The sequence below is a fragment of the Candidatus Enterococcus ikei genome (assembly GCF_017316105.1).
GTDB classification, from domain to species: domain Bacteria; phylum Bacillota; class Bacilli; order Lactobacillales; family Enterococcaceae; genus Enterococcus_L; species Enterococcus_L ikei.
The window spans coordinates 1-57,671 of the sequence record NZ_JAFLWD010000011.1 but is presented as its reverse complement, the minus strand read 5'-3'; the positions used below and the strand labels follow the sequence as shown (position 1 = coordinate 57,671).

Genomic DNA, 57,671 nt, shown 5'->3' with positions numbered 1-57,671 from the left:
GGACGCAATCAGAATGTACGCGCTGAAGTTGATTTGAAGTATGCCAAGGAACATCAGGTTGTGATTACGAGAAGATTATCTGGTGGTGGTGCAGTCTATGATGATTTAGGCAATTTAAGCTTTAGTTTTGTTGTGAATGCGGAACATGATTCTTTCGGTAATTTCAAACGCTTTACACAGCCAATTATTGATGCTTTACATGAAATGGGCGCAACGGAAGCTGAAGTTAGTGGTCGCAATGATTTAATGATTGATGGGAAAAAATTCTCAGGGAATGCCATGTATATTAAAAATAAAAAAATGTATTCTCATGGTACCTTGATGCTGGATGTTGATTTAGATGAAGTCAGTCGAGTCCTAACTGTTTCTGAAAAGAAATTAGCTTCAAAAGGCACCAAATCTGTTAGAAGTCGAGTGACTAATCTTAAGCCTTATCTAGCGAAAGAATATCAAGAGATTACGACAGAAGCTTTTAGAGATCGTTTATTGCTGCATCTCTTTAATGCTGAGACGATGGATGCTATCAAAATGCAAGAATATCATTTGACACATACTGATGAGCAGGCAATCGATCAATTGGTCACAGATATTTATGCAAATGATGCATGGGTATTTGGAGAAGAACCGAAGTATACGATCAAAAGAGAAGAGAAGTTCAAAGGTGGCTTAATAGAAGCCAATATTTCAGTCGAAAAAGAATTGATTACAGCAATCACGATTTATGGGGATTATTTTAGTCAGAAAGATACGCAGGAAATAGCTAATTTATTGATTGGTTGTCAATATGAACAAGAAGCAATCAAGCAAGTATTGGAGCCAATCAAGATCGACGATTATTTTGCCAATGTTTCTAAAGACGAATTTGTTCAGTTGCTAGTTGACTAAGTTGGAGGATATAAAATGATTACATTTGAACAGGTTTCAAAATTTTATAGTCATAATGGAGTAGCCGTTACAGCGTTAGATCATATTGATTTAAAAATCCAAGATCATGAGATATTTGGTGTGATCGGTGAGAGTGGTTCGGGTAAGTCAACATTGTTACGTATGATCAATACGTTGGAGTTGCCAAGCCAAGGGAAAATCAAAATTGCTGGAACAGATTTAATGCAGTTAAACGACACCCAAAAACGAAAAAGTCGAAAAAAAATTGGGATGATTTTTCAACAGTTTAATTTACTCTACAATCAAACTGTGAATGAAAATATCGCCTTGCCTTTACGATTGAATAAAGCGTATGATCAACAAAAAGTCCGAGAAGTTCTGGAATTTGTTCGTTTATCAGATAAAGGAGATCATTATCCTAGGCAATTGAGTGGTGGTGAAAAACAACGTGTAGGGATTGCACGGGCATTGATTACCAAACCAGAAATGTTACTCTGTGATGAACCGACTTCGGCATTGGATGGACAAAATGCGTATGATATTTTGGAATTATTGCGGCGGATCAACCAAACATTTGGGACCACGATGGTCATTGTCAGCCATGAATTGAACTTGATCAAACAATTGTGCAATCGGACGGCCATTTTAGAAAAAGGCAAAGTGGTAGAAACGCTTGAAATTCAAAAGGGACAGCAACAGCCACAATTTAGTTCTTATTATGAAAGAGTTCGGGAGAGTTTAGGATGATGACTGAATATATCAATAAAATTAGCTACTATCTCCCTGAATTAAGCAAAGCTTTGTCAGAAAGCGCCATTATGATTTTGATCTCGATAATTGCAGCTATTGTTATTGGCTTACCGCTTGGGACTTTTGTCTATTTAACCAAAAAATTACCAACAAAAGCCAACCATTGGCTAGGAATTTTGTTAAATGGGTACATTAATGTTGTGCGCTCATTTCCATTCTTATTGTTTGTAGTAGCCTTGATCCCTTTTACTCGTTTGGTATTAGGGACCGCATTTGGAACTTATGCAGCATCCTTACCTCTAAGTTTTGTCGCTGTTGCATTATATGCCCGACTTGTTGAACAAGTATTATTGGAAATTCCAAACGATATTTTAGAACTTGCCCAGTCCTTAGGAAGTACGAAGGGGCAATTGATTTTTCGTTTTTTGTATGTTGAAGCACGATCCGGATTAGTATTGGCCTTGACCTCGGTTATTATCAGTATGGTTTCATATTCGACGGTTATGGGTGTGATCGGTGGCGGTGGTGTTGGCGATTTTGCATTGCGTTATGGTTATCAACGGTATGAATATACTGTAATGTATACGGCAATTGTCCTTATGATCATTTTTGTTAGTTTTATTCAAGTAAGCGGTAGTTGGTTAGCAAAAAAAATAAATAAAAAATAATAGTTAGGAGCAAGAAGATGAAAAAGAAATTATTGATTAGTATGTTATTCGTTGCAGGTTTAGTGGTTGTAGGGTGTGGTGGACAGAAAAAAACAGCAGGTTCACAGAAAAAAGAAGAGCAGATTATCAAGGTGGCGTCCCATATTCCATCAACCGTAGAAGTAGTTGAACTAGCAGGTAAAAACATTGCAGATGGCTACAAAGTAGAATTAGTTCAAGTCAATGATAATATTCAGTATAATGAGTTGCTGAATGCCAAAGAAATTGATGCGAATTTTGCCCAGCATGAACCATTTATGCAAAAATTCAATGAAGAAAAGAAGGGTAATTTAGTAGTTGTACAAAAAATATACAATGCAAAAGTTGGTTTTTATTCGAAAGAATACAAAGAGATCAATGCTCTTCCGGAGGGGGCTAAAATTGCATTACCAAGCGATGTCTCTAATGAAGGACGAGCATTAGCGATCTTAGATGATGCAGGGTTGATCAAATTAAAAAAAGGTGTCGGTTTTAATGGAACGATCAAAGATATTGTAGAAAATCCGAAAAACTTTGAATGGGTATCTGTCGATTTATTAAATTTAGCAGAAGCCTACAACGAAAAAGATATCGCAATGGTTTACAATTATCCAACTTATATTGCCAAAATCGGGTTAACACCAAAAGATGCGATTTTATTAGAGAAAAAAGTTGATGATCGTTTTGCAATTAGCTTAGTTGCTAGAGAAGATAATAAAGATTCAGATAAAATCAAAGCACTGAAAAAAGCCATGACAAGTGACAAAGTGCGAGAATTATTGGAAACAAAATACAGTGACACGTTAACACCAGCATTTTAAAGCTAAAAAAAATTACTAAGAATAGAGGGTAAACTCATCGATGGATGAAATTACCCTCTATTTTCTTTTTTAGGACTATAGTAGTGAGTGAAAGGAAGATCGATCATGACCTCATGGACTTCGAGTCCCTACAAAAGACGGTCTCCTTCACTGTCATTGTAGTGTGTTGCATCGAATCACTTCGTTCTATGTGATGTACAACGTAACGTAGTAGTTGCTTTTTCCTCCCAGTTTATTCAGGTTCTATTGTTTTAAGCTAAAACTGTTTATAAAAACACTTATTATACGCTTTATTGTTGATATAATTGATCAAAGCATGCCAATCATTTGTATTTACTGGATTTTCAAAATAAAAAAAATCATTGTTAGGATAGTCTTTTTCGTCACAATCCGAAATAAGAACATCTGAATCTTCGATATTTGAAACAAAACGAATCAATTCTGGATTAAAGAACGTCAAGAGACTATTTTTGATTTCCTCTGTAGTAAAGTGGTTTTTTGAATATTGAACGTAAATATTTAATGTCTCTGTTTTTTTAGAACTGTCTAAAATGAAATAAAATAAGTAAACGATATAGGTTAAAAAGCCTTTTGACTCTAATGATTGCAACGAACGATCTTCGGAAAAAAGTTTTTTAGCAAGTGCGGCAAGTTCTGCTTCCATCTGAGGAAAGTCAGCAAATTTATGACCTAGATTTGAAATATTTTGATCATTTTCAAGTAAATCAGCATTATCAATTTGTAAATACGTAATAGAAGTTAGTCCAAGTAAAAGAGAGTAATAAGAAAAAAGATACTCCTGACGATTTGGTGTCACGTTATACGCTTCGTAGACACTGTCCAGAAGAAATGTGCAGCTCTTAGCAAGCGGTAAATCTGATTGAATAAATACTTCAGCAGTTTCTAGTTTTTGATCATGGGTATCAATATCATATATAAAAATTCGACACAAAAAGGCAAAGTAGCTTTCTTCCTGAACAAGCGCTTCTCCAGAAATAGCTAAGTCAAGTGAAAATGTTATAGGGTGTACCTTATTAAGTAACGTAATAATAGCTAAAAAATCTGGTTCAATGTGTACGAGAACCCCTCTATAGCGAATGCGCCAAGCGCTTAAAGCTTGAAAATATCTTAGACGGATTTGTTGTGAATCTGGAATATTTTCTATTGGTAATTCAATATGTTCCATATGCTCTAGCGTTTTTCTAAAAGGCCAAACAAGTCCTTTAAATACATTCCAATAAAAATAGAAAAGAAAAAGGCGAATATGAATTTCTGCTCCTTCAAAATTAACTTGTGTATTATCACCAGGGAAATTTAGTTCGATTTTAAAACTATTTAATGCTTTGTTGATGGTGGTTAAGCTTTTATAAGTGTGCGCGATACTCAAATTGATGTCTTGAGATAAGGCTTCGACACTCGTGTAGTATTTCAATAATACGGTTCGGAAAATCAAATATTCATGTGATTGTTGAATATAGTGTAGTCTTAACGTATCAATGACAAAGCTGACGTTTAAAGTGTCTTTTACAACAATCGTGTAGAGCACATCGGTTTTTACGATACAAACATCACCAGGTTCAAATAATTCATTTAAATCATCACTGAGCATTTTAATTTTTCGATAAACAAGGTTCAAAGAAAGATCTATTTTTTTGGAAATAGAATAGCCAGAAATTCCCTCTTGACTAAAGCGAATCAGTTTAAAAATCTCAAATTTCTGCTGATCATTTTTCTTCATAAAAAAATTTTTCATAGATTATTCCTCCTCCCTCAATGAATGATAATACTTCTATTGATATAATCCAAGGTTTAATTTGAAAAATTGTGAAATATTTTTCAAATTATATCTTTTTTTTATTTAATTTTAATGTTTAAGTAATGATATTAGTGGAATTATACAATGGGATGTAATACACAAACAAGCGAGTAAAAAATCCTACGGAGGCATGATTTTTTACTCGCTTGTTTACTATCTATAGTTTACCTGTGGTTTGTTATCACATGATATTATTATTTTCAGTTGCTAGCTTGATCTCTCGAGCATAGCGATCTATATTGGTTTGATAGGTATCTATAGACGTAAGATCACTTTCAATATGACCTAGACGTGTATTTAATTCTTCGATTTTTACTAGTGTTTTTTGTAAAACTTCTAACATACGTTCATCTGTATTCATCATGATTCTCCTTTTTTATATTGTATTTATTCTGCTGAAAAGCTATCGTGAACAGTCGCTTTTGATCGATAAAATAGCGCATAAAGAATAATGCAAATGACTGGAATACTGCTAGCGACCATATACAAACCTGAAAATGACAAGATAGTACGCAACTCACCTAAAAGATAAGGACCGACACCAAGTCCTAAATCTAACCCGATAAAATAAGTAGACAAAGCAATTCCGATACGATGACTGGTAGGACTGGCCTTTAGACAAACGGCTTGTCCATTTGACATAAATGTACCGTATCCTAATCCAATCAAACCACCAGAAACAAGTAGCATCCAGCTTGTTGTAGTCATACTTAGGAACAACAAACCAACAGTTAGAAAAATAAAACTAGGATACATAACAGCATTTTCACCATGTGCATCAAAGATTCGGCCAGACAATGGACGAGTGGCAGTAATAACTAAAGCATAAACGACAAAGAAAAATGAACTTGCACCGACAAGATCGATTGCTTTAGCGTAAGAAGAAAGGAATGATAACACACTGGAATAAGAAAGACCCATCAAAAAGGCGATAAATGAGATAAATAAAACTTTCTTTTCAATAAAACTGTCAAAAGTCCAACGAGACAAACTCGCTTTATGTTCAGGACTTAATTGAATATTTTTTACAGGGAAGGCAAAACAAGCAATCGTAGTCAAGAAAATTAGTACGATCGAAAACAAAATAATAAAATAAAAACTCATTGTATTTAATAAAACCATTCCGATAAATGGACCAATCGCCGCAGCTAAACTTGTACTTAATCCATAATAATTAATGCCTTCACCATGTTTTGATTTTGGAATATAAGCAGTTACGATCGCATTTGTTGCTGTCGAAACTGTTCCATAGCCAAAACCATTCAACAAACGAACAAGGTAAAGAATGCCAATACTAGGAATATAAAGATACGCGATCGTTGTGATAAGGTAAAACAAGGTACCATACCGCAAAACAGCTTTTCTACCGAGTAGTTCCAACATTTTTCCCATGAATAAACGAGCAATTAAAGTGCCGATAATATAAATCCCAGAAGCAAGACCTGCTTGACCTAAAGAGGCGTGAAGCGTATCTTGTGCAATTACTGCAATGATCACCATCAATAAATAGTACACGAGATAGACCACAAAATTGATCAATGTAATACTGATAAAGCCTTTGTTAAATAATTTTTCTTCTGAATGTTCCGTCATTGTAGAGAGTTCCTTCTTTCTTGTTGTGATAAGCTTAAATTGCAAGTTACAATTCTTTTCTGAAAGCCAGTTGTATAGATACTATACGAAAAAAGTCACTAAAAAAAATGCGGATTTGTTTTTAAAAAAAGCTATTAACAAAAAAACACAACAAAAGTCATATACATTTGTTATTGTTTTTCGATGTGTTATCCTTTTAAATAAGACTAGCAATTATTTGTACAGAAAATTTTCAAAAAACGATGAGGAGCCAACTAATGGACAGCCATGTATTACAAGAATACTTAGATAAACATTCATTTCCTATAGTAGTGAAGAAAAAAAGAACCTATCTTACATATGAAGGGTTACAGGATCGTTATGCGTATATTTTGAAGAGCGGTATTATCAAAACCAGTGTTATTTCTCCTGATGGACGAGAGTTCAATTTGAGATATATCAATAGTTTGGAGATCGTTTCTTTATTGAGGGATGAATATTCTCAGTTTATCGATGCACCATTTAATATTCGAATTGAATCAGATCAGGCAGAATTATATCAAATCGATCGAGTTCAATTTTGGAAGGATATCAATCAAAGCAAAGAACTGCAGATGTATGTGAAAGATTATTATCGTGTTCGCTTGATGTATTCAATGAAGAAGATGCAGCAAATGTTGATGAATGGAAAATTTGGTGCAGTTTGCACGCAGATTTATGAGTTGTATGATACGTTTGGTGTGCAGGTAGAAGATGGCTTATTGGTTGATTTTGTTGTGACGAATGAAGAAATTGCTCATTTTTGTGGAATCACTTCGGCTAGTAGTGTCAATCGAATGATGCAGCAGTTGAAGGATTTGGGCGCAATTAAGATTCAGGATCGAAAGATAGTGATTACAGATATGGAGATTTTGAAGGATAATATTATTTTGTAGAGGTATGAAAAGGAGAAAGTATGAAAATCGATCGTCTACTAAGTCTAGTAAATTTGTTAGCGGCAAATGATCGCATGACGGCCAAATGTTTAGCTGAACGGCTGGAAGTGTCTAAACGAACGATTTACCGTGATATTGAAACGCTGAATCTAGCTGGGATTCCGATTATTTCTTATTCGGGAATTTCTGGTGGTTATGGCATCGTTGAAGGCTATAAAGTGAATAAACATATTTTTTCAACGGAAGATATTTCGACTATATTGACGGGACTTTCAGCAATTCAAAGCATCTCAACATCCGCGGATATCAGCCCCTTACTAGCAAAAATTGCACCAAACACAAAAATACAGCAACCCCAAAGTGATTTATTGATTGATCTCTCTTCTTGGTTTACACCAAACGAAGGGAAAAATAAGCTAAACGATTTACGACAAGCAATAGCAATGCAACGACTTATCGTCATTCAATATCATTCCAAAAAGGGATATTCGGAGAGGAAAATAGAACCATATAAACTTGTTTTTAAGGCTTCTCATTGGTACCTTTATGGTTTTTGTTTAAAAAGAAAGGCTTTTCGCTTGTTTAAACTAACAAGGATTCAAACGTATGATTTGCTAGATGAGGGATTTGAACCTAGGCCGCTAGAAGTCATAAAGTTGACCGTAGAATCCAGAATAGATGATTTGGATTCAATGGTGACACCAGAAACACAGCAAGTTATTTTGACGTATGAGCAAAAAGATAAATTATACTTGATCGACAAGCTTGGCGCAGAATTTTTTAAAGAACAAGATGAAGCCACGGCTGTTGGGACCATCGTATTTCCGCTGATTAATCAAGAGAAAACAGTTGATTTCATTTTACGTTTCCAAGATAAGGTACGAGTCATTGAACCACCGATAATCGTTGAAGCAGTCAAAGCGAAAATCGAAAAAATGTATTTTTTTTATAAAAGCTGACAATCAGTTGTCACACTTCTGTTGTATGATGAATTCCAAGAGATAATTGAGTTCTAAGACAAGAACTTAACATAATAGGAGGAATGAAACATGACAGAAGTGCTTTTTGTGTTGTTAGAAGAATATGCAGATTGGGAAGCGGCCTCAATTGCGGCTGTACTGAATCAGGAAGAAGGGTTCACGGTTAAAACAGTTTCAAATGAAAAACAAGCCATTCAATCAATGGGCGGATTTTCTACATTGCCGGATTATACACTTGCCGAAGCGAGCCAAAAAGAGTTTGGTGCCTTGGTTTTAATTGGCGGAAAGTCTTGGCGCTCGGATAAAGCAAAAGAAGTCGATGCTTTAGTAGAAAAAGCGGAACAACAAGGTGCCGTGATCGCCGCGATTTGTGATGCGACTGTTTATCTGGGAAGTATTGGTTTACTAAATGATCATAAACATACGAGCAACCAATTACAAGACTTACAAGATTATGCTGGCGCGAACTATACGGGTGCAAACCAGTATGTAGAAGTCCAAGCAATAAGAGAAAATAACCTGATTACAGCCAATGGCACTGGGCATTTAGAGTTTGCAAAAGAAATTTTGCTGGCACTTCAAGCAATGCCTGAGAAAGAAGTAGAACAGTGGTATAACTTTTACAAGTTAGGTTATTATGAAGCAATAAAACAAGAACTGAGAAATGCTGGTACTGATCATATTGGTTAAAAGTAATTTTGCCCCATGTAATAACAAAGTACGCAAAAAGTGTTCCTTTTTATTTTTTGATTAGATCTTTTGATTTTGTGTAATACTCGCTAATTGATTTTGTGATTCGGCTATCAAAAGCGCATACTCTTTATGAAAGGTTTCAAACAATTTTGCACTTGCATAGTATTGTTTGACTACTTGCTTTTTATTGATTGGTGTAGTTGAATTTGTAAAATACTTTTCCAAAACTTCTAGCGGTTCTTTCCAAGATTCTAAACGCTCGAGTGAATCTCGAAGATTTAGAATCTCTTGATAAGGGACAGTTTTGATGCAGATGACGGAATTTTTCATGGGAATGCTCCTTTTCTCTTTGTTTGATTTTTGTATGTAGAGCAAAAGAAAATGGTTAAAGCTGTCCGTCTCTATTGTTGAATTATGACCAGTATGTCGGGAACTTCTTTGAGCATTCGGAGAAAAATTTTAAAAGTGTCTAGAAATTCTTACAAGAATTAGGTACAATAAAGAAGCTGGTACTACGGTACTGGTAAATGGGCAACTTGGATAGAGAGGGATTGCTTTCTATTCGGGGCTTCATTGAACGGTTGGCGCCGAAAAATGAAGTGCCTTTTTTCTTTTTCTCAAATATAGCAGGATAGAAATAAAAAAAGACGATCCACAGGTTACCTGTAATCGTCTACAAATAGGCAAGATAAAGAAACTATAAAATGTGTCGTCACTGTAATGAGTGTACAACAAAAAATAGATCGATCCTTTCGCTATTGGCAAAGTTGTTTTACAGGGATTGCTGTTTAAACAAGGCTTCCGGTTTGGTTGGCGCCAGACCACGAAGAGCCAATTTATTTATTTTTAATGTTAGTTATTTCTATCCTATGCATTTTATTATACATAAAGAGTGGCTGGTTCACAATGGATTTTTTTGTGGTAAGGCATTAAATAACACGAAAATCATGCTCCTTATATATAAGGAAAAATAACAAAAATTTTTTTGAAATGGAGGATTAGTGTTGGAGTGATTTTGGGACTGTTCAAACATTGACATGATAATCGGCAAGACTAGAAAGTAGCTAAGAGCCAAAATAAACCCTATCACTTTCGAGGAGTGATGAGGGCTTTGGTGAAGCCATTGGCTTATTATTTTCTACCTGTAAGGTACATGAAAAGAAGAGAGGAGTCAAATTTTTCTTTCTTGATAGTTTAATTTATGGAGAATAGATTGAACTAGATAAATGAACATCAGCCTAAATTCTAAAATTTAGGCTGATAATACCATTAAGTACTAAACACAGAATTATTTCAATCCACACATTTAAAATGTGACAGGTACTCTATACAAGCTATTTGAATTATATCATATGATTTTTATTTCACCTAATTAGAAAAGAATTATTGACCATATAGTTTTTATGTTGTACAATTAATTAGTAAATATTTAATGTGTTCAATTCAGTGTTTAGAATAGATCGTTTTGGATGTAGGAGAAAGGATATTAATTAAATGATTAATAGAGAAGATAGTAAAAAATTGTTATTGGTAGCTATTAGTGCACTCATTGTAGTTACGGCAGATAAACTTTGGGCTGTTCAAATTAATTTTTCTGTTTTACTTATCCTGTTATTGATAGTATTAATACTTATCTATCTTTTGTTCTTTAATTCAAAAAATTAATCCAACTATTTAAAATTTTAGATAGTTCTTTTTTTTATAAATGATATAATGTATTTAAGACATTTAGGAAATAATTAAGGAGTCTGAGTATGGATAAATTAATAGCACATGTAAGAAAGTCAGATGGCGAAAAGCAATTGTTAAAAGATCATCTATTAGAATGTGCCACCTTAAGCGGTGATTGGGGAGCAAAGATTGGTCTAAGAAAGACAGGCTACTTAGCTGGTCTACTTCACGATTTGGGAAAATATTCCACCGAATTTCAAGAATATTTGAAGAAAGCTGTTAATGATCCGAAAAGTGTGACACGTGGTAGCGTGGATCATTCAACAGCTGGCGGTAAACTTCTTTTTGATTATTGCCACAAAAATACTCGTGAGCCATTTTCATATATTCTTGCTGAATTGGTGGGCAATGCGATCATCTCTCATCATAGCAGCCGTGGTTTGCAAGATTTTTTTACCCCAGAAGGAGAAGCGACCTCTGATTATCTTAGGCGAGTAGCAGAAATAGAGTTTGTTGACTATGAGCGGATTAAAACTCGATTTTTTGAAGAAATAATGTCAGAAGAACAATTTCAACTATTACTGTTAGAAGCTATAGAAGAATTGAAAGGGTTTTATCAATTAAATGGAAAAAGTAGAGTCAAACAAAATGATACATTTTTCCTTTTGAAATTTATTTATAGTTGCTTACTGGATGCTGACCGAACGAATACGATGCTATTTGAAGAAAACAAACAATTTATGGCACATGAAAATCAAGCCTTACTGAAATCTTATAGTGATACTTTAGAAGAATACATTTCAACTTTCACCGCTGACACGCCAATCAATCAACTTCGTGGGCAGATGTCTGACCAATGCAAAAACTTTGCTGAAAGAGAGACGGGGATTTATACGCTCTCGATTCCAACAGGAGGTGGGAAAACGTTAGCCAGTTTACGATTTGCCTTAAATCACGCGATCAAACATGGAAAAGAGCGCATCATTTATGTCGTGCCATTCACAACAATTATCGAGCAAAATGCTGCGACAGTCCGAGAGATTTTAAAAGATGAAATAAATATTCTAGAGCATCATTCGAATGTTTTTACGGATCAAGAGGAATCTAAAAAAGGAGATTCAGAAGAATCAGAGGCAGAAAAAGAAGCGTTAGAACAAAAACAAGCATTAATGAAAGATAATTGGGAAAGCCCTGTGATTTTTACTACGATGGTGCAGTTTCTAAATACGATTTACAGTCGAGGCACTCGAAATCCACGCCGTTTTCATAATTTGACAAATGCCGTGATAATTTTTGATGAAGCGCAAGGAGTGCCAACAAATTGCACGCATTTATTCAACGAAAGCTTGAATTTTTTGAAAAAATATGGAGCAACCACAAGTGTCTTATGCACAGCGACTCAACCATCGTTAGAAAGTGTCGGCAGAGCATTAGACAAGGAATACGACGGAGAAATGGTTTCTAACTTATCAGAAGTAGAGGCCAAGTTTAAACGAGTAGAGGTCATTGACCGAACAACAGATGAACCATGGAAGCTTGAAAATTTAGCTGATTTCAGCCAAGGGATTTTAGCCGAGAAAGATAATTTACTGATTATTTTAAATACAAAAAAAGCTGTTAGAAGTCTATATCAATATTTGGAAGAGCAGCAATTAGAAAATATTGAATTGTATCATTTGAGTACTTCAATGTGTGCCAAACATCGGAAAAATTTATTGGATGAATTACGTGAAAAACTAAAAAGTAGTAAAACGAAATTGATCTGTATCACAACCCAATTAATTGAAGCTGGCGTAGATATCAGTTTTCAATCCGTGATTCGTTCAGTAGCCGGCCTAGATTCAATTGCCCAAGCAGCAGGACGTTGTAATCGACATGGAGAAACCAAACAACAACCAGTATACCTAGTCAATCTTTCAGCTGATCTTGAAAATCTGACTCATCTACCAGAGATTAAACAAGGACAAGGAATTACTCTTGATATTCTTAAAGAAAACAAGGAAGTCGAACAAGAGGAACTACTCTCGCATGATCTTCAAAAACGGTATTTTGATCGCTATTATGATTGTTTTGAGAATGAATTAAACTATCCTGTTAAAAAGACATCATTGAATTTATTTAGTTTATTGGGAGAAGGTGCTAATGCGCTTGAGCATTATAAGCGAACACACGGTTCTGCTCCTAATTTAGCGTTTAGAAGTAGTCCAAAAACCGTAGGGAAATATTTTCAAGTCATCGATAGTCCAACAACATCGGTGCTTGTTCCATATAAAGAAGGAAATGAACTGATTGCGGATTTAAATGGTGAGTTAAGACCCGAAGAGTACGCCCCCACGTTGAAAAAAGCACAGCAATATATGGTTAATGTTTTTCAGCATGAACTGATGGAACTTCAAAAAACTAGCAGTATCTATCCACTTCTAAATGGAGATGTTTTAGCCCTTACGAGTAATGCATACGATTTGAAATTTGGTATCGATTTAGAAGCGGAAGCGGCAAGTGGTTATATAGGTTTTTAATGTTATCTAGCTTCGCGAGGAGTTGGACGAACCCGCTACGCTTTTATATTAAGGAGGAGTTAACAGTGAAATATAAAAATCAAATTTCTTTTAGAGTAGAAGGTGAGTATGCTCTTTTTACTGACCCTTTGACAAAAATGGGTGGTGAAAAAATGACCTATCAAGTCCCCACCTATCAAGCCCTAAAAGGAATTACAGAAAGTATCTACTGGAAACCATCGATTGTTTATTACATTGATGAAGTTCGCGTGATGAACTCGATTCAAATGGAATCTAAAGGAATGCGTCCAATGAAATATAACGATAGCAGTGCCAGTGATTTAGCATACTATACGTATTTGAAAAAGCCTGTCTATGAAGTAAAGGTTCATTTTGAGTTTAATCAACATCGTCCAGATTTAAAAGGGGATTGGAATGAAGATAAGCATTATCAAATTTTGAAACGGTCGATCAAAGCTGGTGGAAGAAGAGATGTTTTTTTAGGAACTAGAGAATGCCAAGGTTACGTGGAACCAGTGGAGTTTGGTAGAGCTAAAGGTCACTATGACGATTATGAAGGAGAGTTACATTTTGGCACGATGGTGCATGGACTATCCTATCCAGATGAAACGGGGACAGATGAGTTGGCTGTTCGTTTGTGGCGTCCGATTATGGAAAAAGGCATCATTAAGTTTCAACGTCCAGAAGAATGTACTTTAGTTCGATCACTTAGAACAATGCAGGCAAAAGTATTTGGACCAACAGATATCGAAACTGTCGATCAGTTATTTGAAACTTTGGAACAGGAGGTTGAATAATGAGTTGGTTAAATGACTTGTACCAAACGTACAAAGAAAATGAAGACCAAGTAGGGAAAGTTCAGCGAACATCTTATGGCAAAGAAATTGTTTTATTACCAATCGCCCATGCCTATCAAAATGCGCAGATAGAAGTCACGGTTACGCCAGATGGTGAATTTTATGCAGCAAATGTTGTGCCGAAAGATGAGGCACAAACAATGATTCCAGTAACCATTGAGTCAGCTGGAAGAGCTGGTTCAACGTCTGCACCACATTTAATCCATGATAATTTAGTCTATGTTGCGGGTGATTTCGAGAAATATGGTGGTATTTACAAAAAGAATAAAGCTGGGAAAAATTCTTATCAGATGTATTTAGAAAATTTACGGGCATGGTGCGAATCAGATTATTCCCAGACAGCTGTTAAAAGTGTGCTGCAGTATTTAGAAAAAGGGCACTTGATTGAAGATCTAGTGCAAGCGAATGTAATGGTCGAGAAAAATCATCAATTGATTCCAAAATGGTCAAAAGAGCTTGAAGCTGAACTAGGTGAGAAGCCGCCGTTATTTAGTGTAGTAGTTGGTGAGCAATCAACCTCATTTGTTCGATTTGCTGTCCAAGAACATGGAAAAGAAAAACGACCACTCTGGGGAGATAAAGAAATAATTGATTCATTTGTTGCTTATTATACAAACGAACTGACGAATGAAGGGCTAGATTATGTTACTGGAGAAATGTTACCACTCACAGAAAACCATCCTTCAAAAGTACGCTATGGCGGAGATATGGCAAAATTAATCTCAGGAAATGATTCTACAAATTTTACGTATAAAGGTCGTTTTACTGACAAAAATCAAGTCGCTTCGATTAGTTATGAAGTCTCTCAAAAAGGACATAATGCGTTGAAATGGCTAATTGGTAAACAAGCATTTATTTTGGACGGACGAGTCTTCTTAACGTGGGGAAGAAAAGAAACAGAGGTGCCTAATCCAGAAGAATCAAGTGCTGATTTTCTTGATTTTGATGCTATTTATGCTAAAGATGAAGAAGCAAAAATTCTACTAAATCCAGAGACAACACATCAACAATTTTCTGAGTTATTTAAGAGAGCCTTGAATGGGTATAGCGTAAAGCTTGCCTACCATGAATCAATCTACATCATGATTTTAGATGCTGCTACCCCTGGAAGAATGGGGATTTTATACTATCGTTCTTTTGAAAAAGAACAATACTTTACTCGAATTGAAGCGTGGCATCAAACTTGTTTCTGGCGCCACACTTACGGTAGTAAGAACAAACAACGCTACACATTTTGGGGCGCTCCGTCACTTAGAGATATCGCTGAAGCAGCTTACGGTGCACGAGCAAGTGACACTTTGATCAAAAATACAATCCATGAACTATTTCCTTGTGTTGTAGATGGAAAAATGATTCCGATAAATCTAGTTAGGAAGCTCCTGCAACGAACGTCAAATCCTGTAAGTATGGAAAAATGGGAATGGGAAAAAACGTTAAGTATTACTTGTGCTGTAATGAAAAAGCATTTTAATTTTAAAAAGGAGGAAAAAAATGTGGCATTAGATAAAAATGAAACAGATCGCAATTATTTATTTGGGAGAATGTTGGCAGTAGCAGATGTTTTGGAAGAGCGTGCGTTGTATAAAGCGGGAATTAATAGAAGTACAAATGCGATTCGTTACATGAATGCGTTTAGTAATCATCCGTTGAAAACATGGAAAATCATTCAAGAAAATTTGATTCCATACCAAGCGAGATTAAGAGGTAAGGGAAGCTATTATCAAAAATTATTAGATGAAATTGGTGCTTCTTTTGATCTTGAACAATATACAGATAAGGCTTTAGATGGCAAATATTTATTAGGTTATTACAGTCAGCGAGCTGATTTAAAGAAAAAAGCAGAAGAGAAAACGGAGGAATAAACCATGACAGTTTTAACACACAAAATCGACTTTAAAGTAATCACATCAGTAACAAACGCAAATCCAAACGGTGATCCATTAAACGGAAACCGACCACGTCAAAACTTTGAAGGGTATGGTGAAATTTCGGATGTAGCCATCAAACGTAAAATTCGCAATCGTCTGCAAGATTTAGGCGAAAGAATTTTTGTCCAGTCTGATGATCGTGCAGATGATGGACTCAAGAGTTTGAAAGACCGAGTGGATTCAATTGAAGAATTAAATAAAATTGCTGCGGATAAAAAGAAAGCTGATGTCAATCGCTTTAGTGAGGTAGCTTGTGAAACGTGGATTGATACGCGTAGTTTCGGACAGGTATTTGCTTTTAAGGGATTGGAACTTTCTGTAGGTGTTCGTGGCCCAGTTTCCATCCAAACTGCAGTCAGCCTTGAACCAATCGACATTAATACAATGCAAATCACGAAAAGTGTCAATTCAGTCAGTGAGGGTGGCGGAAAAAGCTCTGACACCATGGGAACCAAACATTTCGTGGACTTCGGCGTTTACGTCTTCAACGGTAGTATCAATGTCCAACTAGCTGAAAAAACAGGTTTTACCGAAGCAGATGCAGAAAAAATCAAAGAAGCCCTAACCACGCTTTTCGAAAATGACGCGTCCTCTGCTCGACCAGATGGTAGTATGGCTGTAGAAAAAGTTTACTGGTGGGAGCACCCAAGCAAAATGGGCAAAGCATCATCCGCAAAAGTCCATCGCTCTGTAAAAATCGAAAAAATTCCTGAAGTTGATCGTGCAAAATCATTCGATGATTACAAAGTAACAGTTGAACCACTAGAAGGAATCGAGCTGACCGTTATCGAAGGGCTATAAGATGTACGATGAACAAGATTATTTGATGATTTCAGGTATCCAACATTTTCTCTTTTGCCGTCGTCAATGGGCGTTGATTCATATCGAACAACAATGGCAAGAAAATGTTTTAACGCTAGAAGGACAATATCTACACGAAAAAGCCGATCAGCCGACCATTCGAGAAAAGCGTAAAGATCGATTGATCGTTCGTGCATTGCCAATCCATTCACCAACCTTAGGAATTACCGGAATCTGTGATGTGGTGGAATTTGTGCAAGATCCAAATGGCGTGCCTTTAAACGGGGAAGTTGGAACATTTTCACCGATTCCTGTTGAATACAAACATGGAAAGCCAAAACAAGAATTAAGTGATATTTTACAATTAACCGCACAAGCCGTTTGCTTAGAAGAAATGCTTGTTTGCGAAGTGTCGAAAGGGTATCTCTACTATCATGAAACAAAACGTAGAGAAGAAATCGAAATCACGCCTGCTTTACGAGAAGAATTACAAAAAAACGTAGCAGAAATGCATCAATACTGGCAAAGACGCTATACGCCCAAAGTCAAAACGGGTAATTTTTGCAAAAAATGTTCCCTACAAAATATCTGTCTACCTAAACTAATGAATGTTCAAACAGTCAAAGGCTATTTAGATCGGAGGTTATGTGAATGAAAAAACTGTTGAATACCCTGTTTATAACAACCCGAGATGCCTATTTAGCTTTAGACGGTGAGAATATTGTTGTCAAAATAGATGAACAGAAAAACAGAGTCCCACTTCATAATATAGAAGCGATTGTCACTTCTGGTTATTTAGGTGCGAGTCCAGCGTTGATGCGTAAATGCGCTGAAAAAAATATAGGCATAACCTTTTTAACGAATTCTGGTAAGTTTGGCAGTCGAGTGACCGGTGGCACAACTGGTAATGTCACGTTGCGGAAAAAGCAATATCGTCTATCAGACAGTGAAGCAGAAAGTTTGGAAATTGCTCGTCATTTTATTATTGGTAAATTGTATAATCAACGTTGGATGCTAGAGCGAATGACTAGAGAAAATCCGATGAGAGTTGATGTTGAGCGCTTTAAACAAATTTCTGGAGAATTAAAAAAATATATTGAAGATATTCGTCAAGTTGGCGATTTAGAATCATTAAGAGGAATTGAAGGGCAAGCAGCAAATCGCTATTTTCTTTTGTTTGACCAAATGATTTTACAGCAGAAAAGTGATTTTGGTTATTATGGGCGAAATCGCCGCCCACCTTTGGATAATGTAAATGCGATGCTTTCTTTGGCCTATACGTTGTTAGCCCAAGAATGTGCAGCGGCTTTAGAAACTGTTGGGCTTGATCCTTATGTTGGTTTTATGCATCGAGATCGACCTGGGAGAGCTTCATTAGCATTAGATTTGATGGAAGAACTACGAGGAATTTATGCGGATCGTTTTGTCTTGACGTTGATTAATAAAAAAATGGTGACAGAAAAGGATTTTGTAAAAAAAGAAAGCGGTGCTGTGATTTTGACAGATGCTGGTCGGCGAACCTTTTTTCAAAAGTGGCAAGAAAAGAAACAGGAGCAAATTCAGCATCCATTTTTAGGTGAGAAAATCAATTGGGGATTAGTTCCTTATGCTCAGGCATTGTTGCTCAGTCGGTTTTTAAGAGATGATTTAGATGGCTATCCGCCATTTTTATGGAAGTAGGTGAGAGGTATGTTAGTATTGATCACTTATGATGTAGCAACAAGTTCCAAAAATGGCACTCGTCGTTTGAGGAAAGTAGCAAAGAAATGTCAAGATTACGGGCAACGTGTCCAGAATTCTGTCTTTGAATGTGTTGTCGATGCGACAGAGTTGACGAAGTTGAAGAAAGAACTAGTTGATTTGATTGATGAAGAATTAGATAGTTTACGTATTTATCGATTAGGAAATAATTATCAAAATAAAGTGGAGCACATAGGAGCAAAGGAAAGCTTTGATGTAGAAGCTCCATTGATATTTTAAGTAGAAAAATTAAGTGCGAACCCTAAGTGCACATGAAATCGCTGGGAGACCCGCACCATAAATTAGCTGTTTTTTATCAATAAAAAGCTGTTTTTCTCATGTGAATTTAATTTTACAAATGATTTTTTGTTGGAATACAAAAATATGTCATGTATTTTTGTCATTTTCACAGTCTAGCTCTGTTTAGAGCTAGTGGATTGAAATTTTGGTCAAAATTGCTTCTGTACCAATGTTTAAAGTCTAGCTCTGTTTAGAGCTAGTGGATTGAAATAGTAATAGCTTCTAGTTCAGCATCGCGAACCTCACCGTCTAGCTCTGTTTAGAGCTAGTGGATTGAAATCATTAATAGCATCTAAGGTGCCTGACACAGAAGTGTCTAGCTCTGTTTAGAGCTAGTGGATTGAAATGCTTCTTAGAGATTGTAAAGCCTATATCGATGCTGTCTAGCTCTGTTTAGAGCTAGTGGATTGAAATAATAAATCCACCTCGCTTTCGAAATAATTATACCAGTCTAGCTCTGTTTAGAGCTAGTGGATTGAAATACATTATCAAATCATCTACTCTATATTTAAAAAAGTCTAGCTCTGTTTAGAGCTAGTGGATTGAAATCCTGCGCATTTTAACAGCATGTTAAGTATCTCGTGGTCTAGCTCTGTTTAGAGCTAGTGGATTGAAATTGGATTATCGCTGACTCTAGATCAATACCATAATGTCTAGCTCTGTTTAGAGCTAGTGGATTGAAATGATCCCCAACCTCGAACTCGTCCAACTTACGTCCTTGTCTAGCTCTGTTTAGAGCCAGACATTTGAAATGCTAACTTCTTAAACTCAAAAGATGACCAAACGATGCCTAACCATGTATAGATGTTGTGAGCGTAGCGTGGCTCACCCAGTATAACCTCCATCTAAATAAAACAACTAAAAGAAGACAACCAAGCACGTTAGCTTGGTTGTCTTCTTTTTTGTTTATTAAAAAAGCTTCAACAAAAGTAGAACTAGAAGTTATATTTTTAAAAGGTATAATAGAGTGACACGGTGTCATTAATGTTCGTGTGTCAATCTAGTCATTTTACTCACTTATCTAAACTACACATAATCCTTAAACAAAAAAAGACCTAAAAAGTAAGTCCCCGTGATATCTATAGATAACTCAAATAATATACAAACCTACACATCAGAACGAATAAATAAAAAAAGGATCTGAAAAGGTTTTTTTTAGAAGAAAATTATTTTATTTATGTTATTTAAAATAATTTTTTCTTGTTATATTAACAAACAAGAAAATCATTGAAATAATGTTTTTTCCAAGCTCTTAAGCTGATAATATAATGTTTTGTTCAGTTTGTCAACACTGTTTTATGTATTTTTTTGTATTTTAATCATTGTGTTCACTTTTATATCTCATTATTTATTGACAGTTATACAATAATTTTTATTCGCCGTCAAATCGCCGTCAAAATAAACTGAAGGGGGAAATGATTTATGGTAAGAAAAGGTGAAAATATTTATAAACGAAAAGATGGTCGTTGGGAAGGAAGATACATAAAAGGAAGAAAAAGTGATGGAAGTGCCATATACGGCTATGTCTATAATAAAACATATCTGGATTTAAAAGAAAGACTCTCAACAATGAAGTCACTGTATTCTTATAATTATACCTTTAAAACAATTGCCTATCAAGGCACACTTAATGATTGGGCAATGTGTTGGTTAACTGAGATACAAGGACAGCTGAAGCCCAGCACGTATGCTAGTTACACAAATAAAATGACAAAACACATTCTGCCCTTTTTGGGTGCCCTTCCTTTACAAATGATCACAACGGTCAATTTAAATGACTGGATCAAAAAAATTGAGGAGCACCTGTCTCCTAATTCTGTTCGAATTGTCTATCAAGTATTGATGTCGTGCTGTACAGCTGCAGTAAAAAGGGAACTGATTCTAGAAAATCCTTGCAAATATGTCATTTTACCTAAAAAAACGCCGAATAATATAAAGGCAATTACATCAGAGGAGCAAACGAAACTAAAAGAAAAAGCTGCCGCACATCCTAAGGGGCTTGCGATTATATTAGCCTTAGAAACGGGCATGAGAATCGGAGAAATCGCTGGATTAAAGTGGGAGGACATTGATTTTTCGGCCAACATACTTACAGTCCAACGTACGATTCAAAGAATACAAATGATGAATGGTGTAAACAAAAAAACCAAAATTGTTGAAGGAACACCTAAAAGTAGTACTTCTAAACGAACGATTCCACTTTCTGAGAATCTCAGTCAACTTTTGAGTGAACAAAAACAAAAAAGTAATGGTGATTTCGTGTTAGGAGGCAATAAACCAGCTGAACCTCGTTTGATTTCAATATGGCTAAAAAAAATATGTCAAAGTTTCCATTTTACAAGCATTCGTTTTCATCAACTTAGACACAGTTTTGCTACGCGTTGCCTAGAAAAAGGAGTGAATATAGCAACAATCAGTGCTTTGTTGGGGCATCATTCTACTAAAATGACGCTAGATGTTTATGTGAATTCTTTTATGTCCGAAAAAAGAAAAGCCATCAATTTAATCAGTTAGTCTCTCTACTTTTCAAAAATTATCATGTTTGGAAAGTAGAGAGTCTTTTTTTATTTTTCATTTAATGCACCTTTTTTGAAATAAAGATTTAATTGACTCTATTTTACCTAAAGAGTTCTGGTCTTTTTGATTCTGACTAAAACTTACGCCGTCAACTTTTCCGTCACTCGTTCTTTAAACTATTGGTATTTATGGGTTTGTAGTGATAGTTCCTGTTTGTTAATAAAACAAGAAAATAAAATAGTAGAAAAAGTTGAAGAGGAGGGAGCTATATGGACAATACAATTGGCATATTACATATCAGGGATGACTCTGAACAGAACGATAACATAGGTTTATTAATCAAAAAGGTCCTCAATGAACAAAGCTATTCACTAATTGATATTACAGAAAAAACACAAATAAATTTACTTGATGGCCTAGTCATTAATTTGGAGAAATCGTCAGACTACATTAAGGCACTGCAATGGTTGATTGATTTACAAGAGGATCATCCTTTGTTTATTTGGATTCTAAATGGAGAAATTGATTCAGAACTGACAAAATTATATCCCCACCTGAGTAAAAATTCAGTCATAGAAATTATTCCATCAGATCAAGGATTTGAGATGCTTGGGATCGTAGTAAAAAATGCAATCAACTATAAAAACCAGTTATTAAATAGTAGGAGAATAAAAAAAACATCTGATGATCATTCCCTAGATGCATCAAAGTTAAGTCTGGTAGTTCATGACAAAATAATAGCATTAACCCGAAAAGAATTCAAAATTATTGAGCTGTTATATGAAAATTTGGGTAACGTTGTTACTTATGATGAAATCAATGAAGTAATCTATGGTGCTACAAGGGGAGAAAAGCTAGAAAAATACAGAATAGCAAACTTTATTTTTCACATCAGAAATAAACTAAAAGAACAATCCTATTTTGAAATTGAAATTATTCGAACAAAAGGCTATCTTCTTACTTATTCAAAAAACGAACGATTTTCTTTCGAAAACATAAGTGAAAAAGCCTTACAATGAGCTGTTTTTTAGTAAGAAACGATTAGAATAAACGACACGACTTGAATTTATTTTAGTACCAGTCATCTTGACTCAAGTACAAGTAAATAAAATTTAAGGAGTCGAAGCAATTATGTAAAGAAATGGATGGCTAAATGTGTGAAAGATAAAAAGAATTATTATCAAAAATATCGAAGTTACTATCTCTGTGAAATTGTACTTTTAATTGGATGGATCACTAATTTTGTGTTCTTTTCAAGGTTTTATGAAGAGGCTGTATTTTATGTCGATAAAAATGCTAAGTTCATTATTCAGCTATTGTTTATGGTGAATTACTACTTGGATGATCTACTAAAGTATTTATTTGTTGTCTTTTTACTGATGACGTTAAATCTTTTCCTTATCTTGATGTTTTATATCAAAAATAAGCAAGAAGTAAACAAACAAAAAGAAATGAACTATTCAATGATCGTATTTCTAGTGCTTTTGATCATTAATGTTATCACATTAATGACGACGATTATCTGGCCGTTGTTCTTGTTACTGTTTATTGTGTCTATGACGATTGTGTATATCATATACGTCATTACAAATTATTTATACGAAGAACAAGATGAATTATATGAAGAAAATGAAACAGTTAAATTAGAAGGACCTTTTCAAACGAAAGAAGCAGCTGAAAAATATTCCAAAGAATTTTTGGCTCATTGGACAGACAGCTTTACTAAGAAAGGCTATAGCTTAGTGGAATTTATAAAAAGTGATGCAAACAATGAATGGCATGTAGAGATTATCGTTCAATCGATTAAATAAGAACAAATATTAGTAGTTAGGAGAACCCTTTTTCATGAGAAAGATTAATGCGATATATATAGCACTTGTTTGTACCTTTTCATTATTTTTTTTTGCAGATCAAGTAATAGCTGCAGATGATGATGATAATTTAGGGTATACAGTAACTCTGGTGCAGTCGAATACACAAATAGATCCTAATAAAAGTTATTTTTATGTAAAAACGACACCAGGAGAAGCCCAAACGTTAGAAGTAAGAATCAAAAGTACGAAAAAAGAAAATGTGAAGATCAAGATCTATGGAACCAATGCAATCACAGGAGATGGAGGAACGATCGAATATAGCGATGACAAAACGTATTATGATTCGACCTTAAAAGAGCCGGTAACATCGATGCTCAAAATCCCAACGCCAGAAATTACAGTTGGTAATTATGAAGAGAAAACGGTGAAAATCCAACTGACACCGTCAAAAGAAAAGTATGATGGCGTGAAAATGGGTGCGATTGTCTTCGCTTTAGATCAAGGAGAAAAAGCAAAAAGTGGGGTCTCAACAGAATTTTCATATCGAGTAGGCTTAATCACTTCACAATCTGGAGATGAATTCAATAATGCTCAAACGTTAAATTTAAACTCTGTAAAAGCCTCAATCAAACGTGGGAAAAAAATGGTATTAGCCAATTTGCAGAATCCTGAACCTAAAGTCTTAGAAAATTTAAGCATCGTCGGCACTATGACGAAAAAAGGCACCGATGAAGTTGTTAAAAGAAAATCTGTAGAAAACTACAGTATGGCACCAAATAGTTCATTTGATTTTGAAATGGATTGGGGCATTGCTAATTTGCCGTCTGGTACATATACGTTGAAATTGGATGCATCAAATGATTATCAAGAGTGGCAGCTTAGCAAAGAATTCACGATCACGAACCAACAAGCTAAAAAAATGAATGAAGAAAGTGCTTTTAAAATCATTACCCCAACTTGGATTAAGGGAACGGCCATTTTCTTACTGGTAGTTACCGTTTTGATCATGGTAACGGTTCTTTTAAGACGAAAAAAATGGGAAAAACAATGGAAAAAAGTCAGAATTGCAAAACGGAAAAAACAGGGGAATCAAAAGAAAAAACGAAAAAAAATCAATAGAAAAGATGGTGAATAAGGATGAAAAAAATTTACTTTATTTGGCCGTTGTTTCTTGTAGTGTGTGTGCTTGTTTTTTTGTTTAGCCAAGCGCCTCAAGCGTTAGCGGAGCAAGAGAAAACAGAAACAGGTATATCATTCAATCAGTCTGTTGAACCAGATAAACCGAAACCGCCTATTTATGAGACAAAACCACCCGTCTATCCAGCAACGGATGGTGCACTACCGCATTTAGGACAAATGATGACGTCGTTCATTCTATTATTGTTAGGCGTCGCTTGTTTGATTGTCTTTTTAGGTGTTATCAGCTTACGTAAGGTATACAGCATACACGTATAGGAGGGTAAAATGAAAGATTATTTGTGGATTTATATATTAGGAGGAATCGCCTCTGCATCGTTACTGTTTTTTCTAGTGACACTTTCAAGAGACGTATTTTTAGTCAGAAAGCTACGAAAAAAAAAGTTGGATTTAGCGTTTAACTTTAGTCTATTAGCGGTGTCTATCACAAGTCTAGGGTTAATTATTTATTTGTTTGTTTTGCTAAAAGACCAAATCAAACTGATTGGCTAGACTGCTGAAACAACGTATTATTCTGTGAACAATTTATAACAGTAACTGTCGCCAATCTTATTTACGTTAAATAAGAAGGGTGATTAAATTTTGAAAAAAATACTATTTACAACATTACTTGCTTCATCAGCGTTGCTGATTTTTGCAAAACCTGCGAATGCAGAAGAAGTCGGAAATGAGCAAACAGACTTGGGGATTCGTTTTGACACTGATGGACCAGTAAAACCTGGACCAGGACCTTTCAAAGATAACTTAGCATTGGTATGGACACCATCTAAATTTGATTTTGGTCGTCAAGCAGCAACAGCGAATATTGCTACATACAGCAATACTGTAGCCGGAGATCAATATATTGTCGTGAATGATGACAGACAAGGTACTGAAACAGGCGGCGAAGGCACAAGAGCCGTAACAACTTCTGCTTGGAAAGTGACAGCTTCATTGTCTAAATTAGTTTCTAAAGACAGCTCAGCTACAGAATTGCCATCAAAACTAACATTTACTTTAGGTGATGCACAATCTTACGATATTGGTGAAGTTGATCCAGATACAAATGACTTTTTACCAAATCCAATCGAAGGAAACTTAGGAACACTTGCTGATCCTAACAATATCACTGTTAGCAAAAGTGTAACATTAGAAGCTGGCAATACGACTGCAACAAATATCATTGCAAAAACGCAAGCAGATGCTGTCAAAGGCGGTTTTGCTACAAAATTATCAGATACTAAACTAACAGTTACTACAGGAACAGGAGCTGCCGGTAAAGCATTTAAAGGTAGCGTGAACTGGAGTCTTGACAATACTTACTAAGAAATAGCTTAGTAGTGTGTTGATATAAATAAGTAAGTAGATTGGTTGACAGTTATTGTTATAAATTGTTCACAGAATTGTCTGTATGACGAAGAACCGAGGATTTATTTTTTTGAAGAAAGGAGGGATCAGTCGTTGAAAAAACATCGTATATATCTAATAGTATTCTTCTGTTTGGCACTGTTCGTTGATCCCGTTAAAAGCATTGCCAAACAAGATTCATCGAATTTGATTGGCGGATTATCTTATGAAATTTTATACCCAGAGAATCAGAAGAATAAGGACTTAGGTTACTTTGATCTGACGATGAAGAAAGGACAAGAACAAAAAGTTTCCCTCAAACTCTATAATTCATTAGCAAAAGACCTAACGGTTGAAATTCACTTAAACACAGCAAAAACCAATAGTATTGGGAAAGTTGAATATGGACCGAATGATCTGCCAAAAGACACCTCTTTGACAACTGATTTTACAACTATCGTTAAAGGACCAACTAAAGTAGTGATCCCTTCTGGTGGAAGTAAGCAAGTTGATTTGATGATCACACTCCCTAAGGAAATGAAAGACGGGATGATCGCTGGTGGCATCCAATTGAAACCTGTGGTAGATCATAAAGCAAGTGATCAAGGAAAAAAAGATATCGTTGTAAATGAGTTTGCATTTTTAGTGGGGATGTTATTACATGTTGGTGATACGAATAACATAAAACCAGAGCTGAAATTAAATAAAACATACATAGCATTCAAGGATAAAAAAAGTCATTTGTTTGTAAATATTTCTAATCGTCAGTCGGTATATGTCGAAGGGATGACGATTGCTGTTCAAGTAAGAAAAGCCAACAAGCAAAAGGTATTAATTGAATACCAAAAAAAAGAAATGCGAATGGCTCCGAATTCGATGATCGATTTTCCTATTGATTTAACCGATAAAGGATTGAGCGCAGGGATCTATTCCGCTCAGATCGAGGTTTCTTCAAAAAATGGTGGTAATTGGTCATGGACGGAAGATTTTACGATTAATACGTTAGAGGCGAATAGCCTTAATATGCAACTCAAAGAAAATAAACCAGAGACAAAACAAACTTTTTTGGTCATTTTTCTACTTTTATGTGTAGGTGCACTTGTATTCATTTTAAGTTATAAAGTGATAAAACGTAAAAAAACAGAAAATGAAAAGAGACGTTAAGCAACTCTTTTTCGCGACTTTATTCGTGAAAAAGAACAGTACTAAAAGAAATCAAAGTGAACGGACTCAAACACTCTTCTTGTGCATCACCTCTAATCAGCAAGCAAAATCGCTCAATCAATGATTTGGTTTGAGCTGAACTAAATAGGTGATAGTGATACAAAGGAGGTGTTGCGATAAGAGAGTAATTAGATAGGCGATCAAAAATAAATAAGAAAGGAGAAAAAATGGATAACAAAAAAAAGAATCCTTATAAAGCTAAACTACTATGGATGCTCAGTGGGCTTACGATAGTTGGCATTTTTTGTGTCACTGCTTTATTCACAATAACCAACCCGATATTAGCAAAGCCTGAAATAAGTATGAAAAAAGTAACTAAACAGACGACTGTTAAAGAGTCTGTTACAAGTGTTGCTAAATCAGCAACAGTAAAAGCACAGAAAAATTATATAGCTAAGGCGCTAGATCCAATAGAAAATGAAGCGGGATTGAAGGCGACTCCTAAAGTCTTGACGCTGAAACAAAATGAAGCTTTCCCCGATCTCAATACCGAAGCAGGTCTGGCAAAACTCTTTTCAGAAAGGGTTATTCCATATCCAGAATACGGTGCTGTATATGAATATGTTAACGCCGATGGAACGCCAGCTACCCCTAGTAGTGAACAGGCGGGATTTCAAACAATTTATATAGAAATTACCGAAAATTACGAGCTGACCAGTATTCGTGTTCCCATACCAGTAACGGTTACTGACTTAGGAACGTCCTTCTTATTGGACAATCAAATTGCTCTTCAAACAGATAATGTGAATGGCAAAATTATTCTTTATCCAAATGAAATTGCGAATAAAACGGAAGAACAACTACAGCAATTGGTTAAAACCAAATCGAATGTCCGCTCTTGGCAAGTGGAGGACGGTACGTCGGTTCCAGTGGATGTAATCAAAACAACGATTGTAACAACCTCTGTAGGGACTTACAAAGCTGAGTTTGAAATTACAGTAGGAACAGGTGAAGAAGAACAAAAAGCGTCTATTCAAAAAGATGTTGTTATTTTCGGAGCTGATCCACAGTCTTTTGTGTCTGTTGCTCAAAATGCAACACTTGCTTTAGGGACAAGTCCAACCAATTTATTTACGAAGTTTCAAACGGTGAATAATGCAACAGCATCAAATGCTGTTTACCAATTTGTAAACGAAAACGGTGAAGCCTTGGAAAAATTTGATACATCCGCAGTTGGATTTCATTGGGCATACGTAAAAATGACAGAAAAAATGAATGAAAATGTAACAACGATCATTAAAGTGCCGATCAATGTGACTAGCGCAGATACTACTGCTTTATTAACAAATAAAGTCATGGTGAAATCAGATGTAAAAGTGATACTTTATCCTAATGAAACGAAAGGAAAAAGCAAAGAAGAACTGATTGCGTTGATTCAATCAAGAGCGCATTTAAGTGCTTGGAATATGAGCACAGGAGCAGCCGTCCCTGTATCTTTTACAGATACAACAACACTCAACGATTCTATAGGCTCCTACACTGGTACGATCAAAGTAGAATTAGATGGCGTTTCGGCTACTACGACTAGAAATGTTACGGTATTCGGTGCTAATCCACAACCGTTTGTATCTATCGCTCAAAATGCTACATTGTCTTTAAGCACTAATCCAACAAATCTATTTACGAAATTCCAAACAGTAAATAGTACGACAGCAACGAACGCAATTTATCAATTTGTTGGTGAAAATGGTGAAGCGATCGACAAGTTCGATACGTCAACAGTCGGATTTCACTGGGCATACGTAAAAATGACAGAGAAAGCTGATGCAACTGTATCAACGATTATCAAAGTACCGATCAATGTGACAAGCGCAGATACTACCGCTTTATTAACAAATAAAGTGATGGTAAAAGCCGATGCGAAGGTTCTTTTTTACCCAAATGAAACAAAAGGGAAAAGTAAAGAAGAGCTAATTGCGCTCATTCAGTCAAGAGCGCATTCAAGTGCTTGGAATATGAGTACAGGAGCAGCAGTTCCAGTCTCATTTACGGATACGACGGCAGTCAATAATTCTATAGGCTCATATACTGGGACAATCAAAGTAGAATTAGATGGGGCATCTGCTACGACCACACGTAATGTCACGGTTTTCGGCGCCGATGTTAAATCGCCTTATTATTTTAAGGTGGGCCAAAACAAAGACATGGCAATGGGCACGAATGCAGCGAATATTTTTTCAAAATATCAGTCCTTAAATGATGCGACCGCCGCCAGTTCCACGTATGAATGGGTCAAAAACCCAGCCGGTGATCCTACTGAACCTGTCAATAAATTTGATACGAGCAAAACAGGATTTCACTGGGGTTATATAAAAATGACGGATAAAAAAGATACAAGTATATCGACAATTATTCCTGTGCCGATTACAGTAATGTTAGATAATCAAACCGTTATTGTAGATGAAAAAGCTGGGATGAGTTTCAATTATCTACCATTTTTAAATGCAAGTGAGATCAAAGGAAAAACTGTTCCACAAATCATTCAAGTGCTTACTAAAAAATTAGCACCAAAAGCTTGGGAGCTGACGACAGGACAAGATCTGGATGCACGAATCACTAAATCTATGATTGTGAACTCTAGTAGAGGCTCCAAAGAGGTAACGATCACAATAACATTGGGTGAACAGTTATTGACCTATAAATTTAATGTGGTGGTACTTCCTGATCAGATATTCGGAGATAGTTCAATAGAGGGATGGAGAAATATTTCTTTAAATTCTAATGACGGAGTTATTACGAATCCTCTAAATAATTCTAAAATGGGCTTTCCAGAAAGAGGTATCTCTGTTAGTTCGTTTAAAAACGAATTAGGTTTTATAATCAAAGATAGTGCTGGGAGAGGCTATGTTTATAGTGCTGGTGAAAGTAAAGTAACCGACATCCCGGGTGTGAATAAGAGTGTTTTATATGGAACTACTTGGGATAGAAACTATGGAATTGGTCGTGACGGGATTGTTCCAAAAATCACCTCTAAATACTTTTTACGAAAAGGGAACGCATTAAAGCAGATTCTAATAGATGAACCCAATCAGATTCTTTATGTATATGACCTGTCTTTGAATCGGAATTTAAATTTTACTGTCCAGTTAGATATGTATAATCTTTCTAATACAACAAAGAATTTTTCCATGTTAGAAAGTGTGGACACGGATTACTATACAGATGCTGTCCCCATCTATGCATTAGGGAATAATAGTGGCTTTTATATTCAGCCTTCATCAGGTAAGAGATTCACGATTCGACTAAAAGATTCTAGAGGGAATTGGTTGTCTGATTATACCAAATATATAGCGGGTGCTTACGGTAGCATCGGTGTTTCAGGTGCATTTAATTATTTTGGAAACGACTATATGGGAACTGGTTCTGAAAGTAAAAACTATAATGAAGGACAAGTTATTGCATCAGGTGTCGATTCGGCATATCAATTAGGTGCGCCGTGGAAAGATATTGCACCAGATGAAGCCTTAAACACAGGTTACGAGATATTTGCTGGTGATGAGCTTCCTTATATGCAAATAAAAGCTGATCCAGAAGTTTTCAATATCTATCCAGATTATGTAGATGATTTCGATACTAGTTATAAGCTAAGTAAAATACCCACAGCTACAGACCACGGAACAGTTTATGTAACCTATCCTACTGGCGAGGAAATCACGATGCCTTTTACTTCAAATAGTCAAAAAGAATTTAATAGCCCATTGACTATACCAAGAACAGGATTACCTGAACAGCTAAATGGAGAACCAGGTACAATTAAAAGCTATGATACTTCTTTACTAGCAATAAATGAGTCAGAAGGCCCCTATAATGGATTACCTTCGCAAGATTATGCAGTAAAAATCAAAGTTTATAATCTTGGTGCTAAACCGATTCCACAAATCATCAAAAAAGGAACAACGTTTAATAAAAAAGCTTCTGAAGTAATTCAAGATGCGGTTATCTTACCAGGACATACTGCTTCATACCAATATGAAGGAGACATGCCAGATACGTCGGTCACTGGTTTAACCAGTGTAATGGTGCGAATGACGGATGCAAATCAACCAGATAAAACGACGTTGATCAAGGTTCCGATTCAAGTGATCGATGAGACACCACCATCTAGAGGTCTTTATATTGCAGCGAATGATTTTAACAGCAGACCAGAACCATTTCAAAATCTGACTGAAAGTGAAATCAATAAATTGATTCTAAAAAAATCAGAAGCCGTTGCTTGGGATGTTGCAACAGGTTCAAGTAAAGATATCATGCTGTCAGTAGAGTCAACGACACTACCTTTGAATCCTGAACAAGGGAGCTATAAAGCAACATTAAAAGCGACCAGAGGAACAGAGACGGTCAAGAAAACGATCACGATCGACATTCAAAGCAATCAAAAAGTGAACGTGGAGTTTGTTGATGAAACAGGAGCTGCATTACATGATAAAATCACTTTCGATAAAGTAATCGGAACAACGATTGATTTGACGGAAGAAAAAGAAGTCCAGAAAGTACTTGAGTCCATTCAGGCTGAAAACTATCAATTAGTGAAAAAGCCAGACAATGAAACCAAGATTCCTGTTATAAGTGAAGAAAGTACCGTTCAATATCAATTTAAAGGGATGCTGTTTGTACAATCTTCACCAACGTTCTTGAATTTTGGGCGAAAGACTTTAGGGATTCCGTTTATCAAAGTAGAAAAAGCAAAATACGACAAACCATTGATCGTTTGGGATAATCGCAAAAATGGTGGTGCGTGGGATTTAACAGCAACGTTGAAGAAACCATTAACCAGCCAAGAAGACCCAAGTAAAAGCTTACCTTCTGCTATTCGTTATAAGGTAAGTGACACAGAGACAGTAATTTTATCGGAAAATGTCACACAACCAATAGCGAAGAGAACACATGAAACCAAAGGGCAATATAACGTAAGTAATGAGTGGGATAAGAATCAATCCGGCTTATTGTTAGAAGTCCCTTCTGGAGAAGTATTACAAGCAGGTGGCTATCGAGCGACGATTTTATGGCAAGTGGAACAAACACCTTAATAGATAAACAAAAAATGTTTCGCCCAAAAGAATTTATGATGGGCGGAACTTTTTTGCTAAGCTCGTTGACTTGTTCGGATATAATTTCTAAAAAATAACAAATAATAATCCATATTACTCGTTTTATTCAAAAAAATTCTATACAATGTAAATAGAAAACAAGTAAAGCGTTAATGGAGGGACTATCAATGAATAACGTTATGGAACAATTAAGAAAGTATGCATTGTTGCGAGGAATTGTTTATATGATTTTTGGCTTGTTGATTGTGATTAACCCAAGAAGTGTATTCCAATTAGCTGTCTATTTTATATCTGCTTATATTGCAATTATGGGTGTATTAAATCTTTATGATGGTTTTAAAGTCAAAAAAGCCACAGGCACATACGGAATGAGTTTTCTAGGTGGGATCGTTTTATTAGTGATCGCCGGGATCGTGCTTATGTTTGCTAAAGGAATCGTAAGTATTTTACCAATTTTCCTAGGCTTAGTGATCGTGATCGTTGGGGTCACTCGTGCGATTCAATCAGTGAATTTACGAACATATGTCAATGTTAGCTGGCTACCGATGCTGATTTATAGCGTAATATTGATTATTGCTGGATTAGTTTTGACGTTTAATCCGTTTAGCAGTTTGTTGGTACTATTCCAACTATTTGGTGGTATTCTGATTTTTATGGGAATTGGCGAAATTGTTTCGTATTTCCAATTACGTAAAATCAATTAAGAGCGAGTGGATAAAATGTAAGCCGTAGATAAAATCATGTGAAATGATTTTATCTACGTTTTTTTGTTGTAAAAATAGAAAAGAGACTTGCAAAAAAAATAATGCAATGGTACTCTTAGTTTCTAATTGAGAATGATTTTCATTTTCAATTGATGTGAAGTTTTATTCTACAGCTCTATCAAGCATAAAATGATAAAAGAATAGGAGAAAAATGATGGACATTGATTCAATTGAACAAGTCATTAGAGCGCGCCGAACGATTCGAACATTATCGGATCAAGCAATCTCTATGGAAGTTATAGATGAACTATTAACAAGTTCCAGTTATGCCCCCTATCATTCGAAAGAAGAGCCGTGGGAAGTCATTATCGTCAAGACGACACAAGATCGCCAGTTATTTGTAGAAAAAATCATGGAAAGCTATGACCGATTAGATACATGGGCACGTTACGATCAGCAAAATCTAGAAACAGCTAAAAAAAGAACCCGTGATTATTTTCTAGATGTTCCTGTAACGTTGATTGTCACAGCGCCTAAGCATAAAAGTGAAAAATTGAACTTGGAAGGAATTGGTGCCGTTTCAGCGTTTATCCAAAACTTTCAATTAGCTGCTTGGTCAAAACAAATTGGTGTTACTTGGCGTACGATTCCAGTAATCTTTGACGAAATATTTAAAGAGGCTGTTGGAGTGGTAGCAGATCGACAAATTATCGGGTTACTTGATATCAGCGCAATAGATGAAAAAATGAAAATTCCGACAAGTCGCAGAAAACAGTTGGAACATTGGACAGCTCAACTGTCTGATAAATTAAAAAAAATGAGTGAAAGTAATGAGTAGTTTAGATACACAGGAGGCGTATTTTTTTGCAGGCAATCAAGGCAAGTGATGTAAGAACCAAAACTAAAAGTCAGCATGTTTTTCCGTTAATTCTTTTATTATTAGTGGTACTTATCTTCTTTTCGATCGTTTACTCTTTGATCAATGGGCAAGCGAATATTTCGATGGAGGATGTATTTCAGATTCTCTTAACTAAACTATCCGGTGGGAAACTTGGATCGCTTGATGGGATCACTAGTAATTCAGCGGTCAATATTATTTGGTTTGTTCGAACGCCGAGAGTCATTCTAGCTGTTTTTGTAGGGATGGGTTTGGCGATAACTGGTGCCGTGATGCAGGCAGTTGTTCAAAATCCTTTAGCTGATCCTTATATTTTAGGGATTTCTTCGGGGGCTTCACTTGGTGCGACCTTTGCGATTTTAGTTGGGTTTGGTACAGGGAGTATTTTTTCTCAATTTGGATTAGCTTTTGGTGCGTTTGTTGGTGCGATGGCAGCGGCGTTTGGTGTCTTGGTTTTATCTGGAATCGGTGGGCGAATGACCTCCGTTAAACTCGTTTTATCAGGTTCAGTGATTGGTGCTTTATGTAGCTCGGTTTCCAGTTTTATTGTTTATTTGGCAAACAATGCAGAGGGTATGAAGACCGTGACGTTTTGGGCGATGGGGAGCTTGGCTTCTGCTAGTTGGAATAAGCTGGCGGTTTTATCAATCACTGTTATTGTGATCACAGGCTTCTTCTTGTTTCAACATCGTATCTTGAATGTGATGCTGTTAGGCGATGAAGCGGCTGTGACGTTAGGTGTTCCTTTGAGTAAATACCGTCAATTGTATTTACTTTTGGCGGCTCTTTTAACAGGTGTGATCGTTGCCTATTCTGGCATGATCGGTTTTGTGGGATTGATTATTCCGCATATCGTTCGTGGATTGATCGGCTCAGATCATAAACGCTTGTTGCCAATCGTAGCTTTGTCGGGTTCTCTTTTTATGATTTGGGCTGATTTGCTTTCAAGAGTCATTATTCCAAGTGTTGAACTGCCGATAGGGATTATTACGTCAGTGATCGGTGCACCGTTATTTATCTATATTATTGTCAAAAAAGGCTACAATTTCGGAGGCTAACCATGGAATTAACTGTAAAAGACTTAGAAATCATGATCGGACAAGAATCGATCGTTAAAAGTATCTCTTTTCAAACACAAAAGAAACAATTTGTGGGGATCATCGGAGCCAATGGCTGTGGGAAATCAACGATGCTCAAAGGGATCTATAAAGGAATCAAACCGCAAGCTGGTCGTGTATTTTTAGATGAGTTGGACCTTTTAGCTGTTTCGGAAAAGAAAGTGGCTCAAAAGTTAGGTGTAGTAAATCAATTTAATGAACTGAATTTTGATCTAAGCGTTTTTCAAATGGTTTTATTAGGGCGAACACCTCATAAGAAGTTATTAGAATCAGATACACAAGAAGATAGTGAGATTGTGATGGATGCGTTGACTAAGACGAATTTGATTAGCTATGCTGATCGAAGTTTTTTATCATTATCTGGTGGTGAAAAACAACGAGTGATCTTAGCTCGAACGATTGCGCAACAACCTAGTTATATGATTTTGGATGAGCCAACCAATCATTTGGATATCCGCTATCAACTTGAAATATTGAGCTGTGTCAAAAATCTTGGGATCGGAGTTTTAGCGGCCCTTCATGATTTAGAGCTAGCTGCACATTATTGTGATTACATTTATGCGATGAAAGCAGGTAAAATCATTGCTGAAGGTAAACCCGCGGACTTATTTACAGCTGAGCTGATCGAAGAGATTTATGGCGTTAAATGCACGATTTATCAAAATCCAGTGACCCATCGTTTAGGATTTGCCTATTCATTGGACTAGTCATGAGATTTAAATATATATGTAGAGGAAGCGAAAAAATGAAAAAAGCACTTATTATTAGTTTATTAGGATTAACATTGTTAGCAGGTTGCGGTCAAAAAGAGCAAAAGGCTACTGAAAACAATCAAAGTGAAGGCTATCCTGTAACGGTTCAAAATTTTTCTAAAGCGGAAGGTGCAGAGAGCTGGCAAAAGAAAGAACAAACTTTTGATAAAGTACCAGAAAAAGTCTTAGCAAATACGCAACCTGCTGCAGAATTATTACTGCATCTTGGTTTAAAAGATAAAATAGTTGGTGTAGGTGCAGTGTTTGGTGAACCGGATAAAGCAGTCGAAAAAGAGTTTAATGAATTGAAACATTTATCGACGGACTATATCGGCAAAGAAATGGCGTTAAGCGTTGATCCAGATTTGGCATACGGACGCGGTGGGTTGTTTGATAACCAAGACTGGGGGATCGGCACAGTTGATACGCTTAATGAAATGGGGATCAAAACCTTCGTCTTGAACTCTTCTGTAACAGGCGGTACGTTTGACTCTGTTTATGATGATATCGATAACCTAGGCAAAGTTTTTAACGTATCGGACAAAGCGGATGCATTTAAATCAGAGTTGAAAGAACGCCAAGCAAAGGTAGATAAAAAATTAGCTAAAATAAAAGAGGATCAAACTTTTGCGTATCTTCATACAGCAGATCCCGCTGAACTATACGTTTATCCTGCTCATAACGAAACTTTTTTCAATGATATCTTCAAAATGGTGAAACTAGACAATGTCTTCAAAGATGAAAAGGGCGAAGTCAGCGTAGAAAAATTGATCGAAACGGATCCTGATGTTTTGATTGTCGCTGATTGGGGTACGATGAAAGATGGCATCTCGGGTGAAACAATGATCGAGGCAGTATTGAAAAACCAAAAGCTATCTAGTATGAAAGCAGTCAAAAATAAGAAAGTTTATGCGGTTGATTATAATTATATGTTTGGTTATGGTTATCAATCGTTAGATGGTATCGAAAAATTAGCAGAACAAATGTATCCGGAAAAATAGAAAAGAAGGTCGACACAAAGCAAAAAGAGCGATGTGTTTGACCTTCTTTTCTATTTTACTAATTTTCAACATTGGTAAAAAAACAGTAATTACTTGTTATATAAAACGCCGCTTGTTCTCAAGTTTACATCTAATCCAGTAGTAACTTTAGCGCGTCCTGGAGAATAAGCTTGATAACTTCTATATTTAGAACTTGAGTAGTGGAAAAATTCGATTACTACGCGTGTTCCAACTTTTTGTTCATCGATCGTATCAATCAAGAAACGATCACAAGCTGTGAATACAGAGTTGCTTGGATCACGTTTTCCTTTAAAAGCATGTGTCTCATTGTTCAACTTAAAGGTAAGAGTAAATGATTCTTTGTCCACATTTAATAATAAATCATTCATTTTACCCTCGTAGACTTCACCATCGATATTCATATCAAGGTTTGATAAAAATGCTGTAGTTGATGTATACGCACCAAAGCGCGGTGAATCTGCGCTCTCTGCATGTGCAGAACTAGAAAAGAATGTGCCGAAAAATACTAACATGGTACTTACAATAAATAATTTTTTGAAAAGTTTCATAAATATCCTCCTAATTTTTAGTTTACCAATGTTGAACGTTTATTATAAAAAATAACTATAGATTACTCACAATGTCAGTATTCGATCACTATGTACATAATTATTTTTATAACCAATAAGGTTGTATTGTTTCTCCAATAAAAATAGTTCATTGAATCTTGTAGAACATGAAAATTTCATCTGTATTAGCGTCATTGGGAACAGTATATATTAAACGAAGTGTAAAAAAATATGATTTTTGTAGTGAAAGATTTAACTATTATTTTTAACTGATTTAGCAATTAAAGTGAGGAAATTTATCCGTTTATTTTATTTTTTTTCAGAAATCGATTTTTAGATTAAAACATAACGAGAATTTAATGTAATCGAACAATGACAATTAGTAGGAAACATTCAAAACCTTATGAATAAAGGTTTTATTTACCTTTTTTTATGAAATAGAAATGAGAATAAAATAAGCAAAAAATGAAAACTAGTCTAGAAAAAAATAGAATTTATGCTATACTGATTTTAGTTTGGTACGTTCATTTTTTATGAGAGTAACACTGAAATTCACTGAAAAGTATCAAGCATTTGCTCCATTGTTTTACCTACTAATAATGAAGTGGACTTAAAATATTTACACAATGTTTACGTCATTATTATGGTAAATTTACACCACTAAAATACAATAGGTATAGCTAGAGCAAAGGAATAATTTCTTGCTTGAGTCATACCAAACATGCGAAGGGATGGAAAGAGTGAAAAAGAGAACGAAATTGTTAGGATTGCTGTCAGTTATTGGATTGAGTGTAGGATTACTTACAGGTTGCGGAGGTTCAGGCGATAAAAAAGCCGCCGATGATACGAAACCACTAGAATTACAATTTGTCCCAACCAACAACGATGGCTCAATGGAAGCAAAAGCGAAACCTTTCGCAAAATATTTAACTGAAAAATTAGGCCGTGATGTCAATGTTACGCTGGCAACAGATTACTCAACAATCGTTGAAGCAATGGCATCAGGTAAAGTAGATATTGGGATCATGCCGCCGTCAGCATATGTTCAAGCACGCAATCAAAAAGCGGCTACAGCGATTTTGTCTTCAGAATTAGGCGCATATAATCGTGAAACAGGGAAACCAGAAGCAGACAAATTATCTAGCACATTTAAAGGTGAAGTTTTAGTTCGTGCAGATAGCGGAATTGATTCTTTAAAAGATTTAAAAGGCAAAAAAATTGCTAGTTTAAGTCCGAATTCAGCTAGTGGTTATATTTATCCTGTTGTAGAAATGAAAGAAGTAGGCATCGATCCAACCAAAGACGTAACGTTGACAACAGTAAATGACATTCCAAGTGAAATCACCGCTGTTTTAAATGGTCAACAAGATGCTTGTTTTGTTTTTGAAGGTGCTCGTAATGTGTTTGCTTCAAAATTTGAAAAAGACGATTTATTTAAAGACTTAAAAGTTTTATATCTAACAAAAGGCGACATTCCAAATGATGCAATCGCGGTTCAACCAAAAATGGACAAAGATTTGCAAGCAAAAGTCAAAGATGTTTTCTTGGCAATGCCAAAAGATTCAGAAGGTGCACAAGCGATGGCGATGTGGGGACACAAAGGCTATGTCGAAGCTGATGATAAAAATTATGATACAGTTGAAGAATATACAGAAAAAGCAGCAGAATAAAGCTTTGCTACGTGAATGAGTGACTTAAAAGCTGAACAAAAATTGTTCAGCTTTTCTATTTTATATTATCAAAAGGAGAAATCATGATTCAGTTTGAAAATGTAACAAAAACCTATAATAATGGGGTCAAAGGACTTAAAAATATCAATTTAACAATTGAAGATGGTGAGTTTGTTTCAGTGATCGGACTAAGTGGTGCAGGAAAAAGTACCTTATTGCGTTCAATCAATCGCTTAAATGAAATCAGTGAAGGAAATATTATCATCGATGGTGCTTCGATAACCAAAGCAAACAAAAGAGATTTACGAAAAATTCGCAGAAATATCGGTATGATTTTTCAACACTTTAATTTAGTGAAAAAAAGTTCAGTTCAAAAAAATGTTATTTCAGGTAGGTTAGGCTATTATTCAACATTTAAAAGTATCTTCGGAATTTTCTCTAAAGATGATTATGCATTAGTAAATGATGCTTTAGGGCGTGTTGGTTTAGCTGATAAGCTACATTCAAGAAGTGATGAGCTAAGTGGCGGACAACAACAACGTGTGTCGATTGCAAGAACATTGGTGCAACAAGCCTCGATTATTTTAGCGGATGAACCTGTTGCTTCATTAGATCCGATTACAACACAAAAAATTATGAAAGACTTGAAAAAAATCAATAAGGAATTAAATCATACTGTGGTGATCAATCTTCACTCGGTAGATTTGGCGCGCGAATTTTCTAGTCGAATCATAGGATTACGTGATGGCGAAGTTGTTTTTGATGGAACAGCAGCAGAAGCGACAGACGAAGTGTTAACAAGTATTTATGGTGCCGATATTCTGAAACAAACTGAAGGTGTCGCGTAATGAAGCTGAAAGATACGATTCATCGTGATTTATATAAGCACTTATTTATAGTAGCTTTGGTCTTTCTATGTATATTTTCAAGTGCCCAAATAACTGGAGCACAAATGGCGGATGTTTTTAATAATTTAGATCAGATGGGTATTTTTTTACAACGTTTTCTCAGTCCTGATTGGAGTTATATTCCTAAAATCATTGAACCGATGTTGAAGACAATCCAAATGTCAGTTGTTGGCACAACGCTTGGTGTAATTTTTGCCGTGCCGTTCGCATTTCTAGCAACAACCGTTGTGACTAGAAACTTTTTTATAACAACGATCATTCGCTTTTTAATGAGTGTTGTTCGGACGATTCCGAACTTATTGTTGGCAGCCTTATTTGTAGCTATGTTTGGGATTGGAGAGTTTACAGGTGTGCTGACGATTGCTGTGTTTACATTTGGTATGGTTTCCCAGCTTGTTTATGAAGCCATCGAAACGATCGATCATGGACCAATCGAAGCAGCTGAATCTGTGGGGGCTACCAAGACCCAGATTGCATTTTGGTCGATTGCACCGCAAATTTCGCATCAGATTGCCAGCTATTCTTTATATGCATTTGAAGTCAATATCCGTGCATCGACAATTTTAGGTTATGTTGGAGCTGGCGGTATTGGCGTGATCTTGAACTCTTCATTAAGTTTAATGCGCTATGATCGTGTATCGATCATTATCTTGTCTATTTTAGTCGTGGTGATCACGATCGACTGGATCAGTGAAATTATCAGAAAGAGGTTGGTATAATGAGCACAAATCGGAAGTTAAAAAGCTATTTGCCAATTATCATTGTTTTAGCGATTATTCTGTATTCAGTTGTTGGTATCGATTATTCAGAAGCTGGGAATATGTCTTTTGATATGGTCAAATCTGTTCTTTCTGGGTTGTTTCAGCCAGATTGGGGTTATGTTTACGATGGCAGCGGGGAAGATTTACTAAGTTTGTTGCTGTTAACGATTGGCATTGCGTTTTTAGGGACTGTGATTGCGACTGTTTTGGCGTTACCATTAACCTTTATTAGTGCGCATAATCTTTGGAAATCAAATACAGTCGTTTCTAAGATCGGTAAGTTCATTTGTAATGTTTTAAGAGCTTTTCCAGAGCTTGTGTATGCCATTATTTTTGTAAAAATGGTTGGACCTGGTCCTTTCGCTGGGGTGTTAGCGATCGGTGTTCATCAAATCGGGATGCTAGGTAAATTATATACAGAGGAAATCGAGTCAATGGATGAAGCGCCAGTAGAATCGATGACAGCAGTGGGCGCTAATTTTTGGCAAACGATGTTTTATGCGCGTCTACCACAATTGATCCCAACCTTTTTATCACTAGCATTGAATCATTTTGAAATCGCAGTTCGTAGCGCAGCGACACTTGGATTGGTCGGTGCTGGGGGAATAGGTGCACCAATGATTTTTGCGATTCAATCAAGAGCGTGGGATAAAGTCGGTATCATTTTATTTGGCATTATTATTACCGTGTTCTTGATCGATGCCATTACGGGCTATTTGCGTAAAAAACTACAGTAATTCGTGAGGTAAATAATGGATAAATTAACAATCTTAAGCACATCAGACATCCATGGTTTTTTAACAGCTTCTGCTAAGGAAGAGAACGGTCTAGGCTCTCTTCCAGCAATTGCTGGAAATTATCATGAACCGATCTTGATTGATAACGGCGATTTTTTGGTAGGAAGTCCTGAAACTACTTTTTTTAATACAACTAAAGAAATCTCCCCTTTGATCGAGTTGGCAAATACAATTGGGTTTGACGTTATGGTGCCAGGCAATCATGATTTTGATTACGGAATAGCTTTTTTAAAAAGACAAGCAGCTGCCTTTAAAGGGAAATATCTTTGTGCTAATGTTTTGGATCTAGCAGATCAACCAATTTTTGAACCGTATACAATTATTGAACGAGGAAATCATAAAGTGGGTGTGATCGGTGTGATCACTAGCGCAATGCCGCAAATTACTGATTATGATCAAATCAAAGATGTAAAATTTGTTAATGTGATCGAGAGTTTAAAGCACTGGGTACCAATTGTAAGAGCACAAGTTGATGTCTTGATTGTAAGCTATCATGGAGGAATTGAACGAGACATGATCACAGGGCAGCCAACTCAATACGATACGGGAGAAGATCAGACATATCGTATTATTGATGAACTTACTGGAATCGATGGGGTGATTTGCGGACATCAGCATCGAATCAATACAGGTATTCTAAAGAAAACAGCTTTTGTGCAACCAGGATATCGCGGAAATTATGTTGGAGAGTTGTGTTTTTCTGTTCAAGATAATCAAGTAGTCGAAAAACAGGCACAATTAGTTGCGACTACAGGCTATCCAACAGTCGTTTCTTCTTTCGGTGACGAAGCTGATTATGAGAATTGGCTGGATCAAGAACTAGATGTAAGTTTCTTGTATCAATATTTATCGAGAAAAATACCTGGTACTTTTTATGCGGTGAAACTTAAAGGAAAAACGATCAGAGATTTCTTGGCAAGTTTTATGCTGCCTTATACACTGTCAACATATCATGTATCACATAACGAGTTAAGACAGTTACTGATAAGCCAAGAAATTCAAGGAATCAAAGTAGAGCAGGATCAACTAATACCTAAGCAATCTGGTTATCGAATAACAGCAAATACAGCACTTTTTCCAAGTTATCGCTTAGAAATGAATTATATTTATAATGTGTTCGACGAATATATTGCAAGCATTAGCTAAAGTTAATCAGAATAAAAAGAAGTTAGACTTGAGGTGAAATTAGATGAAACAACAATTGAAAATTTATTATACATCGGATGTTCACGGCTATTTATTTCCAACCAATTATGCTGATACACAAGAAAAAGAAATGGGTCTTTTAAAATGCATACCTAATTTTCAAAAAGATCAGAACACATTGATTATCGATGGTGGGGATATGCTTCAAGGTTCAGCATTGGCTTCATATAGCCAAGCGCATCCAGAAGAAGGGTTTCCTCAAGCGAAAGTACTGAATCAAACAGGCTATGATTTTGTTACTTTAGGCAACCATGATGTAAACTTTGGTACAAGTTATCTGTATCGCTATCTAGAAGCGCTAGATGCAGTATGTGTTTGTGAAAATATACTAGATGCTAAGGATCAAACAAAAAAATTTCCATGGACAATCAAAACCTTGGGGAATGGACTAAAGGTCGGTATTGTTGGTGTAGTGACAGACTACATCAATGTTTGGGAAAAAGAGGACAATATCAAAGATATTATAGTTTCAGATCCCTTTGAAACAGCTAAACAAGCACTTGAGGAAGTAAAACCCCAAGTTGATCTAACCATCTGCATTTATCATGGTGGATTTGAAAGAGACGTAAAATCAGGAAAACGATTATCTAAAACCAGCGAAAATGTAGGATATAAAATTTGTGAAGAACTTGAGTTTGATCTACTATTAACAGGTCATCAACATTTATTGATCGAAGGTCAACTATTGCATGGTACTTACATCGTCCAACCATCTGCTAATGCAACGACCTATTTTGAAATCGATATTGAAATAGTAGAAAATAACATTAAAATAACCTCAACAGTTGGTAAACCTAGTGTTCAACCAGAAGTAGAGTTGCTAGAACAATTACAACCCTTGGAAACCAAAGTACAAAGCTGGTTAGATCAAACAATTGGTAAGTTAAACAGTGACGCATTGGCAGGTGATAAATTAGAGATGGCGTTGCGTGGAAGTCCAGTTGTCGAACTGATTGGAGCTGTTCAACTGGCTGAGAGCCAAGCGCAGATAGCAGTTGTCTCTTTAGCTAACACATCACCAGGTTTTCATAAAGAAGTCACGATGCGTGATGTGATTGCAACATATCCATACACGAATCACCTGATTACCTTGAGAATCACTGGTAAACAATTGAAAGAAGTTATCGAAAAAAATACGAATTACTTTAGTATCGATGATCAGAATCAAGTAATTATTTCTCCTAGTTATTTATATCCTAAGGTTGAACATTATCATTTTGACTTTTTTATTGGGGTTGAATACACTGTTGATCTTTGCCAAAAGTTAGGAAATCGAGTGAATGCTTTACGCTACAAAAATCAATTGATTGAAGAGGAGGATGAATTCACGATTGCTTTAAGCGACTATCGGGCAAGTGGTGGCGGTGGTTTTCCAACCTACCTTGAATGTCCTGTAATAAATGAAGGTGCACAAGAAATAGTGGAATCCATTGTGACGTATATACAATCACAAGAGGAAATCGACCTACCTAAAATGTTGGACTACAAAATAACTCATTCATGCAAGTGATCGCCATTTGTGTCGTGATAACTAAAAGAGGATGCTGTAAAACTAAACGTTTTACAGCATCCTCTTTTTTGTCGCCTTTTGGATAAGATTATGTAGGGGAAAATAGTGAATTATTGCAACGATAACACTTGTCCAATGTAAACTGTTGAATCAGTCAAATTATTTTTTTGCATTAAATCTTGCAACGAAATTTTATTCTTCTCAGCAATCACAGAAAGGGTGTCGCCTGACTGAACAACATATGTTGTTGCTGTTGGCGTAGCCACAGGTTCTGTTGAGCGTTCGGTAACCTCTGATGAAGGGGTTGTTTGAATTGGCTGTGTAGAAGATTCAACACTTGAACTAGATTCAACCGTGCTACTTACTTGAGTAGAACTTTCTCTTAGAGGAACGTTATGCTCTGTACTGTCAGTTTCTGTTGAAGGGTCATCAACTACCTTTGCTTTGTCAAGTTGGCTGACTTGTTTTTCTATATTGTATAATTGTTCTTCTTGTTTCGAGCTTGCTTGAACATTTAAAAAGAGCAACAAGCTTAATGCAAGAGTATTTAAAAATAACAATAAAATAACAATAACAATCGTTTTCTTTGATGTTGCTGGCGGACGTTGTTGTTTCCGTCGTGAGTATTCTTCTTCCAAAATAGTTTCACTCCTTTCATAACAAATTTATGAGATGAATACTATAAACAAAGCATTATTAGTATATCACAATGTTGTAGCTGTCTCAAAGGGCAAAACGTAAAAAAAGTGTTGACTAGAATTTATGTGAGGAAAAATCAAATTATAAAAGAACACTTTTTATTTATAAATAAACGACTGTTTTTTTATTTTTTTGATAAACGGGCTTGTTTTTTTGTTTTTTTGATATAATTATCGATTGTTTGTTTTGTTTATTGATTAATTATACGGCTAATATGAAATGTTTATATGATAATCGTTTTCGTTTGATTTATTATTTAGTAGTAAAAAATTATTTTTTTAGTATAGACTAGTGCTTATTTGGTTTATTAACTATATAATGAGTAAGGATTGATAAACATGGACAATGTAGAAAATAGAGTTAAGAGAAAGAGTTTTTCTTTGTTATGTCACTTTATCAAAGTAATCTTTAGTGAAAGACTACACTAATTTAGGACGAACAAATTAGACTTAAGCTTGTTGAATAGGAGGGGAATTCATGAAGTTGTTTATCAGCGATATTGATAATAGAAAAATAGAGGTACTTGCATATTTAATCAAGGAATTAAAAGAAGTAAAAATATCAGATTTAGTCGTAGCTACTGGTTTATCAGATAAAACAGTTAGAGGAATCGTATTGTCTTTAAAAGATAACCCGTATCTTGATGAAACAAAAATGACCATTAATTATAATGAGAATGGTAATATAATTTCGATTATTGTATCTAATATTTCATTAGCAGATGCAGCGTTTTTTTATTTGGAAAAATCAGTTATTTACATTATGATCAAAGAGCTATTCTTACGAGGATACCTCGATAAGAATAAAATTTGCACAACCAATTTTATCAGTGAAGCAACGTTTACGCGATATAAAAATCAGCTGAAGAACATATTGCAAACATTTCATTTTACGCTGTCTAAAGAAAATGTTTTGATTGGAGACGAATATCGGATTCGTAATTTCTATTTCTTATTTTTTTCATTTGCCCATTCAAAATGGTTTTTTTCAGAAGAAAGCTATAGTGACATAGAGCGATCGTTATCAACTTCTTTTTTTGAGAATACAAAATTTGATACATCAAAAAAAAGTATGGTGTGTTTATTGGTGTTTATTTGTAAAATCAGAAATACTCAAGGCTTTTATGTAGATCAAAAAACACCGATTCAATTCAAAAAAAATGGGAGTTATGAACGGGTTTATAAGGGGATTGCTAATTATATAAATACATATTGTCCTTATTTTAAAAATAAAGCAGAGGAAACGCAGTTTCTTTTTTTATTTTCCATTCGGGGGCAACTAATTGTACCAAACCCTTACTTAGAGGAAGAGATGATTATTGATATTGATCGTTTCGAAAATTTCAAGGAGACGAGAGACTATCTAGTTCAAAATATACTCTCAGAATTTTTTGATGATGATAATGAGCGCGGACAATTAGTCAACCAAGATGTAACAATGTTTTTATTATATGTGTATTTTAGCTTTATTGATTCTAGAAAATTTTTGTATGTATATGATGAAGAAAACTATTATTCTAGAACCAATTATGAAAAAGAGTTGTTGGAGAAAATCAAAGGCATTATGTCTCCTACTAAAAAAGAGATCCGGAATAATCTATTTTTTAAGGAGTGGTTTCATGGGGAAAAAGGAGATGTATTGATAAACCAACTATTCTTATTGGTGTATAGTCTTGTATCTAGAGTAGAGTTAGAAAATATTGTCACTGTTCGCGTACATGTTCAAATTTCTAAAGTATATGTAGCAGACATTTTAAAAGCAAAAATAAAGCAAGTATTTGCTGAAAATGTAGAACTTGTCAATTTTTGTGACGAATCAACTGACTTAATTGTTTCAGATAAAAATTATTCAAATCATAAAGAGCAGTCATTAAGAATTTACGTCCCAACGTTTTCAGATGCGCAATATTTCGATATTTTATGCGAAACAATACTTAAAGAAATAACCAAAAAAATCAGTCAGAATAAATCTTGGTAAAGAATCATACGTAGTTGTAAGAAATAAAATTACTATATTATCATGTATTTTAAAAATATGAAAATCATTGTTTCCTTTACATAGAGGAAATGATGATTTTTTTTTTGCAAAAAAAAAGTGTATAAATAAAAAGCAGTGAAAAAGATATAATTTTGTTAAAAATAATAGAGAAAACTATTTATATTACAAGCAATTACTGGTTTAGCAACATAGCATTTCATTTTTTACTTTTAGTATAAAATTGAAATATATTTGTATGATATTTGTATATTATACATGAAATGTTGGATGGAAAGGAGGAGAAAATGAGCAATACTGGAAATAAAAAGGGTGTTAAAACTATTTCAATCATTGTGGTAAGTATTATATGTATCTTATTCATTGGTACATTTATCTTGAAAAATGTGACACAAATCAAAGCAGAAGACAGTTCTACAGCAAGAATTATTGAAAATTCTAACTATAAGAATTGGGAATCAGGCGATTTATCTACAGCAAAAAGCGAAGTCAAAAGTTTTTTAGACAAACAAAAAGGAACAGATAAAAACAGACCTTACAAAGGAAATAAGTCTTGGACAGAAGGCTCATTAGCAGCGTTAGATAAAGCTTACCAATCAAGTTTGGCTGCTGAAGCGGGTATTAGTTCAGATTTATCTAGAATGTTGCTGATAGAGACTGTGAGAAAGTTAGAAACAGTTACTGTGCTAGGTAAATTAGATTCGTCAGTTAAATCTTTGAACAACTTTCCGAATACTGATGGTCAGTATGAATTGGAATATGACTTGCCAACAGTTTTAGGGTTGCCTGCAAATAAAAAAGTAAAATATGATGTAATGTTTGTCTTGGATTGGTCGGGTTCAATGGATAGTCCAATTGCGGGGTTAGATCCTGCAATTCCTCGTTTTCACGGGAAAGAAATGATCATAAACCTGTCGAAACTAGTGCTAAATGATTTCACTGGAAGTCGAATCCGAATCTTTGGTCTAAATTCACCTACTCGAAACAATACAACAATCAATGATGATGTTAATCAAAAAGGATTTTTAGAAAAAGTCCCAGGTTGGGAACAAATGGTAGACAAATCATTTGAAAAAGATAAGACCTACAATGAAGACAATCAAGTTGGTAATCTAGAGTATGTAGTGCCAATCATGGAAAGAGAAAAGAATCCTGATGCTATTCCTGTTATTGTCTATTTGTCTGATTTTCAGCTTGCAGCTCGACCTGTTAACAATCCCACTAAAAACGTAGTTACTGACTACAAGGATATCTTAACACGATTTAACAACATACCTGTTGCTGGTGATCAAGGTCCTATTTATATTGCGGTTAGGTACGATCATTCAGGCAATTACAATCCTAAAACGGGACTTCCACGTTGGGCTGGTGGAGCAATTGAAAGCCCTGGTCAAACTGGAACTTACAATAGTTTACAAGATGATGTGGTAAAAGATCGGAAGTTCTGGAATTGGATGGCTGTGACAGAGACAAATAGAACAAGTACAGATCCACACGCTGTTCAGGCCTCAGAAGCAACCACTACATTTATGAAGCTATTTACCGACTCGTTACCAGTTAACCCGTCACGAGCATACCAAGCAGATTTAAATTTCGGAAAGTATAGTTATGTTGCATCGTCGTTAACATCAAAGAATAATCCTGTTCTAACATCACCCACGAAAAAATCACTAACGATTGCAAACAAGAATGATGGTGATACAGATGTTGCAGATTCAGGTGTCTTTAAAGCTGTTTTTGATGATACAACTTCTTCTGTAATGGGAACAACAAGTACTTTAGGAACGAAAACGAACGGAGTAAGTTTTTCAGCGCCAGAATATCAAGAGCATAACAGCCCATTCAAAACATTACCGAACTTGTTCCATCCTTATACGGAAGCGGCTATAGAAGTTTATAAGTATAAAGGAACAGGAGCTACTACTAGTGCGACTAATTATGAATTGAACCAAACGATTGTTGGTTCCAATTATCAATTATATAGTGGTAAGGATTATGCATTAAAAGATCCTGCGTTGTCTTCTTTGAAGTATGGAGCAAGTTTGACTAAGGCTCAGGCTTTGAAAATCGTGAGTACGAGACTTGGCGTAGCAGAATACAACAAATTAGATTTTACTGGCTCAGGCGCTAGTTCTTTGACTGCGGCAACCCATAAAGTAACATTTGATGCTGCTAAAAATGTCTATAAAGTTTATGCAGAATCAAATGAATCAAATGTGGTAGTTGAATATTATGAAGATTCAACGAACATAAAGCTTAAAGAAGAGAAAACGATTCCTGGAATCATTGGGGATTCCTATACAATCGATCCGCTTACTGAAGTAGTACCAGACTTTGATTATGTGCGTTCAGAAGGTGCACCATTAACAGGAAGTATCAAAAAAGAAGTCCAAACGATCAAGTTATTCTACCGTAAAAGTGAAGTTGAATTAAAAATTTACTTTAAAGACGAAGACGGAAATGAGATCAGCCCTGTCGTTACGTTGTTGAAAAAACCTAAAGAAGTTGTTGACTTAACTGCTGAAACAGAGGTTTCAACGGTTGTGAAAGCAATCACTGATGATTTGTATGAATTACTGACACCACCAGATGATGAGAAAAACGTCGAAATACTAGTGGGCGAAAATGAAAGAACCTATATCTTTAAGGGGCAAGTAGCTATAGGAGCTACAAATGAAATGCTCTTTAAAACAGGAGTGATTCAGTCCCGCGATCAAGAATTAGAATATGCTTCTACAGGTCCATTTAAGTTAAATATTGAAGATAAGCGTGGACGAACAGCTCCGAATGAAGGATTTAAGCGAGGACAATTTACAATTAATGGCTCGTTGTCTAAACCTTTTAAACATGAAATAAGTGGTGATGTATTAAAAGATGCCCAAATCATATACAACAATGGTGAAACGGATCACGTTATATCTGATAAGAATGGAGTAGAGATTTACAGTAATAAAACAGCACGTCCACAAACGAATTATGAATTAGAATTGGCAAATCAGACAGATAAAAAAGAAGGCTTGAAACTACTTGTTCCTAAAGGTAGCGGTGCAATTAAAGGAAGCTACAAAGCTGAAATCACTTGGGAATTAGTTCAGGAACCATGAGACAAGGGGATCAAAAAATGAAAAAGAAAAAAATTTGTTTACTGTTCCTTCTGTTGATTAGTGTATTTCTTGTAAACAGTGTGACAGCAATGGCGGCTCAATCAAATGGAAAAACAGGTGGAGAAATCGGGTTTATTGATGGCAATGAAGATGGAACAAAAGAATCAGAATCGCCAATCAATCAAGAAAAACCTAAAAAACAAAGTAGTGGACTGTTACCAAAAACCGGAGAAGAATTTCTGAGATACTTAACTATTATTGGAATGATTTCCTTGGTAGTAACAGCGATTATTATCGTAATAAAGAGGCGAAACAACCAGGGTTGCTCGTAGACAACACGTCTAGTTTAACAATAATAAAAGAGAAGAAAGAGGAGTATAGAATGAAGAAAAAAATGTTAGCAAGTTTACTATTAAGCACTATGATCTTATCAGTTGGAGCACAAGTGGCTTCTGCTGAAGAATTAACAAGTAGCAAAACAACTGGGGAAGTTGGTTTTATTCATGGGGATAAACCAGGAACCGTAAAACCAGAAGAGGGTCCTAAGGATGGAGAAGAGCTTGAAGAGGATAAAGACGATAAAGGAAATATTGTCCCATTACCAAATAATGGTGGAATCTATGTTACTCATTTACCAAACTTCAACTTTGGGACAAAGAACAAAACAAGTGTCAAGACTGTAGAATACCCAGCTTATACAGAAGAACGTAAATTAAAAACTATTAAAGAAGACAACTTGGAAAAAACTGACGAAAAAACTGACCCAGCGGTTTTCTACATGCCTCATTCAGTTCAAGTAAGTGATGTTTCTGGGAATGAAAAGGCAACTTGGAGCTTATCTGTTGTACAAGATGCACCATTTGAATCTGGTGAATCTGATGGAGTTTCTAGATCAAAATTATCAAATGCACGAATTCGTATTTTTGAGAACACATTTACCAATACATTGCGTAATAGTGAAGCATTAGCAGCGGAAATTACAGGGGTTGGATTAGAGACAGAAGATGCAGTTTTTGGCAAGCACTCTGCTATTCCATTAGCTGGCACTACAGAAGGATCACTAACTGTATTGAAGAACAATAAACCTGGTTTTACTAACGCTTCAACAACTTCAGCTGTTTTCAGTAATGGTTATGATGCAAATAATTATAATCCAGAAAAAACAAAAGAAACAGTCGCTTATAATGGCGTAAAACTAAACGTTCCAGCAAGTGATCAAGCAAAAGCTAAAAAGTATACAACACAATTAACTTGGACACTAGCTGTAGAACCAGGAACATCAGAGGAAGCACCATCTGAAGAATAGAAAGTAGTTACAAACAAAAGGGGTATTTATTTTAAGAGGTTTAAAATCAAGGAGGAAAAAATGAAAAAATCAATTATATATAGTGGAATTTGTGCAGTTGTATTAACTAGCTTATTTGCAACAGCACAAATCGCATCTGCAGCACCAGAAACAAAGTCTGCAAAATCAGATGGGAAGGCAACTTTTACAGTGCCAAAAGATCTTGTGGATCCTGTCAAGCCAGGAACAGACGACGAGATTGTGATCGGTGGTGAAAAAGTAGGCGTTAAAGGTGTACAATTACTGCATGTTCCAACATTTGATTTTGGTACAAATGAATTAAAAGCAAAAGGGGATGACTTAGACGTTGTCCATGAAGCATATGCATACAGTGGCAGTACAGACACTAAGTACGCTATACCATTATTTGTCCAAGTTGGAGATTTTTCAGGAAAACGTGCAACAGATTGGAAGGTCTCAGTAACACAAGATACAACATTCAAAGAAAGTGGCAAAGAAACGGGTGGTCATGAGCTGACTAATTCACGTATTCGCATTTTCAAACAATCATTTACAAATAATTTAAATAATTCTAATGCTAGTAATATGGTAACAGGTGTGACAATTCCTGAAAGTGGACACGCTGTGATTCCTGTAGCTGGTGATAAACCAGACTCACTAGGTGTATTTGCTTCAAAAAAGGTAGATACAGATGAAGGAACAACGAATGGTTCGATTTCATCGGTTGTTTTCAAAGAGAACTATGATGAAAGCAATTATGGTCCAAATGCAACTTCAGCACCAGCTTTAGATGCACGATATGATGATGTTCAGTTAAATGTTCCAGCATCAGATAAAGCACAAGCTAAAAACTACTCGACAAAACTTACATGGTCATTAACTGTAGAGCCATAAAAAAAGAATATTAAATAAGCATATTTAAGAGGGCTGTGGTGAAACGTTAAAATGGTTTCACTACAGCCTCTAAATACGAATAAATGGTGGTGTGAAAACGAGAAGTTTTTCATTTTTACACCTACCTTTTTCATTCGTAAATCAAGCAACTGAGAGGAAAGTAACCATGCAAAACGTAACTCAGAAAATACATACTTCTTTCGTTAAGAAGAGCTTTATTTTAATTTGTTTAATAGCTACAATTTGTTTTTTTATTCCAGCAAATGTGTATGCAGAAGGCGAAGAATCTAATTTATCTGTTAAAGCAGAATTACCAGATAATCAACTGACAAAAGATGCGGGGTATTATGACTTAGAGGTAAAACCAGGACAAACACAAGAATTAACGTTGAAAGTCTATAATATGGGCGATAAAGAAACAACAGCAAAAATTGAAATTAATCCTGCTTATACAGGAGCAAGTGGTTCGTTTGTCTATGCTTTAGATGCTTCAAAACGGGATGAAAGTATGAAAATACCGTTATCAGACATTGCTAAAACCGATGAATTTATAAGTATACCTGCTAAAAGTGAAGCGGATGTTAAAATTAATCTAACGATTCCAACAGAACCTTTTGAGGGGATTATATATGGTGGTATTCGAGTAACAGATGCTGAAGGAGAAAAGGAAGGTAACTCAAAATCAGAAAAAGAAGATAGCGGCTTTAGCATAGCGAATAAGTATGCATATACAATTGCCATGAGAATACGCGAAAATGAGGAACTTCCAAAATCAGATCTAAAAGTGAAGAAAATTGTAGCTTCACAAGTAGTTGGAAGAAATGCAGTAAAAGTTAATTTACAAAATCCTACACCGACCATTATTGATAAAGTAACCTATGATGCAAAAATCATGAAAAAAGGCAGTTCTGATGTTCTTCATGAACATAAGGTCAACGATTATCGAGTAGCACCAAATACAAATTTTGACTATGCGATTTCATGGGATAATAAACCATTTGAAGCTGGTAGTTATCAATTAGAAATGACTGCAAAATCAGAAGTCACTGGCCAAACATGGAACTTTAAACAGAACTTTACGATCAGCGCTAAAGAAGCCAAAGAATTAAACGACAAAGCGGTTGATCTAGAAAAAGATTATACGAAATATATCATTTACGGAGCAATCGGGGCCGCTATTTTATTACTGCTAATCATTATTTTATTGGTTACTTTATCAAAAAAACGTAAGAAAAAGCAACGTAGAAAAAAAGGTAAAGGTAAACGACCAGCCAATAAAAAAGGAAAGGAAGCAAGTAATGGATCAGGAAAACAATCATCAGGAGCAAAAAGAAAACCAGCTGGCAAATCATCCACACCGTCTGGAAAACGAAAAAGATAGTGGTTTTGAAGAAATAACGTTAGCTGAAGAAGCTTTGTTGGAAGATGAAATGAATATGGATGATGAGTCATTTGAAGAAGTTTTAGTTAGGCCAACGATGTTTTATGTATTGCTGGGGTTATTGGCTATGTTGCTTATCGGGGTTGGTATCGGAAGTTACCTCTCTTACCCTTTTCCATCTAAAATCAGTGGAACATGGGGCAATCCTGAACTTGGAATAAATTTATCAAGTGAAGGAAAATCATGGACGGCTAAAATAGAAAATTATCAAGGTATCGAAGGGTATACATTCCTTTATAAAGGTCAGTGGCAAGCTGCTGGTATCAATACGTATGATGGAAAACAAACAAAAGTACAAATCATTTTAGATAAAAAAAAGATTCCAGAAACGGAAATTTCTTCATTGCAAAAAGAAAATTCTCTGTATAAAAAAATTACGGATGATAAAAAAATCCTGCACATTGAATATACAGAAGCTGGAATGAAAAAGATATTTGGTAAAAAAAATATTGATGATTACTTTCATTTCACATTAGAACCAATCTCGTTTGAGAAAAGCAAACAGGTACTTTATTTAAATCATGCTTATTTTTCATCTGAACGTGTTCCGTTTAAATTTAATGAGTGAATGGATAAAGATGTTTAAAAGTGACTTGAATTTTAATTTGAGATGAACTTGTATACTTTTAAATATGGAATGTACTATTTTAATAGGTTGGATCAACATGTTCAGTGTTTGATTCAGCCTTTTTTTGATAGAATATTGTTCTAATAGTTAAATGATATTTTTTACTTTTTATCCATGACCTTGTAGCCTTATTTTCAGTACTAGATTGAGCAACCAAAAAAATGAATGCCAAAATAAGGAGGAGCTAAAATGGTTCAAAAAGTTGCACTGGTTACTGGAGGAAGTAGGGGAATAGGTTTAGCAATTGTTAAGAGGTTACTTGAAGATGGTTTTAAGGTCAGTATTGTAGGTCGTGATTTACAACACTTACAAGAAGTTTCTGAAAGTTTGGCTAACTATGCTAATAGATTACTAGTGATTTAAGTGGATGTATCAAAATGTAAGGAAGTCTTTTCAGCGGTTGAAAAGACGTTCAAAGCATTTGGTGATTTTACTGTTATCGTGAACAATGCTGGTATAGGACCGATAACACCCATTGATACGATCACACAAGAACAGTTTGATGAAGTCTTTAGAATCAACGCTGGCGGTGTTATATGGGGGATTCAGGCTGTTCATGTAAATTTTTTTGTATATCTTGATCTTGTATAAGCTAATTTAAACAGTCTATCATATGCACTATCCTTGATCCCTTGATATAATGAATCTGTATTGTGTAAAACGGATCCATTATTGATAAAGCTTGAATGAGTGGGAAATAAAGGAGGATGTTACAATGGATAAATTTGATGTAATCATTATCGGCAGTGGACCTGGCGGTATGGCAGCGGCCTACGACTTGGCTACAGAAGGAAAAAAAATCGCTGTAGTCGAAGCAGATTTATGGGGCGGAACTTGTCCTAATCGAGGATGTGACCCTAAAAAAGTTCTTTATGGAGCTGTTGAAGCAAGAGATCGTTTAGCTCAATTGAAAAATAAGGGTTTTGATGCAGTGCCCAACTTAAATTGGAGCGAACTAATGGCGTTTAAGGAAACATTTACTCAACCAGTACCTGTTGAACAAAAAGCTGGTTTAACAAGTGCAGGGATTCAGACAATCACTGGAAAAGCTAGTTTTAAAGATACGCATACAATCATAGTCGAAAACAAGGAATATCAGTCAGATCAATTTATTCTAGCTACAGGACAGCGCCCCGCTATTTTAGACATTCCTGGAAAAGAAAATTTTGCTACGAGCACTGATTTTTTAAGTATGAAAGAATTGCCTGAAAAAATCGTATTTGTTGGCGGTGGCTATATTTCTCTTGAGTTGGCCAATATTGCTAACAGCTGTGGCAGTGAAGTTCATCTGCTTCATCATAATGAACGACCGCTGAAAGGATTCGATGAAGACATGACCCGTTATCTGATCGAAAATCTCCAAAATCGCGGTATTCATTTTCACTTTAACGAATCAGCTACAGCAATTACAAAGAAAGAGGAGAAATTTGAAATAACGCTGATCAGTCAAGAAACATTATTAGTGGATCAGGTCTTTTGTGCAACCGGTCGAATTCCTAATGTTGAAGGTTTGAACTTGGAAAAAATTGGTGTCGATTATACTCATAAAGGCATCAAAGTAAATGATTATTTACAAACGTCAGTAGAAAATATCTATGCATTAGGAGATTGCTTACAAAAAAATAACCCGAAATTGACCCCTGTTGCTAGTTTTGAAGGTAGCTATCTTGCTAAAATCCTTAGTGGAACATTAGACGAAAGCATTGACTATCCTACCTTGCCAACCATTATCTTTAGCTCACCTAAACTAGCACAAGTCGGTTTGACGGATAAAGCGACACAAGAGCATGAAAACTATGAGTCAGAGGATTTAGATTTATCAAAATGGTTTACGTATAAACATCTCAACGAGCCCTTAGTCAAAGCCAAAATCATTAGGGACAAAACAACGGACCTACTTGTTGGTGCAACGATTTTAGGGAACGAAGCTGATCAATTGATTAATATGTTCACTCTGATAATCAACCAAAAATTGTCATCTGAGAAAGTAAATGAAATGATCATGCTTTATCCAACAGTTTCTAGCGATTTAAGTTATCTTTATTAAAAATAGGCTGTAAACGAATCGTTTTTGATTCGTTTATAGCTTTTTTAATTATTTATTATAGAAAAAATTATATGTTGACTTGCAGCTAGGTGTAAGCAATAATAGGATAATTGCTTTAATGGCCTAAGAAAACAGGTTGTAAATGATGATTCATAAATATAATTTATAGATCGTATAAAAATAAAGCATTAGATATTATGGAAAATTCTTTTTAAACTATAGATAGTGAAAAAGTGAACAAAGTTAATTTTAAATAGCTAGGAGAATGGCAATGGAAACAACGAAAAAAAATTATACCACTTTGATTGGCTCTTTATATACGAATTTTATTTTTCAAGGAATGGCGGCAATTATTTTATCTCAGAATCTTAATGCTTTGATGGATAGTTGGCAAGCGACTGTTCAGCAGGTGACCTTGGTGATTAGCGGAATTGGTCTAGGACGTGTGTTGATTTTGTATTTTGCTGGTTATTTTTCGGATAAATTTGGACGCAAGAAGACAGTACAGTTAGGAATCATTAGTTACTTGATCTTTTTCCTTGGAATCTTAGTCAGTCAAAATTATTTACAAGGGCTCTTCTTTGCTTTATTTGCTGGGTTTAGTAATGCCTTTTTAGATACAAGTACATATCCAACCTTGATGGAAGCTTACCCAAATGAAAAAGACAATAGTTCACTTAGTGTGTTGAACAAAGCCTTTATTTCTTTAGGGCAGTTTATTTTACCGTTGCTAACACGATTTATGTTGAACCATGGAATTTATTATGGACTTGTTTTCATTGGATGTGCGTTAGGGTTGTTTCTTAATTTGCTGTATATTTCTAAGCTAGGATTTCCAGAAAGAGCAGAGGTTGATGAGAGTACATCTAAAATAATTAAAGAAGAAGTAAGTGCCAAAAGAAAACAACCGCTGTTTAAAGTTGAAGGATTGGCATTGTTAGTGTTTAGTTTTACTTGTGTGTCTACGTTTAATATTTTTATTTTGTGGGTACCATCATTTGCAGAATCATTGAATCTGATGAATCATTCAAATAGCTTAGTTTTGGTCAGTGCATATAGTATCGGTTCTTTTGCATCGGTATTTTTAACGTCTTTGATCGTAAAAAGAGGTGTAGCACCAACTTTATTACTTGTTTGGTGCACGGTCGTTTCATTGTTATTGCTGATTGGAATGACTGTCTTTCCAAGTGTTCCAATGTTTTTAGCTGGATCGATTGGTATCGGAGTTTTTGCAGCCGGAGGAATCTGGCAGTTGGGATTAGCAGTATTGTTGGAGTTGTTTTCAAAAGGGAAAGGTCGGATCACTAGTTATTATTCGATTGCAACATCGGTTTCTGTAATGATCATTCCATATATTACAGGACAATTGGAAAAAATTAATGTTTCGCTGATTTTTTGGTTGAACATTGTATTGACAGCTATTGGCGTTGTTGCAGCAGTGATTATTCGATACCGTTATAAAAAAGTAATGAGTGAGTGGCAAGAAATCGATAAAGAAGTCGTTGAGTTAAAAGGAATCGTTGAGTGATAAAACTAAAAAAGAAAGGTCTGTCTAGAAGAAAAAGACAGACCTTTCTTTTTTA

The 57,671-nt window shown here is 35.4% G+C and carries 49 protein-coding genes, 1 pseudogene and 1 CRISPR repeat array (1 of these 51 running past the window's edge); of the genes and pseudogenes, 44 read left to right on the top strand and 6 right to left on the bottom strand.

What is annotated here, in order from left to right; all coding sequences use genetic code 11:
• The 4 genes in view from lplA to JZO69_RS05755 are tightly spaced (at most 17 nt apart) and all read left to right on the top strand, a layout consistent with a single transcriptional unit that may run on beyond the window.
• On the top strand, positions 1-885 hold the 3' portion of the coding sequence (lplA, locus tag JZO69_RS05770; protein ID WP_207111939.1) for a lipoate--protein ligase. The gene continues 129 nt to the left of window position 1, outside the view; 885 of the gene's 1,014 nt are visible here — the last part of the coding sequence; its start codon lies beyond the left edge, outside the window; the stop codon is at positions 883-885.
• A gap of 15 nt (positions 886-900) precedes the next feature.
• On the top strand, positions 901-1,632 hold the full coding sequence (locus JZO69_RS05765; RefSeq protein ID WP_207111938.1) for a methionine ABC transporter ATP-binding protein: 732 nt from the start codon (positions 901-903) through the stop codon (positions 1,630-1,632).
• Positions 1,629-2,303 (top strand): methionine ABC transporter permease, encoded by a 675-nt coding sequence (locus JZO69_RS05760; protein ID WP_207111937.1) that lies wholly within the window; start codon positions 1,629-1,631, stop codon positions 2,301-2,303. Before JZO69_RS05765 ends, JZO69_RS05760 begins: the two co-directional genes overlap by 4 nt.
• A gap of 17 nt (positions 2,304-2,320) precedes the next feature.
• Entirely contained in the window at positions 2,321-3,142 is an 822-nt protein-coding gene (locus JZO69_RS05755) for a MetQ/NlpA family ABC transporter substrate-binding protein (protein WP_207111936.1), read from the top strand.
• A 256-nt stretch (positions 3,143-3,398) separates the two neighbouring features.
• On the opposite strand, the gene JZO69_RS05750 is transcribed toward JZO69_RS05755, so the two are convergent.
• From JZO69_RS05750 to JZO69_RS05740, 3 genes are all read right to left on the bottom strand, one after another.
• Positions 3,399-4,895, bottom strand: coding sequence for a helix-turn-helix domain-containing protein (locus tag JZO69_RS05750; protein WP_207111935.1), 1,497 nt, complete (start codon positions 4,893-4,895; stop codon positions 3,399-3,401).
• 244 nt (positions 4,896-5,139) lie between these two features.
• Positions 5,140-5,319 carry a hypothetical protein gene (locus tag JZO69_RS05745; protein ID WP_207111934.1) on the bottom strand — a complete coding sequence of 60 codons (180 nt, stop codon included), beginning with the start codon at positions 5,317-5,319 and terminating at the stop codon, positions 5,140-5,142.
• Positions 5,320-5,345: 26 nt separating this feature from the next.
• Positions 5,346-6,551 (bottom strand): MFS transporter, encoded by a 1,206-nt coding sequence (locus JZO69_RS05740; protein WP_207111933.1) that lies wholly within the window; start codon positions 6,549-6,551, stop codon positions 5,346-5,348.
• A 257-nt stretch (positions 6,552-6,808) separates the two neighbouring features.
• Between JZO69_RS05740 and JZO69_RS05735 the strand changes: the two genes are divergently transcribed.
• The 3 genes from JZO69_RS05735 (at position 6,809) to JZO69_RS05725 (ending at position 9,135) form a co-directional block, all read left to right on the top strand.
• Positions 6,809-7,465 carry a Crp/Fnr family transcriptional regulator gene (locus JZO69_RS05735; protein ID WP_207111932.1) on the top strand — a complete coding sequence of 219 codons (657 nt, stop codon included), beginning with the start codon at positions 6,809-6,811 and terminating at the stop codon, positions 7,463-7,465.
• 20 nt (positions 7,466-7,485) lie between these two features.
• Positions 7,486-8,424 carry a helix-turn-helix transcriptional regulator gene (locus tag JZO69_RS05730; RefSeq protein ID WP_207111931.1) on the top strand — a complete coding sequence of 313 codons (939 nt, stop codon included), beginning with the start codon at positions 7,486-7,488 and terminating at the stop codon, positions 8,422-8,424.
• Positions 8,425-8,514: 90 nt separating this feature from the next.
• Positions 8,515-9,135, top strand: coding sequence for a DJ-1/PfpI family protein (locus JZO69_RS05725; protein ID WP_207111930.1), 621 nt, complete (start codon positions 8,515-8,517; stop codon positions 9,133-9,135).
• A gap of 60 nt (positions 9,136-9,195) precedes the next feature.
• On the opposite strand, the gene JZO69_RS05720 is transcribed toward JZO69_RS05725, so the two are convergent.
• Positions 9,196-9,468, bottom strand: a complete 273-nt coding sequence (locus JZO69_RS05720) for a hypothetical protein (protein WP_207111929.1) — start codon at positions 9,466-9,468, stop codon at positions 9,196-9,198.
• Between the two features lie 1,424 nt (positions 9,469-10,892).
• Between JZO69_RS05720 and cas3 the strand changes: the two genes are divergently transcribed.
• The 21 genes from cas3 to JZO69_RS05615 all read left to right on the top strand — a co-directional run bounded on the left by cas3 (position 10,893) and on the right by JZO69_RS05615 (position 36,553).
• Positions 10,893-13,328 (top strand): CRISPR-associated helicase Cas3', encoded by a 2,436-nt coding sequence (gene cas3 / locus JZO69_RS05715; RefSeq protein ID WP_207111928.1) that lies wholly within the window; start codon positions 10,893-10,895, stop codon positions 13,326-13,328.
• Positions 13,329-13,393: 65 nt separating this feature from the next.
• Positions 13,394-14,125, top strand: coding sequence for a type I-C CRISPR-associated protein Cas5c (gene cas5c, locus JZO69_RS05710; RefSeq protein WP_207111927.1), 732 nt, complete (start codon positions 13,394-13,396; stop codon positions 14,123-14,125).
• Positions 14,125-16,047, top strand: a complete 1,923-nt coding sequence (cas8c, locus tag JZO69_RS05705) for a type I-C CRISPR-associated protein Cas8c/Csd1 (protein ID WP_207111926.1) — start codon at positions 14,125-14,127, stop codon at positions 16,045-16,047. Before cas5c ends, cas8c begins: the two co-directional genes overlap by 1 nt.
• Before the next feature lie 3 nt (positions 16,048-16,050).
• A complete protein-coding gene (gene cas7c, locus JZO69_RS05700) occupies positions 16,051-16,914 on the top strand; it encodes a type I-C CRISPR-associated protein Cas7/Csd2 (protein WP_207111925.1) in 864 nt (287 codons plus the stop codon).
• A gap of 1 nt (position 16,915) precedes the next feature.
• On the top strand, positions 16,916-17,569 hold the full coding sequence (cas4, locus tag JZO69_RS05695; RefSeq protein WP_207111924.1) for a CRISPR-associated protein Cas4: 654 nt from the start codon (positions 16,916-16,918) through the stop codon (positions 17,567-17,569).
• Positions 17,566-18,594 carry a type I-C CRISPR-associated endonuclease Cas1c gene (gene cas1c, locus JZO69_RS05690; RefSeq protein ID WP_207111923.1) on the top strand — a complete coding sequence of 343 codons (1,029 nt, stop codon included), beginning with the start codon at positions 17,566-17,568 and terminating at the stop codon, positions 18,592-18,594. The genes cas4 and cas1c overlap by 4 nt, the downstream gene beginning before the upstream one ends.
• 9 nt (positions 18,595-18,603) lie before the next feature.
• On the top strand, positions 18,604-18,894 hold the full coding sequence (gene cas2 / locus JZO69_RS05685) for a CRISPR-associated endonuclease Cas2 (protein WP_069653990.1): 291 nt from the start codon (positions 18,604-18,606) through the stop codon (positions 18,892-18,894).
• A gap of 171 nt (positions 18,895-19,065) precedes the next feature.
• Positions 19,066-19,707: a CRISPR direct-repeat array (repeat unit 33 nt; unit sequence GTCTAGCTCTGTTTAGAGCTAGTGGATTGAAAT).
• Between the two features lie 669 nt (positions 19,708-20,376).
• Entirely contained in the window at positions 20,377-21,468 is a 1,092-nt protein-coding gene (locus JZO69_RS05680; protein WP_207111922.1) for a tyrosine-type recombinase/integrase, read from the top strand.
• A gap of 272 nt (positions 21,469-21,740) precedes the next feature.
• Positions 21,741-22,490 carry a helix-turn-helix domain-containing protein gene (locus JZO69_RS05675; protein ID WP_207111921.1) on the top strand — a complete coding sequence of 250 codons (750 nt, stop codon included), beginning with the start codon at positions 21,741-21,743 and terminating at the stop codon, positions 22,488-22,490.
• 138 nt (positions 22,491-22,628) lie between these two features.
• A complete protein-coding gene (locus JZO69_RS05670; protein ID WP_207111920.1) occupies positions 22,629-23,282 on the top strand; it encodes a hypothetical protein in 654 nt (217 codons plus the stop codon).
• A gap of 34 nt (positions 23,283-23,316) precedes the next feature.
• Positions 23,317-24,420 carry a WxLIP family cell surface protein gene (locus JZO69_RS05665; RefSeq protein WP_207111919.1) on the top strand — a complete coding sequence of 368 codons (1,104 nt, stop codon included), beginning with the start codon at positions 23,317-23,319 and terminating at the stop codon, positions 24,418-24,420.
• Positions 24,421-24,422: 2 nt separating this feature from the next.
• Positions 24,423-24,740 (top strand): hypothetical protein, encoded by a 318-nt coding sequence (locus tag JZO69_RS05660; RefSeq protein WP_207111918.1) that lies wholly within the window; start codon positions 24,423-24,425, stop codon positions 24,738-24,740.
• Positions 24,741-24,749: 9 nt separating this feature from the next.
• Entirely contained in the window at positions 24,750-24,974 is a 225-nt protein-coding gene (locus tag JZO69_RS05655; RefSeq protein ID WP_207111917.1) for a hypothetical protein, read from the top strand.
• Between the two features lie 90 nt (positions 24,975-25,064).
• Positions 25,065-25,787 carry a WxL domain-containing protein gene (locus JZO69_RS05650; protein ID WP_086315452.1) on the top strand — a complete coding sequence of 241 codons (723 nt, stop codon included), beginning with the start codon at positions 25,065-25,067 and terminating at the stop codon, positions 25,785-25,787.
• A 135-nt stretch (positions 25,788-25,922) separates the two neighbouring features.
• Positions 25,923-26,972 (top strand): WxLIP family cell surface protein, encoded by a 1,050-nt coding sequence (locus JZO69_RS05645; RefSeq protein WP_207111916.1) that lies wholly within the window; start codon positions 25,923-25,925, stop codon positions 26,970-26,972.
• Between the two features lie 227 nt (positions 26,973-27,199).
• Positions 27,200-32,059 carry a hypothetical protein gene (locus JZO69_RS05640; RefSeq protein WP_207111915.1) on the top strand — a complete coding sequence of 1,620 codons (4,860 nt, stop codon included), beginning with the start codon at positions 27,200-27,202 and terminating at the stop codon, positions 32,057-32,059.
• A gap of 188 nt (positions 32,060-32,247) precedes the next feature.
• Positions 32,248-32,784, top strand: coding sequence for an HdeD family acid-resistance protein (locus JZO69_RS05635; RefSeq protein ID WP_207111914.1), 537 nt, complete (start codon positions 32,248-32,250; stop codon positions 32,782-32,784).
• Positions 32,785-32,998: 214 nt separating this feature from the next.
• Positions 32,999-33,622, top strand: coding sequence for a nitroreductase family protein (locus JZO69_RS05630; RefSeq protein ID WP_207111913.1), 624 nt, complete (start codon positions 32,999-33,001; stop codon positions 33,620-33,622).
• A gap of 26 nt (positions 33,623-33,648) precedes the next feature.
• Entirely contained in the window at positions 33,649-34,740 is a 1,092-nt protein-coding gene (locus JZO69_RS05625; RefSeq protein ID WP_207111912.1) for a FecCD family ABC transporter permease, read from the top strand.
• 2 nt (positions 34,741-34,742) lie between these two features.
• Entirely contained in the window at positions 34,743-35,507 is a 765-nt protein-coding gene (locus JZO69_RS05620; protein ID WP_207111911.1) for an ABC transporter ATP-binding protein, read from the top strand.
• 38 nt (positions 35,508-35,545) lie between these two features.
• Complete coding sequence (locus JZO69_RS05615; protein WP_207111910.1) at positions 35,546-36,553, top strand: ABC transporter substrate-binding protein; 1,008 nt, start codon at positions 35,546-35,548, stop codon at positions 36,551-36,553.
• Positions 36,554-36,642: 89 nt separating this feature from the next.
• Here the strand turns inward: JZO69_RS05615 and JZO69_RS05610 are convergent, their stop codons facing one another.
• Positions 36,643-37,122 (bottom strand): hypothetical protein, encoded by a 480-nt coding sequence (locus JZO69_RS05610; protein ID WP_207111909.1) that lies wholly within the window; start codon positions 37,120-37,122, stop codon positions 36,643-36,645.
• Positions 37,123-37,862: 740 nt separating this feature from the next.
• Between JZO69_RS05610 and JZO69_RS05605 the strand changes: the two genes are divergently transcribed.
• The 6 genes from JZO69_RS05605 to JZO69_RS05580 all read left to right on the top strand — a co-directional run bounded on the left by JZO69_RS05605 (position 37,863) and on the right by JZO69_RS05580 (position 43,974).
• Positions 37,863-38,792: a phosphate/phosphite/phosphonate ABC transporter substrate-binding protein gene (locus tag JZO69_RS05605; protein WP_430733252.1), complete on the top strand. Its 930-nt coding sequence runs from the start codon at positions 37,863-37,865 to the stop codon at positions 38,790-38,792.
• Positions 38,793-38,875: 83 nt separating this feature from the next.
• Positions 38,876-39,640: a phosphonate ABC transporter ATP-binding protein gene (gene phnC / locus JZO69_RS05600; protein WP_207111908.1), complete on the top strand. Its 765-nt coding sequence runs from the start codon at positions 38,876-38,878 to the stop codon at positions 39,638-39,640.
• Complete coding sequence (gene phnE / locus JZO69_RS05595; protein ID WP_207111907.1) at positions 39,640-40,419, top strand: phosphonate ABC transporter, permease protein PhnE; 780 nt, start codon at positions 39,640-39,642, stop codon at positions 40,417-40,419. Before phnC ends, phnE (JZO69_RS05595) begins: the two co-directional genes overlap by 1 nt.
• A complete protein-coding gene (phnE, locus tag JZO69_RS05590; protein WP_207111906.1) occupies positions 40,419-41,198 on the top strand; it encodes a phosphonate ABC transporter, permease protein PhnE in 780 nt (259 codons plus the stop codon). Before phnE (JZO69_RS05595) ends, phnE (JZO69_RS05590) begins: the two co-directional genes overlap by 1 nt.
• A 15-nt stretch (positions 41,199-41,213) precedes the next feature.
• The gene (locus JZO69_RS05585) at positions 41,214-42,404 is read left to right on the top strand and encodes a bifunctional metallophosphatase/5'-nucleotidase (protein ID WP_207111905.1); all 1,191 of its coding nucleotides are present in this window, start codon (positions 41,214-41,216) and stop codon (positions 42,402-42,404) included.
• A gap of 43 nt (positions 42,405-42,447) precedes the next feature.
• Positions 42,448-43,974 (top strand): bifunctional metallophosphatase/5'-nucleotidase, encoded by a 1,527-nt coding sequence (locus tag JZO69_RS05580; protein ID WP_207111904.1) that lies wholly within the window; start codon positions 42,448-42,450, stop codon positions 43,972-43,974.
• 110 nt (positions 43,975-44,084) lie between these two features.
• Here the strand turns inward: JZO69_RS05580 and JZO69_RS05575 are convergent, their stop codons facing one another.
• Positions 44,085-44,612 carry a LysM peptidoglycan-binding domain-containing protein gene (locus JZO69_RS05575; protein WP_207111903.1) on the bottom strand — a complete coding sequence of 176 codons (528 nt, stop codon included), beginning with the start codon at positions 44,610-44,612 and terminating at the stop codon, positions 44,085-44,087.
• Between the two features lie 538 nt (positions 44,613-45,150).
• Here JZO69_RS05575 and JZO69_RS05570 point away from each other — a divergent pair.
• From JZO69_RS05570 to JZO69_RS05520, 10 genes and pseudogenes are all read left to right on the top strand, one after another.
• The gene (locus JZO69_RS05570; protein ID WP_207111902.1) at positions 45,151-46,650 is read left to right on the top strand and encodes a helix-turn-helix domain-containing protein; all 1,500 of its coding nucleotides are present in this window, start codon (positions 45,151-45,153) and stop codon (positions 46,648-46,650) included.
• Positions 46,651-46,955: 305 nt separating this feature from the next.
• Positions 46,956-49,772, top strand: coding sequence for a MucBP domain-containing protein (locus JZO69_RS05565; RefSeq protein WP_207111901.1), 2,817 nt, complete (start codon positions 46,956-46,958; stop codon positions 49,770-49,772).
• 17 nt (positions 49,773-49,789) lie between these two features.
• Complete coding sequence (locus tag JZO69_RS05560; RefSeq protein WP_242586582.1) at positions 49,790-50,104, top strand: LPXTG cell wall anchor domain-containing protein; 315 nt, start codon at positions 49,790-49,792, stop codon at positions 50,102-50,104.
• A gap of 50 nt (positions 50,105-50,154) precedes the next feature.
• On the top strand, positions 50,155-51,078 hold the full coding sequence (locus JZO69_RS05555) for a WxL domain-containing protein (RefSeq protein ID WP_207111900.1): 924 nt from the start codon (positions 50,155-50,157) through the stop codon (positions 51,076-51,078).
• Between the two features lie 60 nt (positions 51,079-51,138).
• Positions 51,139-51,972, top strand: a complete 834-nt coding sequence (locus JZO69_RS05550) for a WxL domain-containing protein (protein ID WP_207111899.1) — start codon at positions 51,139-51,141, stop codon at positions 51,970-51,972.
• A gap of 166 nt (positions 51,973-52,138) precedes the next feature.
• Complete coding sequence (locus tag JZO69_RS05545; RefSeq protein ID WP_207111898.1) at positions 52,139-53,353, top strand: WxLIP family cell surface protein; 1,215 nt, start codon at positions 52,139-52,141, stop codon at positions 53,351-53,353.
• A complete protein-coding gene (locus JZO69_RS05540; RefSeq protein WP_242586579.1) occupies positions 53,271-53,981 on the top strand; it encodes a hypothetical protein in 711 nt (236 codons plus the stop codon). The genes JZO69_RS05545 and JZO69_RS05540 overlap by 83 nt, the downstream gene beginning before the upstream one ends.
• Positions 53,982-54,230: 249 nt before the next feature.
• Positions 54,231-54,632: pseudogene (locus tag JZO69_RS16610) on the top strand (SDR family NAD(P)-dependent oxidoreductase).
• Between the two features lie 124 nt (positions 54,633-54,756).
• On the top strand, positions 54,757-56,088 hold the full coding sequence (locus tag JZO69_RS05525) for a dihydrolipoyl dehydrogenase family protein (RefSeq protein ID WP_207111895.1): 1,332 nt from the start codon (positions 54,757-54,759) through the stop codon (positions 56,086-56,088).
• Positions 56,089-56,359: 271 nt separating this feature from the next.
• Positions 56,360-57,616, top strand: coding sequence for an MFS transporter (locus tag JZO69_RS05520; protein ID WP_207111894.1), 1,257 nt, complete (start codon positions 56,360-56,362; stop codon positions 57,614-57,616).
• Positions 57,617-57,671 lie beyond the last annotated feature (55 nt).

What these genes read in the sequence shown, in the direction of transcription:
- JZO69_RS05765 (WP_207111938.1), top strand. Translation starts at nt 901, where the DNA reads ATGATTACATTTGAACAGGTTTCAAAATTTTATAGTCATAATGGAGTA.
- JZO69_RS05620 (WP_207111911.1), top strand. Translation starts at nt 34,743, where the DNA reads ATGGAATTAACTGTAAAAGACTTAGAAATCATGATCGGACAAGAATCG.
- JZO69_RS05615 (WP_207111910.1), top strand. Translation starts at nt 35,546, where the DNA reads ATGAAAAAAGCACTTATTATTAGTTTATTAGGATTAACATTGTTAGCA.
- JZO69_RS05720 (WP_207111929.1), bottom strand. Translation starts at nt 9,468, where the DNA reads ATGAAAAATTCCGTCATCTGCATCAAAACTGTCCCTTATCAAGAGATT.
- JZO69_RS05660 (WP_207111918.1), top strand. Translation starts at nt 24,423, where the DNA reads ATGAAAAAAATTTACTTTATTTGGCCGTTGTTTCTTGTAGTGTGTGTG.
- cas2 (WP_069653990.1), top strand. Translation starts at nt 18,604, where the DNA reads ATGTTAGTATTGATCACTTATGATGTAGCAACAAGTTCCAAAAATGGC.
- JZO69_RS05675 (WP_207111921.1), top strand. Translation starts at nt 21,741, where the DNA reads ATGGACAATACAATTGGCATATTACATATCAGGGATGACTCTGAACAG.
- JZO69_RS05730 (WP_207111931.1), top strand. Translation starts at nt 7,486, where the DNA reads ATGAAAATCGATCGTCTACTAAGTCTAGTAAATTTGTTAGCGGCAAAT.
- JZO69_RS05570 (WP_207111902.1), top strand. Translation starts at nt 45,151, where the DNA reads ATGAAGTTGTTTATCAGCGATATTGATAATAGAAAAATAGAGGTACTT.
- JZO69_RS05635 (WP_207111914.1), top strand. Translation starts at nt 32,248, where the DNA reads ATGAATAACGTTATGGAACAATTAAGAAAGTATGCATTGTTGCGAGGA.
- cas8c (WP_207111926.1), top strand. Translation starts at nt 14,125, where the DNA reads ATGAGTTGGTTAAATGACTTGTACCAAACGTACAAAGAAAATGAAGAC.
- JZO69_RS05640 (WP_207111915.1), top strand. Translation starts at nt 27,200, where the DNA reads ATGGATAACAAAAAAAAGAATCCTTATAAAGCTAAACTACTATGGATG.
- JZO69_RS05610 (WP_207111909.1), bottom strand. Translation starts at nt 37,122, where the DNA reads ATGAAACTTTTCAAAAAATTATTTATTGTAAGTACCATGTTAGTATTT.
- cas3 (WP_207111928.1), top strand. Translation starts at nt 10,893, where the DNA reads ATGGATAAATTAATAGCACATGTAAGAAAGTCAGATGGCGAAAAGCAA.
- JZO69_RS05580 (WP_207111904.1), top strand. Translation starts at nt 42,448, where the DNA reads ATGAAACAACAATTGAAAATTTATTATACATCGGATGTTCACGGCTAT.
- JZO69_RS05585 (WP_207111905.1), top strand. Translation starts at nt 41,214, where the DNA reads ATGGATAAATTAACAATCTTAAGCACATCAGACATCCATGGTTTTTTA.
- phnC (WP_207111908.1), top strand. Translation starts at nt 38,876, where the DNA reads ATGATTCAGTTTGAAAATGTAACAAAAACCTATAATAATGGGGTCAAA.
- JZO69_RS05520 (WP_207111894.1), top strand. Translation starts at nt 56,360, where the DNA reads ATGGAAACAACGAAAAAAAATTATACCACTTTGATTGGCTCTTTATAT.
- JZO69_RS05750 (WP_207111935.1), bottom strand. Translation starts at nt 4,895, where the DNA reads ATGAAAAATTTTTTTATGAAGAAAAATGATCAGCAGAAATTTGAGATT.
- phnE (WP_207111906.1), top strand. Translation starts at nt 40,419, where the DNA reads ATGAGCACAAATCGGAAGTTAAAAAGCTATTTGCCAATTATCATTGTT.
- cas7c (WP_207111925.1), top strand. Translation starts at nt 16,051, where the DNA reads ATGACAGTTTTAACACACAAAATCGACTTTAAAGTAATCACATCAGTA.
- JZO69_RS05665 (WP_207111919.1), top strand. Translation starts at nt 23,317, where the DNA reads ATGAGAAAGATTAATGCGATATATATAGCACTTGTTTGTACCTTTTCA.
- JZO69_RS05550 (WP_207111899.1), top strand. Translation starts at nt 51,139, where the DNA reads ATGAAAAAATCAATTATATATAGTGGAATTTGTGCAGTTGTATTAACT.
- JZO69_RS05760 (WP_207111937.1), top strand. Translation starts at nt 1,629, where the DNA reads ATGATGACTGAATATATCAATAAAATTAGCTACTATCTCCCTGAATTA.
- cas4 (WP_207111924.1), top strand. Translation starts at nt 16,916, where the DNA reads ATGTACGATGAACAAGATTATTTGATGATTTCAGGTATCCAACATTTT.
- JZO69_RS05745 (WP_207111934.1), bottom strand. Translation starts at nt 5,319, where the DNA reads ATGAATACAGATGAACGTATGTTAGAAGTTTTACAAAAAACACTAGTA.
- JZO69_RS05735 (WP_207111932.1), top strand. Translation starts at nt 6,809, where the DNA reads ATGGACAGCCATGTATTACAAGAATACTTAGATAAACATTCATTTCCT.
- JZO69_RS05680 (WP_207111922.1), top strand. Translation starts at nt 20,377, where the DNA reads ATGGTAAGAAAAGGTGAAAATATTTATAAACGAAAAGATGGTCGTTGG.
- JZO69_RS05630 (WP_207111913.1), top strand. Translation starts at nt 32,999, where the DNA reads ATGGACATTGATTCAATTGAACAAGTCATTAGAGCGCGCCGAACGATT.
- JZO69_RS05555 (WP_207111900.1), top strand. Translation starts at nt 50,155, where the DNA reads ATGAAGAAAAAAATGTTAGCAAGTTTACTATTAAGCACTATGATCTTA.
- JZO69_RS05540 (WP_242586579.1), top strand. Translation starts at nt 53,271, where the DNA reads ATGGATCAGGAAAACAATCATCAGGAGCAAAAAGAAAACCAGCTGGCA.
- JZO69_RS05655 (WP_207111917.1), top strand. Translation starts at nt 24,750, where the DNA reads ATGAAAGATTATTTGTGGATTTATATATTAGGAGGAATCGCCTCTGCA.
- cas1c (WP_207111923.1), top strand. Translation starts at nt 17,566, where the DNA reads ATGAAAAAACTGTTGAATACCCTGTTTATAACAACCCGAGATGCCTAT.
- JZO69_RS05740 (WP_207111933.1), bottom strand. Translation starts at nt 6,551, where the DNA reads ATGACGGAACATTCAGAAGAAAAATTATTTAACAAAGGCTTTATCAGT.
- JZO69_RS05560 (WP_242586582.1), top strand. Translation starts at nt 49,790, where the DNA reads ATGAAAAAGAAAAAAATTTGTTTACTGTTCCTTCTGTTGATTAGTGTA.
- JZO69_RS05545 (WP_207111898.1), top strand. Translation starts at nt 52,139, where the DNA reads ATGCAAAACGTAACTCAGAAAATACATACTTCTTTCGTTAAGAAGAGC.
- JZO69_RS05725 (WP_207111930.1), top strand. Translation starts at nt 8,515, where the DNA reads ATGACAGAAGTGCTTTTTGTGTTGTTAGAAGAATATGCAGATTGGGAA.
- JZO69_RS05565 (WP_207111901.1), top strand. Translation starts at nt 46,956, where the DNA reads ATGAGCAATACTGGAAATAAAAAGGGTGTTAAAACTATTTCAATCATT.
- JZO69_RS05525 (WP_207111895.1), top strand. Translation starts at nt 54,757, where the DNA reads ATGGATAAATTTGATGTAATCATTATCGGCAGTGGACCTGGCGGTATG.
- phnE (WP_207111907.1), top strand. Translation starts at nt 39,640, where the DNA reads ATGAAGCTGAAAGATACGATTCATCGTGATTTATATAAGCACTTATTT.
- JZO69_RS05755 (WP_207111936.1), top strand. Translation starts at nt 2,321, where the DNA reads ATGAAAAAGAAATTATTGATTAGTATGTTATTCGTTGCAGGTTTAGTG.